Raw genomic sequence first — 57671 nt, 5'->3', positions numbered from 1 at the left:
GCCGGAAGGATTTGCGATCGGCGCGGGAGAGTCGCTGCATCCGCAGGTCGGCATGGTGATCGCGCTGGCGATCGCATTGCATAACATTCCGGAAGGTATGAGCATTGCCGTACCTCTGCGGTTGGCGGGAGTCGGCGGCTGGCAGGTGATCTGGATCACGTTCCTGGCGGGGATGACGACGCCGCTAGGGACGGTCATCTCGCTGTGGCTGTTCACCGTATCCGACGTGTTTATTTCACTGTCGCTGGCGTTTGCCGGCGGGGCGATGGTATACGTGGTTTCCCGTGACATTCTGCCGGAAGCCCTGCAGGCGAACAAGCTGTGGGCGGCGCTTGGCATCGCGATCGGGGCAGGTGTCATGCTGGCTGTCTCGGCTCTCCATTAATTTTTGCATCGAGCTGAAAGAACGGGTTATACTGGAACCGAGAAAGTCTGCGAACGAGAGGCAGGGGATTCGGTGTATCGCGTTCTTTTTGTCTGTACCGGTAATACATGCCGCAGTCCGATGGCGGAAGCCATGTTAAAAAAACAGCTGGCCGAAAAAGGAATTTCCGATATCGAAGTGCGGTCTGCGGGCGTTGCAGCGGCTGCTGGCAGTCCCGCTTCGACCGGGGCGCTTGAGGCGCTGCGCAAGCGGCAATTGCAAGGGGATCAGCACCGCTCCCAGATGTTCACGGAAGAGTTGGGAAATTGGGCCGATCTGATCCTGACGATGACCGCTTCCCACAAACAAATGCTCGGCGGCCGGTTTCCGCAATTTTTGGATAAGGTGTTCACCTTGAAAGAGTATGTGGGAGGGGCGGAAGATCACGATATTTCCGATCCGTTTGGCGGGGATCAGGACGTGTACGAGCAGACGGCGCAGGAAATCGAACAGGCGATTGCGGCGCTTGTGGAAAAACTTCGTCACAGGTAAAATGGAGCGAAAGGGGGAATATGCGGTGCGAGTGGCGATTGCGGCTGATCACGGCGGATACGCCTTGAAAGAACAGATGAAACATGTGCTGCAGGAACTGAATCTTGAGTTCCAGGATTTTGGCACCGACAGCGAGCAGTCGGTCGATTATCCGGACTACGGCCTGAAAGTGGCGGAAGGAGTTGCCAAAGGGGAGTTTGACCGCGGGATTCTGATCTGCGGGACAGGCCTTGGCATGTCGATCGTCGCCAACAAAGTGCCGGGTGTGCGCTGCGCGGTGGTGCATGACTGTTTTTCCGCCAAAGCGACGCGCGAGCATAATGACACGAACGTTTTGGCGATGGGCGCGCGCGTGATCGGTCCCGGTCTGGCGGAAGAGATCGTTCGCATCTGGCTGACGACCGAATTTGCCGGCGGGCGGCATGCGAGACGGTTGGACAAGATTCGCGAAATTGAACAAAAATACGGGCAGGAAGAGGGCGTCTGCGGATGTTAGACCTGTCCGCCATCGCGAAGGTCACGCGGCAGGTGATCGACGAATTGCAGCAGGTGGCGCGGCTTGATGCCGATCAGATGTTGGTGATCGGCGCTTCCAGTTCGGAAGTGATCGGCGAAAAAATCGGGTCGGCCGGTTCGACGGAAGTGGCAAAGGCGATCGTCGAGGCTGTGTTGACGGCGCGGAATGAGTATGGGTTTCATGTGGCGTTTCAATGCTGCGAGCACCTGAACCGCGCGTTGGTGGTAGAACGCGCGACGATGAAAGCGTTTGGCCTGGAAGAAGTGACGGTGGTACCGGTGCCGCAGGCGGGCGGAGCGGTGGCCGCGACTGCGTTTCGCAGCTTGCAGGATCCGGTGTTGGTCGAGCGGATTCAGGCACACGCGGGAATTGACATCGGCGACACGCTGATCGGCATGCATTTGCGGCCGGTGGCGGTTCCGGTCCGGCCGACAGTCAAATCGATTGGGCAGGCGCATGTGACGATGGCGAGAACCCGTCCGAAACTGATCGGCGGCGCCCGAGCCGTTTACATACTGCAGGAGGTCCCTGAAAAGGATTCGGACTAAGCTTCGAATGCATTCATCATGTTATTTCGAGTTGTTTCGAGCGGCTCCGCTCACGGCAACGCGGAGCCGATCATCCTTGGAGAAGGAGAGGAATTGGCGATGAATCATCTGCGGTTGGTGGATAAAGAGGTCGCGGAGGCGATTGACAAGGAACTCGGCCGCCAGCAGTCGAAAATCGAACTGATCGCGTCCGAAAACTTCGTGAGCCGCGCCGTCATGGAAGCGATGGGGACGGTGCTGACCAACAAGTATGCGGAAGGCTATCCGGGCAAGCGGTATTACGGCGGTTGCGAATATGTGGACATTGTGGAAAATCTGGCCCGCGAGCGCGTGAAGAAAATATTTGGTGCGGAACACGCCAACGTGCAGCCGCATTCGGGAGCACAGGCGAACACCGCGGTGTATTTTGCGTTTCTGAAGCCTGGCGACACGGTGCTGGGGATGAATCTGGCGCACGGTGGCCACCTGACGCACGGCAGTCCGGTGAACATTTCCGGGCAGTACTACAATTTTGTGCCCTACGGGGTGGATGAGGTCACACACCGGATCGACTACGATGTGGTCCGCCGGCTGGCGGAAGAGCACAAACCGAAAATGATCGTGGCGGGCGCTTCCGCCTATCCGCGCGTGATCGATTTTGCGAAACTGCGGGAGATTGCCGATTCGGTCGGAGCCTACCTGATGGTCGACATGGCTCACATTGCGGGACTGATCGCCACGGGCCACCACCCGAGTCCGGTTCCGTTCGCCGATTTTGTCACATCGACGACGCACAAGACGCTGCGCGGACCACGGGGCGGCCTGATCCTTTGCAAGGAGAAGTATGCGAAGGAGATCGACAAGGCGATTTTCCCGGGGATTCAGGGCGGTCCTTTGATGCATGTGATCGCGGCGAAAGCGGTCGCTTTCGGCGAAGTGCTTCGCCCGGAATTCGCCCAGTATTCGCAGGCGGTGATCGACAATGCGCAAGCGTTGGCGCAAGCGCTGATCGACCGCGGCTTTAACCTGGTATCCGGCGGCACGGACAACCATCTGATCCTGATCGATCTGCGCAACCTCGGACTCACCGGGAAAGAAGCGGAGAAACTGTTGGATGAAGTCGGCATCACGGTTAACAAAAATGCGATTCCGTTCGACCCGCAAAGCCCGTTCGTGACGAGCGGCATCCGGATCGGCACGCCGGCTGTGACAACCCGCGGTTTCGACCGGGACGCAATGGTCGAGGTGGCGGACATTATCAACCTCTCCTTGCGCAACGGCAACGACCAGCCGAGCCTCAACGAAGCGATGCGCCGTGTCCGTGCCCTGTGCGAGAAGTTCCCGCTGTACGAGGGATTGCAGAAAGCTTGACAAACGAATTGTTGTACGCGATGCAGGTGCTGGCATGCTCAACCGGTGCCTGCATCTTTTTTGTTATGCCAAAATCACATTTGCAAAAATCTTTCGAGAAAAATACACTCTATTATACGAGTGTACAAGGTTACGAGATTGCAAGTACGGGAGAAAGGAGTCGGGTGCATGTCCCATCGCCAGAGACTGCTGATGGTTCTGATGGCTGTTGGGCTGATCTTGCTGGGAGTGGCGTTTCCTTCTTTTTTGACGCCGAATGACATCGGCTTGCTCGACGCGGTGCGGACCGCGGAGGAAACGCGGCAGGCGAATCCGCTGCTACTCGCCTCCGTACTGGTCGTGCTTTTGAATACGGTGCGGGCCCTCCCCCATTACATCGGAGTGTTTCTGCTCTGTGAAGCACTGCTGGATGTGGTAAAACCCCGCTGGCTGTCCGCCTTGCTGCCGATGCTGATTTTGCCTGGTGTGTACAAGCTGATCAATCTGTACACACCGATCAAATACCATTTCGGCGGTCCGGCTGTGATGCTGGTGGTGGCCATTATCTTCCTCAATCGGATGGAGCGGGGCGCCGCCGGAATCGGTGCGAAGGTGCTCATCCTGGGGCAGTTTTTGCTGGCGGTCGAATGGCTGGATATGGTGAAATGGCTGACGCCTTACGGGTTCGGATTGGGACCGGTTTCTTTCAAGATCAAGCAGTTGGCGGAGAGCAACGGGGTCGATTTTGGACTGAGCATGTTCGCTTTGCTTTTGTGTCTGTTCCTGCTGCTGTCGGTCGGCATATCGGTGCTGCTCACCCGGATGTTCAATCAGACGGTGCGGGAGCGCAACCGGGTTCATCAGGTGCAGCTCAAAATGGCGGAGGCGCGGTCCGGTCAGGAAGTGCTGTTCCTGGTGCATGACCTGAAGACGCCGCTAACTTCGATCGGAGGACTGAGCTCGTTGATCAACATGCGCGTTGATGATGAGAAAGTCCGAACTTATTCACAGAAGATTGAACAATCGATCACGGTGATGAGCGAAATGATTTCGGAGATTCTGTTTGCCGACAGAAAGAAGCTGGTGTCGGTGCAGGAGATTCTGGATACGGTGACATCCAGCCGTTTCAGCGGATCGCCGGATGTGCTGACCGTCGAAGTGCGGGAGCCCATGCCGCTTTTATACGTCAACAAAATCCGCATCGTGCGGGCATTGATCAATCTTTTGAATAACGCGTTCGACGCGGTTGCCGGGCTGCCGCATGGTTCCGTCCGTTTGCTGGTGGAACGGTCGCAGAGCGAAGTCCATTTTTCGGTGGTGGACAATGGGACGGGGATCCCGCAAGAGGATCTGGAAAACATCTGGAACCTCGGCTATTCGACCAAAGATTCGGCCGGCGCCGGCCTTGCGTTTGTACGCCAAGTGGTGAAGGCGCATGGGGGACGGACGGCCGTTCGCAGTACAAAAGGGGAAGGCACAGTTGTGACCGTGATACTGCCGGGAGGTGCGGAGCCGGATGGCAAGGATTCTGATCGTCGATGATGATGCAATGATTCGCTTTACCTTGCAGGAAATCTGCGAGTTCGCCGGCTTTGTGCCGGAAGCGTTCGACAGCGGCAGGCGGGCGGTGCAGCGGTTTGCGGAAGCGGCGTTCGACATGGTGCTGGTGGATTATCATATGCCGGATCTGGATGGCTTGGAAGCGGTCCTGGCGATGCGGCGCTTCAATCAGGAAGTGCCGATTCTCGTCTTGACGGTGGACGAGCGGCAGGAGACGATGAACCGGTTTTTGCGAGCGGGCGCGACCGATTTTGCCGTCAAACCGGTACGGGCGCCCGACCTGATCTCGCGCATGCAAATCAATCTCCGGCTGTCGTCGATCGAGCGGCAGCAACGCGAGAAACAGCGGGAAGTCTGGGTGACCAAGGGAATCAGCGAAAATACGCTCAACCTGATCGCCAGGTTTCTGAAGGCCCAGAATGAGCCGGTTACGCTGGAGGAGATCACGGCCGGGGTGGGGTTGGCGTATTCCACCGTCCACCGCTATATCGCGCACCTTCTGGAGGAAGGGCGGGTGCAAGCGGTGCCGCATTACCGCAAGATCGGCCGGCCGAAGAACCGGTATCTGTGGAGGGAGAAAATCTAGCAGCCGATTTTCTCTCTTTTTTCTCTTTTTTATCTGTATCATCTGAAAAATGGCTCAACTATAATTGGAAACAAACTGACAGGAGCCAGGGGATTGAACATGCAACCAGTCATCGGTATCACCAGCACGCTTGTCAAGATCAATGAATTCAGCGAAGGCGTCTATGTGCATCAGGATTACCATCGCGCGATTGTGGCTGCCGGGGGACTGCCCCTGGTGCTTCCGCTGACCGATCCGGATTCGTTTTCGCGGTTGATCGACCTGTGCGACGGGGTGATTTTCAGCGGCGGGGAAGATGTCGACCCGCAGCAGTACGGGGCGGAACCGCAGCAGCATCTGGGACCGATCCACCCGCAACGCGACCGGGTGGAAGTGGCGGCGGTACGCTACACGATCGGCGCCGGGAAGCCGCTGCTTGCTATTTGCCGTGGCGCTCAGGTGCTCAATGTGGCGCTTGGCGGCACGCTCTATCAAGACTTGCCCAGTGAGTATCCGGGCGCTCTGCAGCATTCGCAAAAAGCGGCGAGAGGGGTGGACACCCATTGGGTTGAGCTGGCGGAGGGCAGCTATTTGCACCGCATTTTTGGACAGACGCAGATTCGGGTGAACAGCTTGCACCATCAGGCGATCCGGCAAGCAGCTGCCGGGTTGGTCGTCACAGGTACCGCTTCTGACGGAGTGATTGAGGCGGTGGAAGCTCCTGGTTGCGTTTTTACGATCGGAGTGCAGTGGCACCCCGAATCGATGGCGGAGCGCGATCCGTTAATGCAAGCCCTGTTCCGGGAGTTTGTCGACCAAAGCCGGGCGGCGAAGAAGAATCGGCTGTCAGCCCCGCTGACGGGCTGATGGACAAGGGTGCACCAGAACAGAAAAGCAAAAAGGGGGATCAAGACAAATGAAAAACGGGAGAGTTTTGAAATTGACCTTGACCGGTGTGTTGGCCGCGGGCATGTTGCTGGCGGGCTGCTCGAAATCGCAAACAGCGGTGGACAACGCAGTTGGCGGCGAGAAGCGGACCGATCTGGTCGTGGCGCAGGCGGCCAATCCGACCACCATGGACCCGCAGGACGCGCAGGATACGCTGTCGTACTCGATTATGAAAACGATGTACGAAGGATTGCTCGGGTTTGACAAAGACATGAAGATCGTGCCAGTATTGGCCGAATCGATGCCGGAACTGAGCAAGGATGCGAAATCGGTCACCTTCAAGTTGAAAAAGGGCATCAAGTTTCATGATGGCACTGATTTAAACGCGGAGGCGGTGAAAATCAATTTTGACCGGGTGAAAGATCCGAATAACAAGCTGAAGCGGGCGTCCCTGTTCGCCGTGATTGAAAAAACGGAAGTGGTCGACCCGTATACGGTGAAATTCACTCTCAACCGGCCGTTTGCTGCGATTGTGCAAACATTCGCCCATCCGGCCGCGATGATCATTTCGCCGAAGGCGATCAAGGAATACGGCAAGGAGATCCAGCGCAAGCCGGTCGGGACAGGGCCGTTCCAGTTTGTCGAGTGGAAAGACGCCGACCATGTGACAGTCAAGAAGTTCGACGGGTATTGGGATAAGGCGAATGCGGCAAAGGTCGAAAAAATCACGTTCAAGCCGGTGACCGAAGCCGGATCCCGCGTGGCGATGCTGAAGACGGGCGAGGCGCAGTTCGTCTATCCGCTGCCGCCCGACCAGGTGGACAGCTTGAAGGATGACAAAAATGTGGCGGTTGACCGATCGCCGTCGATTGTGGAGCGCTACATCGCGTTCAATACCACCAAGAAACCGTTTGACGAAAAGCGTGTCCGGCAAGCGCTCAACTACGCGGTCAACAAAGACGCGTTGATCAAGGTCGTTGCCAAAGGCTACGCTTCACCTGCCGAATCGGTGATCGCGCCGAAGGTATGGGGTTTCCAGAAACAGCAGATGTACGGCTACGATCCAGGGAAAGCGAAGCAGCTGCTGGCGGAAGCGGGATATCCGAACGGGTTTGAAACGACGATTTGGACGGCAAACGCCACCGAGTCGGTGAAAATCGCCGAGTTCATCCAGCAGCAGTGGAAGGAGGTCGGCATCAAGGCGAACGTCCAGCAGATGGAATCGGGCACGCTGTCGAACCAGATGTACGTGAAACCGGAAGATAGCAAAATGCTCACCTATTCCGGCGGCTGGTCGCCGTCGACCGGCGAAGCGGACTGGGGTATCCGGCCGCTCCTGACGAAAGATCTGTTCCCGCCGGCCGGTTACAACGTAGGCTATTACGTCAACGAGCGTGTGGAAAAGGATATCGCCACCGGTTTGCAGTCGACAGATGAGAAAGAACGGCTTGCCGCTTATGCGGACGCACAGAAAACGATCGTCGAGGACGCTCCGTGGGTGTTCCTGTACGTGCCGGATAACGTTTCGGGCAAGCGGAAAAATCTGTCCGGCGTATTCGTGCTGCCCGATGGCGCGCTCGATTTGAACCGCGCAGAATTCAAATAAGCGGCATGCAGGTCCAAGGAGATTGACCTTGGACCTGTTCTGTCCGGATGTCCGACATGGGCCGCACTCCGCGTCCCGCTGCGGGGTACATTGTCCGTGAAGGAAGGAGGAAGCAAAGTGATTGCGTTTATCTGCAGGCGTTTGGCGGCCATGATTCCGATCCTGCTGGTCGTCGCGATCGTGATTTTTCTGTTTCTGCACATGATTCCGGGCGATCCGGCGCGAATCATCGCCGGGCCGGAAGCTTCTTTGCAAGATGTGGAAAATACGCGGGTCAAGCTCGGCCTCGACAAACCGTTGCACGAGCAGTTCTGGCGGTTTGCCACACACGCGCTGCAAGGGGATTTCGGCATATCGTACCGGACGCATGAGCCGGTGCTTTCGATGATTGCCGAGCGGTTCGGCCCGACGATGGAACTGACTAGTTTCAGTATGGTGTGGGCTGTGGCCGCCGGTTTGCTGGTCGGAGTGATCGCTGCCACCCGCCGGGGAAAATGGCAGGATCAACTGTCAATGTTCGGCGCCATCACCGGGATTTCGATGCCTTCTTTTTGGCTCGGGCTGATGCTGATCGAACTGTTTGCCGTCCGGCTCGGCTGGTTTCCCACCGGCGGGAACGGTTCGTTTGCCCACGTTGTCCTGCCGGCGATCACGCTCGGGTCAGGGGTGGCTGCGGTGATCGCCCGCTTCACTCGGTCCAGTTTGCTGGAAACGTTGCAGGAAGATTACGTCCGAACGGCAAGAGCGAAAGGAGCCAGGGAAACGATCGTGGTGTGGTCACACGCATTACGCAACGCCTTGATTCCGGTTGTTACGATGACGGGGCTCCAATTCGGATTTTTGCTGGGGGGTTCGGTCGTGGTGGAAGCGGTTTTTTCCTGGCCGGGCATGGGGCGGCTGTTGATCGATGCGGTGAATTTTCGCGATTATCCGGTGATTCAGGCGGAGATGCTGCTGTTCGCGCTGGAGTTTATGCTGATCAATCTGCTGGTCGACGTGTTGTATGCCGTCTTGAACCCGCAGATTCGCGCACAAAGGTAGGAAGGGGGACCGCTTATGCCGCAATCTGTCATGCAAACGAGACCACCCGTTGCCGCAGCCGTCCCGGCCGCCCCGGCGGATACGCCGTTCCGCCAATTTGTCCGGAAGTTTCGCCGCAGCAAGCTGGGGCTGATCGCTTTTCTGATCGTGACGCTGCTGCTGGTCTTGATGGTGATCGGTCCACTGATTGCACCGTATGATCCGACGACTCCCGACTATAACGCCGTTTTGGATCCGCCGTCAGCCAAACATTGGGCGGGTACGGACGAATTTGGCCGGGACATTTTCAGCCGCATCCTCTGCGGAACCCGCATCTCGCTGGCAGTCGGTCTGGTTTCCGTATTGATCGGTGCGTCGATCGGCACGTTCTTCGGCCTCACAGCCGGTTACTACGGCGGCAAGTACGATGCGTTTGTTACCCGCGTTTGCGACGTGCTGTTCGCGTTTCCGGGAATTTTGCTGGCGATCGCGATTATCGCCATTCTCGGCCCGGGGCTGCCGAATGTGGTGATTGCGGTCGCTACCTTTACCATCCCGATTTTTATTCGAATCGTCCGCGGCAACACACTGGCGCTGAAAAATATGACATACATTGAAGCGGCCCGGGCGATGGGGATCCGCGACCGGTCGATCATCTGGCGGCATATTTTCCCGGGCACGTTTTCGATCGTGCTCGTCTATTTCACCATGCGGATCGGTTCGGCGATTCTGATTGCCGCTTCCTTGTCGTTTCTCGGGTTGGGCGCGCAGCCGCCGACACCGGAATGGGGAGCGATGCTCAGCCGCGGCCGCGAGTACCTGACGTCCGCTCCGCACGTTGCAACGTTTCCCGGTTTGGCGATTCTGGTCACCTGCCTGGCGTTCAATCTGCTGGGAGATGCGGTACGGGATGCGCTGGACCGCAAGATCAAGGACTGAGGGGTGGCGAGCATGACAAACAGACTGCTGGAAGTAAGCGACCTGAAAATCAAGTTTCGCGTGCAGGACGCACAGGTGACAGCCGTCTCCGGCGTTTCGTTTCAGCTCAACGAAGGGGAAACGGTCGGCCTGGTGGGCGAATCGGGCTGCGGCAAGTCAATCACGTCCTTGTCCATCATGCGCCTGCTGCCCGGTGTGCCGGTCTGTCAGGTGGAAGGGACCATCCATTTTGAAAATCGGGATCTGCTCAAGCTGCCGGAAGCGGAGATGCGCGGCATTCGCGGCAACCGGATCTCGATGATTTTTCAGGAACCGATGACGTCGCTCAATCCGGTGTTTACGATCGGCAGACAGATCGATGAGGCCATCCTGTTGCACTGTAAACTGACCAAACGGGAGGCGAGGGGGCTGACGGTCGAGATGCTGCGCAAGGTTGGCATCCCGCGGCCGGAAGCGGTGGCGAAACAGTTTCCGTACCAGTTGTCCGGCGGGATGCGGCAGCGGGTGATGATCGCGATGGCGTTGGCCTGCCAGCCGAAACTGCTGATTGCCGACGAGCCGACGACCGCATTGGATGTAACGATTCAGGCGCAGATCCTCGATTTGATGCGGCGGATGCGCAAAGAGACGGGCACATCCATTTTGCTGATAACGCACGATCTCGGAGTTGTGGCGGAGATGTGTGACCGCGTGCTGGTGATGTACGCCGGACAAGTGGTGGAGGAGGCGGATGTTGTCAGCTTGTTCAGCGAACCGAAACACCCTTATACGGCGGGGCTGCTGCAATCGATTCCGCAGCTCGACCGGAAGGCGAAGCGGTTGGTTTCGATTCCCGGCCAGGTGCCGTCGCTCTCCCAAATGCCGCCCGGATGCCGGTTTGCCCCGAGGTGTGCGCATGTAATGGAAAAATGTTTGACGCACAATCCGGAGCTTGCGATAGTCAGAGAGGGACATCGCTGCCGCTGCTGGCTCTATAAAGGGGGTGGCTCGAATGGCGCGGGACACGCTGCTGGAAGTCAGGAACCTGAAAAAGTATTTTGAAATTCGCGGCGGCTTACTGAATCGAGTGAAAGGGTATGTGAAAGCGGTCGATGATGTATCGTTTTTCGTAAGGCGGGGGGAAACCCTCGGGATTGTGGGAGAATCAGGCTGCGGCAAATCGACGGCCGGTCGAACGATGCTGCGGCTGTTGGAGCCGACCGGCGGCCAGGTGTTGTTCGAGGGTGTCGATCTCGCGACACTCTCGCGGGAAGAGATGCGCAGGAAGCGGAAAGAGATCCAGATGGTGTTTCAGGATCCGTACGCCTCCCTCAATCCGCGGCTTACGGTAGCTGAAATCATTGCCGAGCCGCTGCGGGCGCATGGTCTTACCGACAAAGCTGTGATCAATGAAAAAGTGCAGCAGATTTTGCAGGTGTGCGGGTTAAACGCTGAGCATGCACGCCGTTATCCGCACGAATTTTCCGGCGGACAGCGCCAGCGGATCGGGATTGCCCGTTCGCTCGTCCTGCAACCGAAGCTGATTGTCGCCGATGAACCGGTGTCGGCGCTGGACGTATCCATTCAATCGCAGATACTGAACCTGCTGCAGGACTTGCAGGAACAGTTCGGACTCACTTATGTCTTCATTTCACACGACCTGTCTGTCGTCCGGCATATCAGTACCCGCGTCGGCGTCATGTATCTCGGTCGTATGGTCGAACTGGGGCCGGCCGAGGAATTGTATGAGAATCCGAAACATCCGTATACGCAGGCTTTGCTGTCTGCAGTACCGGTCGCCAATCCGCTGGTCAAACGGGAGCGGATCATCCTGCAAGGGGATGTCCCTTCCCCCGCCAATCCGCCAAAAGGATGCGCGTTCGCTCCCCGCTGCCCGCAGGTGATGGAAGTGTGCAAAACGGAGCGGCCGGAACTGATTTCGGTCGGCCAGGACTATCGGGTCGCCTGCCATCTCTATCGGTAACAGGCGGCTGCAATTGGTAACCGCAGACGGAGGCGGCAGAAGCCGATTGTTCCGGGAATTGAACAGGGAAGGAGACTCGCTTGTGACACCAGCCAAAATCGTTGATGTGTATCGCGGGCCCTTGGTGGAAAGCAGCCACTACGGGCATATCGCGGTGGTCGATTTGCAAGGAAACATTCTGCATTCGGTGGGGGATCCGCAGCGTTTGACGTTTGCACGCTCTTCCGCCAAGCCGCTGCAGGCGATTCCGGTTGTCGAGTCGGGCGCGGCAGACCGGTATCAGTTCAGTCCGGCCGATATCGCTTTGTGCTGCGCCTCCCACAGCGGGGAAGCGCAACATGTCAACCGCGCCGCGGCCATGCTCTCGCGGATCGGACTTTCCCCCGATGCGCTGCAGTGCGGCACTCACATTCCGCACGATCAGGAAGGGTACAAGCAGTTGATCCGGGCGGGCGGTGAACTGACTCCGCTTTACAACAACTGTTCGGGCAAACATTCGGGGATGCTGGCGTTGGCCTGCCACATGGGAGCCGATCCGGCAGGCTACCGCCAGGTGGACCATCCGGTGCAAGTCGCCATGCGAGCCGCGGTCGCCGATCTGGCAGGGATGAAACCGGAGGAGATCGTGATCGGGGTGGACGGATGCGGCGTTCCGGTGTTCGGGCTGCCGTTGTATCGCCTGGCGCTTGCTTTTGCGAAGCTGTCCGACCCGAGCGATCTCCCGGAAGCTCGTCGGCAAGCGGTCGAACGCATCACTTCGGCGATGATGGCGCATCCCGAGATGGTAGCCGGCACGAACCGGTTCTGCACCGATCTGATGGGCGCCCTGCGAGGACGTGTGATCGGCAAGGCCGGGGCGGAAGGCGTGTATGCTGCCGGCATTATGGGCAAGGGAATCGGGATTGCTGTGAAGGTGGAAGACGGAAACATCCGGGCGGCTTATCCGGCTGTCGTAGCCGTGCTGGAGCAGCTCGGCTGCCTGAATGAAACAGATTTGCAAGCGCTGCAGCACCATCGCGTTCCGGTCATTAAAAACGCGCGTCAGGAAGTGATCGGCCAGCTGCGGGCCGCTTTTTCCCTCTGACGAACTCCCTTTTAAAAGGGAGTTTTTCTAGTATTCGCCGAGTAGCACCGGAAATAGGGCTCTGTTATAATAAATGGGGTGATGGGAATGCATTCATGACAGGGAGCCATGTCAGGCTGATTTTGCATCATCAAAGGAGATTTGGAAAAATGGGCAAAGTGCATACATTCGATCACCCGCTGATCCAGCACAAGCTGACGTACATACGGGACGAGAACACAGGTACGAAAGAATTCCGCGAATTGGTGGAAGAAGTGGCCATGCTGATGGCATACGAGATCACGCGCGATCTTCCGCTGCAGGAAACGGCTGTAAAAACGCCGGTTGCGGAAGCGAAAGCGCATGTGATCGCCGGCAAAAAACTCGGCCTGGTGCCGATTCTGCGCGCCGGCCTCGGGATGGTCGACGGGATTTTGCGGCTGATTCCCGCCGCCAAAGTCGGGCACATCGGCTTGTACCGCGACCCGGAGACCTTAAAGCCGGTCGAGTATTACTGCAAGCTGCCGACGGATGTGGAGGAGCGCGACCTGATCGTGATCGACCCGATGCTGGCGACGGGCGGTTCGGCGGTCGCGGCGATTTCGTTCATCAAACAGCGGGGGGTCAAAAACATCAAGCTGATGTGTCTGATCGCCGCACCGGAAGGGATCGCCGCGGTGCAGCAGGCGCACCCCGATGTCGACATCTATGTGGCGGCTGTCGACGAGAAGCTGAATGATCACGGATATATCGTTCCGGGCCTGGGAGACGCGGGCGACCGCCTCTTTGGCACCAAGTAGGCAGGGAGAGCGAACATGGAACCGATTCGAGTACTGACAGTGTTCGGCACGCGTCCGGAGGCGATCAAGATGGCGCCGCTTGTAAAAGAGCTGGAAAAAGCGGCGCCCGCGATCGATTCGAAAGTGTGCGTGACGGCACAGCACCGGCAGATGCTGGACCAGGTACTGGAGATTTTTCAAATCGAGCCGGATTACGATCTGGACATTATGGAGCCCCGGCAAACGCTGACAGGCATCACGCTGAAGGCGCTGGAAGGGCTGGAGCAGGTGCTGGCGGAAGTAGAGCCGCATATCGTACTGGTGCACGGCGATACGACGACGACGTTCGTGGCGGCGCTGGCCGCTTTTTACCGGCAGGTGGCGATCGGCCATGTGGAGGCGGGCCTTCGCACATACGACAAATATTCGCCGTTCCCGGAAGAAATGAATCGCCAGTTGACCGGCGTGATGGCCGATCTGCACTTTGCTCCGACGCGCGAATCGGCGCGGAATCTGTTGCAGGAACGGAAAAATCCGGAAAGGATTTTTGTGACCGGCAACACCGCGATCGATGCGATGAAGACGACGGTGCGCACCGATTATTCGCACCCGATTCTCGACGCGATTGGGGAGGGGCGGCGGCTGATTTTCATGACGGCCCATCGGCGGGAAAATATCGGCGAGAAGATGGAGAACATTTTCCGGGCGGTGCGGCGGATCGTCGAAGATCATGACGATGTGGCGCTTGTCTATCCGGTTCATTTGAACCCGGCGGTGCAGGAGCCGGCGCGGGCGATCCTCGGCGGACATCCGCGCGTGCACCTGATCGACCCGCTCGATGTGGTCGACACGCACAACTTTATGGCGCGCGCCTATCTGATCCTGACCGATTCCGGTGGCATTCAGGAGGAAGCGCCGTCGCTCGGGGTGCCGGTGCTGGTTCTGCGCGATACGACGGAACGCCCGGAAGGGATCGCCGCCGGTACGCTAAAATTGGCCGGCACCGACGAAGCCACCGTCTACCGGCTTGCGTACGAACTGCTGAACGATCCGCAGGCGCATCGCGCGATGGCGATCGCGGCCAATCCATACGGCGACGGTCTGGCGGCCGAACGAATCGTCCAGGCGATTCTGTACCATTATGGACGGGGGCCGCGCCCGGACGAATTTGAAGTGTAACAATCGGCCCGGTCATCTGGCCGGGCCCCTTCAAAGCTTGATGCAGGCAGAAAGGAACCGGCAGGGAATCAAACAGCAAGAGTGAAAATTTGGGAGAGGCGGGAGATGCAAAATGACGAGAGAAGCTGTGATTGTCAGCGCAGTCCGTACGGCGATCGGAAGTTTTCAAGGGTCGCTGGCCGGAATTCCGGCAACCGAGTTGGGCAGTATTGTATTGAAGAAAGCGCTTTCGCGTGCCGGCGTCAGTCATGAACAGGTGGACGAAGTGATCATGGGCAACGTACTGCAGGCCGGACTCGGCCAAAATCCGGCGCGGCAGGCGTGGATCAAGGCGGGCTTTCACGAGTCGGTACCGGCGGTGACGATCAACAAAGTCTGCGGATCCGGCTTGAAAGCCGTCATGTTGGCGGCACAAGCGATCAAAGCGGGCGATGCGGATGTCATCCTGGCCGGCGGCATGGAAAACATGAGCCGGGCGCCTTATCTTCTGGAAGGGGCCCGCGCCGGGTACCGGATGGGAGATGGGAAGGTCGTCGATTCGATGATCCGTGACGGCCTGTGGTGTGCATTCTTTGATTATCACATGGGGATTACGGCGGAAAACATTGCGGAAAAATATGGGTTAACGCGCGACGAGCAGGATGAGTTTGCCGCCTGGAGCCAGCAGAAAGCGGAAGCGGCGATCAAGGCCGGCCGCTTTCGGGACGAGATCGTGCCGGTGGAGATTCCAACCAAAAAAGGCGACCCGCTGATCTTTGACCAGGACGAGTTTCCGCGTGCCGGCACCACAAAAGAAGTGCTGGCCAAACTGCGGCCCGCGTTCAAAAAGGACGGAACCGTCACTGCAGGCAACGCATCGGGTATCAACGACGGAGCGGCCGCGCTGCTCGTGATGTCGGCCGAGAAAGCGCGCGAACTCGGGTTGAAGCCGCTGGCGCGAATCGCCGCCTATGCGTCGGCCGGTCTCGATCCGTCTGTGATGGGCCTGGGGCCGATCTGCGCCACCCGCAAAGTGCTGGAAAAATCGGGGCTCAGCATGAACGACATCGACCTGGTGGAAGCGAACGAAGCGTTTGCCGCGCAGTCGCTGGCGGTGGGCAAAGATTTGGAAATCCCCCGCGAGAAGCTGAACGTCAACGGCGGCGCCATCGCGCTGGGCCATCCGATCGGAGCGAGCGGAGCACGTGTGCTGGTGACTTTGCTGCACGAGCTGGAAAAACGCAATGGCAAGCGCGGACTGGCTACGCTGTGCATCGGCGGCGGGCAGGGAGTGGCGATGGTTGTCGAGCGCGATTGAAGCAACCGAATGCCGCGAGCGCATGCAATCCTTGGCCCGGCAGTGGACAGGCCGCACGTTCAGACTGGCTAAATTTTACAGATTTGTGAAAGTTCCGTGAAGCGTGTATTAAAGAAAGGAAAAGCGGGTCTGTGCCTCGTTGACATCAATCTTCCTATATTGTACGATTGTCTCGGTCGATTTCACAGCGAGGTACACCCGTATTACATAGTGAAACACCAGGAGCCGTTGCGTGTATGGAAGAAGCGAGACAATTGGTTCGGCGGACGGTTACATGGACCCTTTTGATCACCGTGGTGTGGATCGTGCTATGGGTGGTTGCGCCTGCATGGAAATCGATTTTTTCGGGTCTGGCAATCGGAGCGGCCGTAAGCGTTTACTTTGCCGTCAGCGTGGCAAGGCAAGCGGAGATGGCGATGGCGGTCGCGATGCGGGGTGGCCGGAAGAAACCGGTGATGCCTTTCATCGCCCGGATCGCTGTGGTGGCTTTCGCCGTGATGGTTGCGCACAAGCTCGCCTATCCGAACGTCTACGCGATGATCGCTGCGCTGTTTACCCATCAGATCGTCATCTTCGTGGACATGTTCGCGCATAGGAAGAAAGATCAGCATTCCAAACCGGAAGGGGTGAAATAAATGGGAGAGCACTTGTTTCCTGAAATCAATCTCTTTGGGATCCCGGGGCTTCGATTGAACCTGACGGTGGCTTTGATGTCGATCGTGGCTTCGGTGATCGTCGCGCTGATTGCCTTGGCGGCTGTGCGACGCCTCGATATGCGCCGTCCGAGCGGGATGCAGAATTTCTTCGAAATGATTGTCGACTTCATTCGCGGGCTGGCTGCCGACACGGTCGGGCCGAAACATGCGGAGACTTGGCTGCCGCTTGGCGCGACGCTGTTTGTTTGGTTGTTTGTATCCAATCAGATGGGGTTGATCACCAATATCACAGCTCATCTGCAGCATGGTTTTGGCATTGAGAAAGAGGGTCACTACTCGTTCTGGATGTCTCCGACGGCCGACTTTACCGTCGCGATGACGATGGGGGTAACGATGGTGCTGCTCAGCCATCTGGTGGGTCTGACCCGGCCCGGCGAATACTTCAAGCACTGGGTGTCCCCGAATGTGTTCATGTTGCCCCTTCATCTGGTGGAAGAGCTTCCGAAGTTCCTGACGCTCGGTTTGCGTCTCTTCGGGAACATTTTTGCGGGCGAAGTGCTGTTGGGGATCCTGGTGGGCATGCCGCTGCAAATGGGCTGGGTGCCTGGGGTTGCCGCCGGCAGCATCCCGATGTTCATCTGGTTGGCTTACTCACTGTTTGTCGGTACGGTGCAGGCATTCGTCTTTACAGTTCTGACGCTTGTGTATATCGGTCAGAAGATTCCGCATGGCGAGCATCATTAACTAAAGTGAATTTCGATCACGCAGAGAAAACAAGGAGGTTATTTACAGATGAATTTGACAGTTCTCGCGGTAGGTATCATCATGGGGCTGGCTGCAGTCGGCGCAGGTATCGGTAACGGTTTGGTGTTGAGCCGCTATATCGAAGGGATCGCACGGCAGCCGGAAGCTCGCGGTCTGCTGTTCACGCAAGCGCTGATCGGCCTCGGTCTGGTCGAAGCGCTCCCGGTTATCGCGCTGGCGATCGGTTTGATTCTGTTCGGTCGAATCTAATCAGGGGCGGGCTCTTGCTGGCTCGTTGGGCGGGACAAGACAGGCTTGTTCTCGCCTTAATTATGTCCATTGTCGTTTGTCCTTGATGGAAAGGAGTGAACCTAGGTGTCACCGTTTTTGGGTACAGCTTTGTTTCAACTGATCGTATTTGCGATTTTGTTCCTCTTTTTGAAGAAGGTCGCATTTGGCCCGCTCTTGAAAATGATGAACGAGCGCCAACGCTACATTGAAAATCAGATTGCGACAGCCGAACAAAACCGCCAGGAAGCGGAAAGGCTGGCCAAAGAGCAGCAGGCGGCGATTGAGGCTGCCAAGCGGGAAGCGGCCGATCTGATTGAGAACGCCCGCCGCACCGGCGAGAAGCAGGCGGCTGAGATCATCGCTGCTGCCGAAGCGGAAGCGAAGCGGATCAAGGAAGAGGCGGTTGCCGACATCAACCGCGAGAAAGAGCTGGCGATCGCGGAACTGCGCCAGCAGGTTGGCGAATTGGCGGTGCTTTTGGCCGGCAAGATCATCAGCAAGGAAGTCGATTCGGCAAAGCACAAGGCGTTGTTTGACGAAGCGGTGAAAGAGATGGGGGAACGGGTATGCTAGGCGGGGCCGTTGCAAAGCGGTATGCGGATGCACTGTTCTCCATCGCCAGGGAGCAGAACAACATCGATGGCGTAGAAGCCGATTTGGCCACGATCCTCGCTGCTTTGAACGAACATCCGGAACTGAAGCGGATCCTGCAGCATCCGGCCATCTCCCCGGATGTGAAAAAACAGCAGGTGGCGGAGTTGTTCGGGGAAGTCGTCTCCAACACGGTGATGAATCTGTTCCGGCTGCTGCTGGACCGTCGCCGCGAAGACCAGCTGGCGAATATCTATGAGCAATACACGCGTCTGGCAGACGAGCACAGAGGCCGGGTGAAGGCCCATATCGAGACGGCAGTCGCGCTGTCTGCCGATGATCTGAAGCAGCTTGCGGAAAAGCTTGGGGCTGCTTGCGGCAAACAACTGGACCTCACCGCGTCCGTCAAGCCGGAATTGATTGCGGGTGCCCGGCTGAAAGTGGGCGACCGGGTGATCGACGCGACCGTGCAGGGTCAGTTGGAACGGTTTGGCCAGTCTCTCAAGCGGAACCAAGTACGGTAGATAGGGGTGAAAAAATGAGCATTCGTCCTGAAGAAATCAGTGCGTTAATCAAACAGCAAATCGAGAATTACAAAGCTGATATCCAAGTATATGACGTGGGCACCGTCATCCAGGTCGGGGACGGGATCGCCCGCATTCACGGACTGGAAAAAGTGATGGCCGGCGAGCTGCTCGAATTCCCGAACGGCGAAATCGGGATGGCGTTGAACCTGGAGGAAGACAACGTCGGTTGCGTGATTCTTGGCAGCGTTTCCGGTATCAAGGAAGGTGACACAGTAAAGCGGACCGGCAATATCGCGCAGGTTCCGGTTGGCGAAGCGTTGATCGGCCGCGTTGTGAACCCACTCGGGCAACCGGTTGACGGACGCGGTCCGATCGAGACGAAAGAGTTCCGGCCGATCGAATCCCCGGCTCCCGGCGTGATCGACCGGAAATCGGTGCACGAACCGCTGCAAACCGGGATCAAGGCGATCGACTCGATGATTCCGATCGGCCGCGGCCAGCGGGAATTGATCATCGGCGACCGGCAGACCGGTAAAACGGCGGTTGCGATCGATACGATCATCAACCAGAAAGGACAAGGCGTGATCTGTATCTATGTGGCGATCGGGCAGAAGCAGTCGACCGTCGCGCAAGTGGTGGAAACGCTGCGCAAGCACGGCGCGATGGAATACACGATCGTCGTGACCGCGTCCGCATCGGAACCGGCTCCGCTCCTGTTCCTGGCTCCCTATGCCGGTTGCGCGATGGGTGAGTATTTCATGTACAAGGGCGGACATGTGCTCTGCATCTATGACGACCTGTCCAAACAAGCGGCTGCATACCGCGAACTGTCGCTGTTGCTGCGTCGTCCTCCCGGCCGGGAAGCATTCCCTGGCGACGTGTTCTATTTGCACTCCCGTTTGTTGGAACGTGCCGCAAAACTGTCCGATAAACTGGGTGGCGGCTCGCTGACCGCGCTGCCGTTTATCGAAACTCAGGCGGGGGACGTATCCGCTTATATTCCGACCAACGTGATCTCGATTACGGACGGTCAGATTTTCCTTGAATCGGATCTGTTCTACTCTGGGATCCGTCCGGCTGTCAACGTCGGTCTGTCCGTTTCCCGGGTAGGGGGTGCGGCGCAAATCAAAGCGATGAAGAAGGTTGCCGGCACTCTCCGCCTGGAGTTGGCGCAATACCGCGAACTGCAGGCGTTTGCCCAATTCGGATCCGATCTGGACAAAGCGACGCAAGCTCGTCTGAACCGCGGCGCTCGCCTGGTGGAACTGCTGAAGCAACCGCAGTATCAGCCGGTGCCGGTTGAAAAACAGGTGATTTCGATCTGGGCAGGTACCAACGGCGCGTTGGACGATATTCCGGTCGAAAGCGTGCAGCGCTTTGAACGGGAGTTTCTGGCATTCGTGGATACCCATTATCCGCAAATTCCGAAGGCGATTGCCGAGACGAAAGATCTGTCAGACGAAACGGTCAACCAGCTGAAGGAAGCGGTGCAAAAATTCAAGGCCACGTTTGCCGGATAAAAGAATGAGGCGCGACTTGGCATTTGGAATGCGCTAGGGGTTGGGAGCCGTTTTGCGGCTGTCAATTGCATGCGGCGGAGAGACCAAGTTGCGCGATATGCCCTTGGGACAGACCCGTGGACAAGGTGGTGAAACGAGATGGCGAGTGCTCGCGAAATACGGCGGCGTATTCGAAGCATTAAAAATACACAGCAAATCACGAAAGCGATGAAAATGGTAGCGGCTGCACGGCTCCGCCGCGCCCAGGAGCGCGTGGGGCTGGCCCGGCCGTATGCGGCGAAACTGGAGGAAGTGATCGGCAGCATCGCGCGGGCGGGAGGTGCCCGCCACCCGATGCTGGTCAAGCGTCCCGTCAAGAAAGTCGGGTATGTGGTATTTTCCGCGGACCGCGGACTGGCTGGTTCGTTCAACGCGCAGGTGATCCGCCATGCGCTGAACGAATTCAAAGGCAAGTCGCGCGACGAATATGTCATTTTTGCGATCGGGCGCAAGAGCCGTGACTTCTTCCGCAAGCGCGGGTATCCGGTTGTCGGCGAGATCACCGGGTTGCCGGATTTTCCCGCATTTTCCGATATCAAACGGATCGCCGAATCGATCGTCAAGCTGTATGAGGACGGAACGTATGACGAGGTTCATTTGATTTACAACAAATTCAATTCGCCGATCTCGCAGGTTCCGGTGACCAAGCAGATCCTGCCCCTGCAGGATGTCGGCGGGGAAACGGCCGATCAACCGAAAGCGAACTATCTGTACGAACCTTCCGAGGAAGAGGTGCTCGACGCGCTTCTCCCGAAATATGCGGAAACGCTGATTTACTCCGCGTTGCTTGAATCGAAAGCTTCCGAATTCGGCGCCCGCATGACGGCGATGGGCAACGCAACCGATAACGCGGCCGAGATGATTTCGACCCTGACGTTGTCCCTCAACCGGGCGCGTCAAGCGGCGATTACCACACAGATTACGGAAATTGTCGGCGGCGCGGAAGCACTGAAGTAATCGGATGACAGGAGGGACAAGGATGAACACTGGACGTATCGTTCAGGTCATGGGTCCGGTCGTGGACGTGCGGTTTCCGGAAGGAAAACTGCCTGCCCTGAACAACGCATTGACCATTACTCATAAAGCTCAAAACAAAGGCGAACGCGATATCAATCTGACGGTCGAAGTGGCCGTTCACCTGGGAGACAACGTGGTGCGGACGGTTGCGATGGGCTCCACGGACGGCCTTGTTCGCGGCATGGAAGTTGTCGATACCGGGGCTCCGATTTCGGTTCCGGTCGGACATGCGACGCTTGGACGGATTTTTAATGTGCTCGGGGAACCGATCGATGAAGCGGGACCGGTAGAGGCGGAAGAACGCCATGCGATTCACCGTCCGGCGCCCGAATATACGCAGCTTTCGACAAAAGTGGAAATCCTCGAGACCGGGATCAAGGTCATCGACTTGCTGGCCCCCTACATCAAGGGCGGCAAGATCGGTCTTTTCGGGGGCGCCGGTGTTGGGAAGACCGTTACAATGCAGGAACTGATTCACAACATCGCCAAGCAGCACGGCGGTTACTCGGTGTTTGCCGGGGTCGGCGAGCGCACGCGCGAAGGGAACGACCTGTATCATGAAATGAAAGATTCCGGCGTGATCGAGAAGACGGCGATGGTGTTTGGTCAGATGAATGAACCGCCGGGGGCGCGCCTGCGGGTGGCGCTGACCGGGTTGACGATGGCCGAATACTTCCGTGACCGGGAAGGCAGGGACATCCTGCTGTTTATCGACAACATTTTCCGTTTCACGCAAGCGGGTTCCGAGGTATCGGCGCTGCTCGGGCGGATGCCGTCCGCGGTGGGTTACCAGCCGACGCTGGCAACCGAGATGGGTCAGCTGCAGGAACGGATCACCTCGACCAAACACGGGTCGATCACATCCATCCAGGCGATTTACGTGCCGGCCGACGACTACACCGACCCGGCTCCGGCAACGGCGTTCGCACACTTGGATGCGACCACGGTGCTTGAACGTAAAATTGCGGAGCTTGGAATTTTCCCGGCGGTTGACCCGCTGGCGTCGACTTCCCGTGCGCTGTCTCCGGATATCGTCGGCGAAGAGCATTACCACGTGGCGCGCGGCGTTCAGGCTGTGCTGCAGCGGTATCGCGAACTGCAGGACATCATCGCCATCCTGGGGATGGACGAACTGTCTGACGAAGACAAACTGACCGTCGCACGTGCTCGCAAGATTCAAAACTTCCTGTCGCAGCCGTTCCACGTGGCTGAACAGTTCACCGGTACGCCAGGTGTGTTCGTGCCGGTTAAGGAAACGGTTCGCAGCTTCAAAGAGATTCTGGAAGGAAAGCACGACGACATCCCGGAAGTTGCATTCCGTTATGCAGGCACCATCGACGAAGTGGTGGAAAAAGCCAAGAATATGTAATCCAAGGTCGATACGGCCGAGGAGGGAAACGATGTGAAAACCGTTCCGGTAGAAATCGTAACGCCTGAACGCAAAGTGTTCAGCGGCGACGCGCAAATGGTAATCGCTCGCGGCGGTGCCGGGGACCTGGGGGTACTTCCGGGCCACACGCCGCTGGCGACGACGCTCAAGATTTCGGCTGTCCGGATCAAGCTGCCGGACGGCAGCGAACAATTGATTGCCGTGTCGGGCGGTTTTATGGAGGTCAAACCCGACAAGGTGACGATTCTCGCAGAAGCTGCCGAGCTGCCGGAAGATATCGACGTCGACCGGGCGGAACGCGCGCGCCAGCGTGCGGAACAACGCCTGGCCGCCTCCGGCGCCGAAAACTTTGAGTATCGTCGCGCGGAGCTGGCTCTGCAGCGGGCGGTCAACCGCTTGCAAGTGGCGAAAACGAGAGACCGCAAGTAAATAGAAGGAAAGCCCACCTGTAATTGGCAAGGTGGGCTTTTTCCGCTGATTTTTTGTTCGTTTCGAAATACAGTCATAATATGGTATAATACTATCGTTCTGTGAAAACTTTCTCAATATTGGAGGAGCGCCTCATGTTTGAGTACTGGAACAGTTATCTGTTTGTAGCATTGTTCCTGCTGCTGGGCATTGTACTTCCCGTCGGCTCGCTGATGGTGCTCGGACCTCTTTTGCGTCCGAACAAACCGACCGCCGAGAAGCTGACGACTTATGAAAGCGGTATTGAGCCGTTCGGAGAAGCGCAAGTGCGCTACAACATCCGCTATTATCTGTTCGCTTTGATGTTTGTCGTGTTTGATGTGGAAATCCTGTTCCTGTATCCGTGGGCCGTTTCCTTCTCAGAACTGGGGATGTACGGCTTTGTCGAAGTGCTGATTTTCGTCGGGCTGCTGCTGGTGGGATTGGCATACGCTTGGAAGAAGAAGGTGTTGGAATGGACGTGATCAAGGGGTACAGCCAACAACCGCGCGTTGAATTCGAGGGGTTCACGCCGGAAGAGTCGATGCAACTGCAGCAAGCGGGCGTGTTTGTCGGGGCGCTGGAGCAGATCAAGGCGTGGGCGCGCAGCAATTCGCTGTGGCCGCTGACGTTTGGTTTGGCATGCTGCGCGATCGAGATGATGGGGACGGGCGCTTCCCACTATGACCTCGACCGGTTCGGGATCATCTTCCGGGCTTCTCCGCGGCAAGCGGACTGCATCATTGTCTCCGGTACGGTGACGAAGAAAATGGCACCGCTCATCAAGCGGCTGTATGATCAAATGCCCGATCCGAAATGGGTCGTGGCGATGGGGTCGTGCGCGACTGCGGGCGGGCCTTATGTGCGCTCCTATTCGGTGGTTAAAGGGGTGGACCAGTACATTCCGGTCGACGTGTACATCCCGGGATGTCCGCCGTCGCCGCCGGCACTGATCTACGGACTGAACAAGCTGCAGGAAAAAATCCGGCTGGAGGCCAAAGGAAAGAGGGTGCCTCGGACGTGACGGAAGAGAAAAAAGTAAGCGGGGAAGCGGAACAACCGACGCCGGCGGAGGCGAATCCGAAAAAGCAGGAATCGCCGAAGCCGGAGGAGCAAATCGCGGAGAAACTGCCGCCGGAGCAGGCGGTGGAGAAAGCGGAGGCGCAGCAGAAGCCGGCTGAGCCGGGCAAGCAGGTAACACCGGCGCCGGCAGCGGGAGCGGCGAAGCCTGCGGCGGAGGCGGCAAAACCGGCAGCGGCAGAGGAGAAGCCAGATCCGAAGAAGGAAGCGGCGCAAAAGCTGCTGGACAAATTCCGCGCGCGGATCGTCGGCAAGTTCGGCGACGATGTGCTGGAAGACGCGTATCTCGCCAAATATCAGCCGACCTATGTGATCAAACGGGAACGCTGGCGGGATGTGGTGGAATTTTTCCGGTATGATGAGGAATTGTTGTTCGATTATCCGGAAGTGATGGCGGGCACCGATTATCCCGCCAAAGGGTACATCGAAGTCGTGCTGTATCTGTATTCGATGAAACACGGCTATTTCGTCACGTTCAAGACGAGGACGCCGCGGGAAAATGCGGAAGTGCCTTCCCTGACCCCGATTTACAACGGCGTCAACTGGGAAGAGCGCGAGATTTACGACCTGCTGGGCGTCAACTTCACCGGCCATCCGGACCTGCGGCGGATCATGATGCCGGAAGACTACGAAGGCTACCCGTTGCGGAAAGATTTCAGTCCGTGGAAGGAGTAGAGGGGAACATGGCAGAAATTCGCACGGAAGAAATGCTATTGAACGTCGGTCCCCAACATCCCAGTACGCACGGAGTGTTCCGCGTTGTGGTGAAAATCGACGGCGAGATCATCACCGATGCGACACCGGTGATCGGCTATTTGCACCGGGGTACCGAAAAATTGGCGGAAGATCTGCAGTATACGCAGATTATCCCGTATTTTGACCGGCTCGATTACCTGGCGGCGATGCTGAACAACCATGCGATCGTGCATGCGGTCGAACAGGCGATGGATATCCAGGTTCCCGAGCGGGCGGAATACCTGCGGGTAATCGTCTGCGAACTGAACCGGATCGCATCCCACCTGCTGTTCCTGGGAGCTTATCTGCTCGATTTGGGTGCGATGAGTCCATTCCTGTACGCGTTCCAGGAACGGGAACAAATCTGCGAGTTTTTCAACAAAATTTGCGGTGCACGGCTTACGTACAACTACATGCGGGTGGGCGGCGTCAAATATGATGCGCCGGAAGGCTGGCTTGACGAGATTCGGGATTATATCCCGCATTTCCGCGAAAAATTGAAAATGTATCATGACCTGGTGACGGGGAACGAAATTTTTCTCAGTCGGGTGAAAGGCATCGGCGCATTTGACGCGGAGACGGCGATCAATCACGGATTGTCCGGCATTAACCTGCGCAGCACCGGGTTCAAATGGGACCTTCGCAAGAACAAGCCGTATTCGATCTACGACCGGTTCGATTTTGAAATTCCGGTCGGTCAAAATGGAGACTGCTTCGACCGTTACATGTGCCACATGCTCGAGATGGAAGAGTCGCTGAAAATCGTGGAACAGGCGCTCGAGCAGATTCCGGACGGCCCGGTGATGGGGAAAGTGCCGAAGATCATCCGCGTGCCGGCCGGCGAGTACTATTCGGCGGTGGAAGCGGCGAAGGGCGAACTCGGCGTGTACATCGTATCGGAGGGCAAGGACAAACCGTACCGGCTGAAAATCCGCCGCCCGTCGTTTAACAACCTGCAGATTCTGCCCAGTCTCCTGAAGGGCCAGAACATGGCCAACTTCATTGCGATACTGGGCGCGGTCGACATCGTGCTCGGGGAGGTGGATGCATAATGTTCGACTGGCTCCATCAACCTTTTACTCCGGCTGTCGCATTGGGAATGGTGATCGGCGCGGTTGTGGTGCTGGCGGTCGTGCTCGGTGTGGTCACGTACGCGATCTACTTTGAACGGAAAATCATCGGCTGGATGCAAGGGCGCATCGGGCCGAACCGGGTCGGGCCGTTCGGGCTGTACCAATCGTTCGCCGATATTCTGAAATTGTTGATCAAGGAAGACATCGTGCCGGCAAAAGCGGACCGCCTGATGTTTCTGGTGGCGCCGATGATTACATATGTGCCGGCGTTCATGGTGCTGGCGGTGATTCCCTATTCGGCCACTCATCTGTTCACGGCCGAGTTAAACGTCGGGATTCTTTACTACATTGCGTTGTCCGCGATTTCGATCATCGGCATCGTCATCGGCGGCTGGGCGTCCAACAACAAATACTCGATCATCGGCGGTCTGCGCTCGGCGGCGCAGATGATCTCCTATGAGATTCCGCTTGCGCTGTCGATGCTCGGCGTGATTTTGATGGCCGGCTCGTTGAACATCGTCGAGATCGTCAAGGCGCAGGAGAAGTTTCCGTACGTGTGGTTTGTGGTGCCGCAGATTCTCGGATTTGTCGTGTTCATCATTGCGGCCACAGCCGAGCTGAACCGGACCCCGTTCGACCTACCGGAAGCGGAGTCGGAACTGGTTTCCGGATATTTCACCGAGTATTCCGGTTTCCGCTTCGCGTTCTACATGCTGGCCGAGTATGTGTATATCGTGGCGATGGCCGGACTGGCGGCCGCCCTCTTTTTCGGCGGCTGGTCGGGGCCGCTCCTGCCCGGCTGGCTGTGGTATGCGATCAAGGCGGGCGCGTTTATTTTCCTGATGTTCTGGTTGCGGGCGACGTTCCCGCGCGTGCGCAACGACCAGTTGATGAGTTTCAGCTGGAAAGTGCTGATCCCGCTGGCGCTGCTTAACATTCTGCTGACCGCAGGCATCAAGCTGGCGGTGCAGTAAGGGGTGAGACAATGTTTGGATTACTCAAAGGTCTGAGCGTGACGATCAGCCAGCTGCCGAAGAAAAAATACACCCTGCTGTATCCGGAAGTGAAACCGCAATGGCCGGACCGGTTCCGCGGCGTGCACAAGTTCTATCCGGAGCTGTGCATCGTCTGCAACCAATGCGCCCGCATCTGTCCGACCAGCTGCATTTCGCTGTCCGGCAGCCGCGGGGAAGACCGGAAACTGCACATCGAGACGTATGATATCAATTTTGAGATCTGCATTTTGTGCGACCTGTGCACCGAAGTTTGTCCGACGGAAGCGATTCAGATGACCGACACGTTCGAGCTGGCCGAGTACAGCCGGGACGCGCTGTACAAGAACATCGAATGGCTGGCGGAAAACGGCCGCCAGCATGATGCCCGCAAGGGCCTGAAGACCGGCGAGACGGACAAGACGACGACCGAGCATGCGGAAGTCAAGGCGGCCGGTAAAGGCGCGGCGGTGGAAAAGGGCGGTTCAGGCAGCGCGGAAAAGGCTGTGCAGGGCAGCGGAGCGGAAAAGGCGGGTGGCGAGTAATGGCGTTGCCAGTTCTCACAGGTAAGATGATCGCTTTTATCCTGATCAGCCTGGTCGTCATCGGATCAGCGGTGGCGATGCTGTTCGCCCGCAAAGTGATCCACATGGCGCTCCTGATCGGCGGCGTGTTCATCGGTGTGGCGGGTGTGTACATCCTGCTCGACGCTGATTTTGTCGGGTTTGCGCAAGTCTTGATCTACGCCGGCGCGATCACGATCTTGATGATCTTTGCGATCATGTTGACCAACCACGGTTCGCAGGAACAAACGCCGCTCGACACACATACCGTGCTGTCGGTGGTGGCGGCCGGCGGATTGCTCGGGCTGCTGTACTGGGGATTCAATTCGGTCGACTGGATGAAATGGCAGCAGCTGTCGCCGCAGGATCCGGCTCCCGCCTGGGGCAGCAACTCGGTGAAAGCGGTCGGACACGCGGTGTATACGTCGTATGCGATTCCGTTTGAACTGGTGTCTGTCGTATTGATCGTAGCCCTGGTGGGCGCGGCCATTCTGGCGCGGAAAGGGGAAGAGTGATGGAACCGACGATCGTCCGATACCTGCTGCTGGCGGCGGTGCTGTTCTGTCTCGGATTGTTCGGAGTGCTTTGGAAGCGAAACATCATCATCGTTTTGGTGTCGATCGAACTGATGCTGAACGCGGCCAACATCAACCTGGTGGCGTTCTCTCGGCTGGGGCTGTCGCCGAATGTCAACGGCCAGGTGTTTGCCCTGTTCGCGATGGTGATCGCGGCGTGCGAAGTGGCTGTCGGGCTGGCCGTGCTGATCGCCCTCTACCGAAACCGCAACACGAGCGACGTAAAAGAGATGAACCTGAACAAATGGTAAGGCGCAAGAATCAGGGACGGGTGAGCGCGAAGGGCAGCTTGCAACCGGTTGGCGGCCCGTTCGTCACTTGTTGACAAAAAGGATGGTGATTGTATGGTAGTGAATGCCTGGCTGATCCCCTTTTTCCCGCTTGTGGCCTACCTGATCCTGCTGGTTCTCGGGCGACGGGCGCAGGAGGGGATCGTGACAGCGGTCGGGGTCGCCGGATCGGTAGCCGCATTTATCGTCTCGCTGCTGGTGTTCGCGGACGTTGCGGCACACGGCTACACTGGTGCTTACAGGTTCGATTGGCTGACGATCGGCGACGTCAAGCTGACCGTCGGTTTTGAAGTGACGCAGCTGAATGCGATGATGCTTGTAGTGGTCAGTTTTGTCAGCACGCTGGTGCTGCTCTTTTCAAGGGGGTACATGCACGGGGACGAGCGGTTCTCCGTGTTCTATCAATACTTGAGTTTGTTCGTGTTCTCCATGCTGGGACTGGTCATCTCGCCCAACCTGCTGCAGTTGTATGTGTTCTGGGAACTGGTCGGGCTTTGTTCGTACCTGCTGGTCGGGTTCTGGTACTTTAAACCGGAAGCGGCGGCTGCTGCCAAAAAATCGTTCGTCGTTACCAGAATTGGCGACGTCGGGCTGTTTATCGGCATTATTTTGCTGTTTCTGGCAGCGGGCAGCTTCGATTACCAGGCGATTTTCCAGTTTGCCGCTGCGGCGGTCCATTCCGCGAATCCGGTTGGAAACGGACTGTTCGGGATCGACGCCAAGACGATCATCACATTGTCTGCGATCTTGATTTTTATCGGAGCGGTCGGAAAATCGGCCCAGTTCCCGCTGCATGTCTGGTTGCCTGACGCGATGGAAGGCCCGACGCCAGTGTCCGCCTTGATCCACGCGGCAACGATGGTGGCTGCCGGAGTCTACCTGGTGGCTCGTACATTCCCGCTGTTTGAAGCGTCTCCGACCGCTTTGACAGTGGTTGCAGTAATCGGCGGGTTTACGGCGATATTCGCTGCGGCGATCGGTTTGACGCAAAACGATATCAAGCGGGTGATCGCTTACTCGACCGTATCCCAGCTCGGTTACATGATGCTGGCGTTGGGAGTCAGCGCCTATGTTGCGTCTGCGTTCCACCTGATGACACATGCGTTTTTTAAAGCGTTGCTGTTCCTGGCGGCTGGTTCTGTGATCCATGCGGTACATACACAGGACATTCGGGAGATGGGCGGCCTTTGGCGAAAGATGCCGGTCACCACATGGACCTTCCTGTTCGGTGCGCTGGCCCTCTCGGGGATTCCGCCGTTTGCTGGCTTCTGGTCGAAAGATGAGATTCTGACGGCCGCTTTTGCAAGCGGACACACCGTGCTGGCCGTGTTGGCAACGGTTGCGGCGTTTTTCACCGCGTTCTATATCTTCCGCGTATTTTTCCTGACCTTCACGGGGGAATATCGCGGGGACGCATCGATCGAGCCACACGAAAGCGGGCCGGTGATGACGATTCCGCTGGTGCTGCTGGCGATCCTGTCGTTGGTGATCGGGTTTGTGAACGCGCCGTTTTTCGGCCATGCGTTTGCCCATTTCCTGCTCTCCGGCGGGGAGCTTGGCGTGCACGAAGCGTTCTCGTGGACGACTGCAGTCGCTTCCACAGCGGTGGGAGCGGCGGGGATCCTGCTGGCTTATTTGATGTACGGAAAACGAACCGTCGATGCGGACAAAGTGGCTGCTGCCAGCGGTCCGCTGTATACGCTGTCGTATCGCAAGTTCTTTATCGATGAGATTTACCATGCGGTGATTGTCATCCCGCTGATCTGGATCGGAAAAATCCTGAACTTTATCGACCGGTGGATTGTCGACGGGATCGTGTCCTTGGTGGGCCATACCACCTTCGCATCGTCGCTCGGGTTGAAGTATGGGCAAAACGGCCAGATCCAAACGTACGGGCTGCTGACATCGCTCGGCGTGGCCGCTTTGGTGGCCATCAGTCTGTATCTGGGAGGGGTGATCGGATGAACAACCTGCTGCTTGCGATACCACTCCTGCCGCTCTTGGGAGCGCTCTTGGTCCTGTTCGTTCCGGGCAGTGCAAAATCGCAGATCAAATCGATTGCGTTGTTCGCCACCCTGCTTTCGTTTGTCGGCGCCCTGCTGCTGCTGTCCGGTTTTGATAGAGCTGCGGCCGGCATACAATATTCGGTTGCGCGTGATTGGATCCACGTTCCGTTTGCGTTTGCCACCGGCTCTGCTCGGATCGGGCTCGATATGGGAGTCGACGGGTTGTCGCTGCCGTTCGTGCTGTTGACCGCCCTGGTCAGCGTGCTGGCGGTACTGGCGTCCTGGCGTGTGACCTACCGGACAAAGGAATATTTCGTCTGGTTCTTGCTGCTGGTCACCGGGCTGTACGGAGTATTCGTCTCGCTTGACCTGTTCCTGTTCTTCCTGTTCCTGGAGCTGACCCTGATCCCGATGTATTTCCTGATCGGGATCTGGGGCGGGGACCACAAGCGGAAGATCGCCACCAAGTTTCTGATTTACCGGGGATTCGCTTCGGTCGGCATCCTGGTTTCGTTCCTTGGCATGGCGTACGCTGCCGGTTACAGCAGCGGCAGCATGAGTTTTAATGTTTTGCAAATCGCCGATGTGTTCAAGCAGGTCGGGGACGCGATTCCGGGCGACTACCGGCAATGGGTTTTCCTCGCCTTGTTCTTTGCGGTATTGATTGAAGAAGCGTTCTTCCCGTTCCACACCTGGCTGCCGGACAGCCATGAACAGGCGTCGCCCGCCGTCTCGATGATTCTCGGCGGCGTCCTGATGAAGGTCGGCGCCTATGTGCTGTTCCGCATGGGGGTCGGCGTCCTGCCGGATATGATCGCTCGTTTCAGTACGATGATCGCGGTGTTCGGCGCGATCAACATCGTCTACGGCGGTTTGCTGGCGATGGCGCAAAAAGACTGGCGACGGCTGCTCGCGTTCTCCAGCATTTCGCACATGGGGATCGTGCTGCTGGGGGTCTCGTCCCTCACGAACGCTGGCCTGCAGGGGGGCGTTTTGATGACGATCTCCTCTGGGCTGCTGTCCGCACTGTTGTTCTTCATCGTCGGCGCGATTCAGGAACGAACCGGCACCTTCCAGATCGACGCGATGGGGGGGCTCTCTAGGCATCTCCCGATTTTGTCGGGCTTCCTGCTGGCGGGGGCGCTCGGTTCGCTCGGTTTGCCGGGGATGAGCGGATTTGTCTCGGAAATCGTCTCGTTCATGGGGGCTTTCCAGAAGCATCCGGTTCTGTCGGCGATCGGGACGACCGGCATCATTTTGGCGGCGGTGTATCTGCTGTGGGCGATGCAGCGGACCACCTTCGGTCCTGCCGGCCAGCTTTCGGAAGGCGTACGGGATGCGACTGCGCTCGAATATGTACCGATGATACTGCTCCTGGCGATTGTCATATGGATCGGTGTCTATCCGGCAGTGTTAGGCGACCTGATCAATCCGACCTTGTCGCAGCTTGTCGCCAGGATAGGGGGATAGACGATGCCGCAAACGGTGCAACAACTCGATTTTCTGTCTGTCTGGAATACCATGGGACCGGAAGTGGTGCTGGTTGGTGCGGGATTTTTGCTGCTGGTGCTCGACCTGTTGTTCAAAGGTGAACAAAAACGGCTGCTGCCCTGGCTGGGGATGCTGTCGCTTCTAGTTGCCGGCGGCATGGTCGTCCGCAACATGCTGAAGTTGCAAACGGCAACGGAACTGCAACAAATATCAGGCTATCTGTACATCGTGGACGACTATGGAAACATTTTCAAGCTGGTGTTTCTGGTTGGATCCCTGCTGACACTGCTGATGTCGGTCGATTATCTGCGGAACGTTCCGCTTCCGCGCGGAGAATACACCTATCTTTTGCTGTTTGGCACGGTCGGGGCGATGGTGATGGCTTCGTCGCTCGACCTGATCACCCTGTTTGTGGGGCTTGAGCTGTTGTCGATCGCTTCCTATGTCATGGCCGGAATGCGCCGCCATTATGCAAAATCGGCGGAAGGCGCGATGAAATACTTGGTGATCGGGGCGGTCGGGACGGCACTCACGCTGTACGGGATGTCGTTCGTGTACGGCTTGACAGGCACCACCAACCTGGCGATGGCGATGCAGTCTGTCGGGCCCCTGTGGGACGAATTCGGATTTTTACTGCTGCTGTCATTCGTGATGATGATCGCGGGATTCGGCATTAAAATCTCGATGGTGCCGTTCCACATGTGGACGCCTGACACGTACGAAGGGGCCCCGACGCCGATTACCGCGTTTCTTTCGGCGATTTCCAAGGCAGCCGGTTTTGCGATGCTGTTCCGGGTGTTTTTGTTCCTGTACTTCTCGATGATGCCGAAAGACTATATGGCGAAAGTGTACACCGTGTTTGCCGGACTGGCGATTTTGACGATGGTCATCGGGAACGTTGCCGCCATCACGCAAAAGAACATCAAACGTCTGATGGCGTACTCGAGCATCGCCCAGGCGGGCTACCTGCTGGTACCGGTCGCCGTATTGGGCAGGGCGCAGAGCCAGGTGAATCTGCTGCAGTCGATGACGGAACTGGTTTTCTACCTGGCGGTCTATGTGCTGATGACGATGGGGGCGTTTGCGATTATCGTCCTCGTGACGCGCGAAGCCGGTTCGGAAAGCGTCGAATCGTTCCGCGGATTGTACCGGCGGTCCCCGTTTTTGGCGGTTGCGATGTCCCTGTTTTTGCTGTCGATGGCGGGGCTGCCGGTCACAGCCGGCTTTTTCGGGAAGTTTATGATCGTCCTCGGGGCGGTGCACAGCCAGTCGTTCTGGCTGGCGGGCATCATGTTTGCCGCATCCGTCGTTTCGTTCTACTATTACTTTGGCGTGATTCGCCTGATGTTCACAAAAGAGACGGATGGCATCGAACCGCGTTTGCAGACGTCGGCCGGCCTGTCGATGGTGATCGGGGTCGCACTGGTGGCGACCGTTGGACTCGGCGTTGTGCCGGGCGTATTTCTGCGCGTTCTGGAAAACTTGAAATGGTTTGGTCCGGTGTAAAAAGAGCATCGGCCGCGACAAGACCAACGAGAGGGGCGAAGGCCTGCTCCGTTGGTCTTTTTCGGCAGGGAGGTGTTTCGGATGATGTCGCTGCCGTTTTCGACAGGTGTCTACGGACTGATGCAGCTGATTGTGTATTTGATCGCGATTGCGGTCGCCTGGTACGCGTCAGGCAGCATTAAGTGGGATTTATTTTTGCGTGACCACCGGGGAGGGCCCGCGGTGGTGCTTCGGCTGATAGTGGCCATTGTGCTCGGGTTTCAGCTAGGCCAATTTTTTCTGCAGTATCTAAGTGCATCGCTGCTGTTGAAGTATCTGCGTTAGAGGCCCCGGCCACCTCACCCGCTTTTTCTGCTTCTTCGCGTATACCGCCTCCCGGATTGGTCAAACATGGTTGATAGGGTGCTAGATTTGACCATGCGGGAGGATGTATTGATTATGAAAAAAGCGGTCTTGTTCGTCTCGATCATTTGCTTCCTCATCGGAGCGGCTTACGCATACCCAGCCCGCTCGACAACGGCCAGCCAGATGCACATCGGCGAACTGCTGACCCGCGTATTTGCAGCGAGCGGCGGGCAGGTGGAGGGCTATTTTGTGCATAACTGGTCGATCGTCAACCATACGTATATGCCGTTGGACGAACTGGCAAAAATCGGCCAAAATCTCAACGCGTCCCTGGGCATTCCCGATGCGCGCGAATACAAAAACAGCGACGGCCAGCAACACGTCTACCAATTGCACGGACAGTGGGATACGAGTACGGCCGTGTCGCTCATTCTCACTTCCATGAACCTGCAACAGCAGCCGCAAACCGTGCTCGTCATCAAAATCGAGCGGGAGGCAAGCGATTTGCGGGGTATTACCGATTCGATCGAAAAAGTAAAAAATACGGCCGCCCAAGCCGGCGTCACCCCACAAATTAGCGCTTGTATCAAAGGTTTTCGCAATGATAAAATTGATGTTATGGAACGAAACTCGCTCATTCAACGGATGTTTGCGTCCGTCGATGCGCGCGAAGTGGAAGCATTTCGTTCCGACTGGCTGGCAAGCGTATCAGGGTACTCTCCATTGGCCAAAGAGTACATATCCACCAACGGGAAGCGGATGAATCTGCAGGTGGCGGTTCATCACGACGCCTATCAAAAAAAGACCCGCATCCTCGTTGGTTCGCCGATTGTGACGATTGAGTATTAACAGCTAAGTCCGGGACAACAGCCCACCCTGAGCGGAGGTACCAACATTGTCAAAGTTTTTGATTCGTGGCGGAAACCGCCTGTCTGGCAGCGTAAAAGTGGACGGTGCAAAAAATGCGGTGTTGCCGATTCTGGCGGCATCGATTCTTGCATCGGAAGGAACCAGTGTGATCGAGGACGTTCCATGGTTGACGGATGTTGAAACCATCAGTGAAGTCATCATCGCTTTAGGGGCAGAAGTTCGTCGGGAAAGCGAAACGGTCTTGCATGTCGACTCGCGCAACGTGAAGGAATGGATCGCCAAAGAATCGCTGGTTCGCAGAATGCGGGCTTCTTTTCTTGTGATGGGACCTTTGTTAGCCCGCATGGGCCGTGCCCGTGTCGCGTTGCCGGGCGGTTGTGCGATCGGAGCAAGACCGGTTGACCAACATATCAAAGGATTTCAGGCGCTCGGTGCGGAAGTCGAAGTCGGCCGCGGCCACGTGGAAGCTCGCGTGAAAGGGAATCGGTTAAAAGGAACCCGAATTTATCTGGATATCCAAAGCGTCGGTGCCACGCAGAACATCATGATGGCAGCCGCTCTGGCGGAAGGCAGGACGATTATCGAAAACGCGGCGAAGGAACCGGAGATCGTCGATCTGGCGAACTATTTGAACGCGATGGGCGCCAGTGTGCGCGGGGCGGGTACGGATGTGATCCGCATCGATGGCGTCGAATCGCTGCGGGGCGCGAATCACACCGTGATCCCCGACCGGATTCAGGCGGGCACGTTCCTGATCGCGTCGGCGATGACCGGCGGCGACGTGTATGTGGAAGGAGCGATTTCCAACCATTTGAAGCCGGTGATCGCCAAACTGAAAGAAGCGGGCATCCAGATCGAGGAAGATGTGAACGGGATACGGGCGATCGGCGGTCCCGGCAACCGTCCGTTGGATGTCAAGACGCTGCCGTATCCCGGATTCCCGACTGACATGCAGGCGCAGATGATGGCGCTGCTGACCGTTTTGCCCGGCAACAGCCTGGTGACGGAAAGCGTATTTGAAAATCGGTTCATGCATGTGGCGGAACTGCAGCGAATGGGAGCCGACATCAAGATTGAGGGACGCACCGCGCTGATCACCGGGGTCCCCTACCTGACCGGAGCGAGCGTTACGGCAAGCGACCTGCGGGCGGGGGCCGCGCTTGTGATCGCCGGACTGGGAGCGCAGGGGGAAACGGAAGTCAACGGACTCCACCACATAGACCGCGGTTACTTGAAACTGGAAGACAAGCTCCGTACGATCGGAGCGGACATTGTGCGCGTCGAGTAATGGCTTTTTTTCACCGGTTGCTATATAATAGAAGTAACACGTTACGAAACTGCATAGCGGCGGATGACGATTGCGGGAGAGACCGAACCGGCCGTTCGGCACCGAAGGGGCAAGTCCCAAAAATCCTTGGGACCAATCTCTCAGGTAAAAGGACTGCAATCGGACGCACTCTGGAGAGAGCATCAGCCACCAAAGGGGAAAACTCCCGCGAACGGGAGTTAAACTTTCCGGTAAAAGGACAGAGCGAGGGTAGACAGTCTGCCCTTGCTTTGTCCTTTTTTGATCGAACGGAAGGACGGAGAAGGGGAAAGCGGTCTACCCCTCTCTGTCCTTCCTTTCTTTTTAAAAATCATGTCGTTCCGGAGGAGAGAGCGATGGAGTACAACAGCTGTTTTGACATTATCGGGCCGGTCATGGTCGGTCCGTCCAGTTCGCACACGGCCGGCGTGGTGACGATCGGGAATTTTGTGCACCAGCTCCTGCACGGGATCCCGGAGCGGGCGGAAATCACATTTTATGGCTCTTTTTCTCAAACATACAGGGGACATGGCACGGATAAAGCAATCGTCGGCGGACTGTTGGGAATGGGCACGGATGATCTGCGAATCAAACACGCGCTCAAACTTGCCTCTGAATGCGGGATGGCGACCGTTTTCAAGCTGGAGGAGGAGTGCCCCTATTATGACCATCCGAATACGCTGCTCATCCATGCGGAAAAGAATGGTGACGCCGTGATGGTCGGCGGCGTTTCGTTGGGCGGCGGATTATCAAAAATTTTCTTGATCGATCAGTTTCAGGTTGATATTCCATTGAATACCGCGTGTTCCATGGTGCTGCACAAGGAAAATCGGACCCGTGTCATCAATTTTCAGGTGAGGTAGATGAAAATGCCGATCGATTTCCAATCGATGCAGGAACTGCTGCTTCACTGCGAACGGGAAAACAAGAGCATCGCAGAAGTCATGCTCGATGTTGAAATCAGCAAGTCGGGCCGCACCCGGGATACGATCATCAGCATGATGAAGGAACGTCTGCTCAAGATGAAACAGGCGATTGAAACAGGCGTGTCCGACCGGTCCTCCTCGCCAAGCGGCATTTCCGGCGGGGACGCGTATCGGATGGGCGTTTACAAGGAAAAAGGGGATTTTCTCTCCGGCAACATCATCGTCGATGCGATGCGGTTCTCGTTTGCCACATCGGAGACGAACGCCCGGATGGGAGTGATCGTGGCGACTCCGACGGCGGGCGCCGCCGGAGTTTTGCCCGGCTGCCTGTTTTCACTGCAAGAGAATTGCGGGCTCTCGTACGACCAGTTGGTGATGGGATTGTTCACCGCAAGCGCTCTCGGTTATGTGATCGCCAACCGCGCTTTTATTTCAGGAGCGGCCGGCGGCTGTCAAGCGGAAGTGGGGTCGGCCACCGCGATGGCGGCCGGTGCCATTGTGGAATTGAAGGGCGGAACGCCCGAGCAGGCGGTCAATGCAACAGCCATCGCGCTGAAATCCCTGTTGGGTCTTGTCTGCGATCCGGTGGCAGGTTTGGTGGAGGTGCCGTGCATCAAACGGAATGTGATCGGCACGGCGATCGCCTTCGCGGCGGCCGACATGGCGCTGGCCGGTGTGGAAAGCCGGATTCCCTGCGATGAGGTGATCGCCGCCATGTACGAAATCGGCAAGCGAATGCCGGTTTCGCTGCGGGAAACCGCTCTCGGTGGGCTGGCCATGACCCCGACGGGACAGGCGATGAAAAAGCGGATTTTTGATTCTCCCAGCGAATAAAGCAAAGAATACCCCACTGTCGCAACCGGCGGCGAAGCAAGTCTATCATGCAAGGGGCATACGGGTACAAGTTGCACATATACATTTGATAGACTTTGCTCAGGGGGGAATGGCTGTTGAATCAAACAACTGCCGCAAACAAACCGGTCGTCATCATGCTCGCCGCAACGCTCGCACTCATGCTGGCAATTCCGGCAGGATTGGTCAGCATGTTGCCGAAAAGGGAACAGCCCGCTCCCCATCTGGCAGTTGCCACCGATGACATGAAGATCAAAGTGCTCCTGAAGGAAAAAAACCAGGTTGTCGAGATGCCGCTCGAGGAATATGTGAAAGGCGTGGTGGCCGCCGAGATGCCGGCCGATTTTCCGCTGGAGGCGCTGAAAGCGCAGGCGATCGCCGCCCGCACGAATGCAATCCGCCGCATTCAGAAAAATTCGCTGATCGAAGGAGCCCATGTGACCGACGATTACCGGGATACGCAGGCCTACAGCAGCGACGAGAAGCTGAAGCAGCAGTGGGGCATCATGGAGTACCAGTTGAAGATGAACAAAATCGTGCAGGCGGTCAACGAGACGAAAGGGCAGATTGTGACCTATAACGGGGTGCCGATCGACGCGATGTTTTTTTCCGCATCGAACGGAAAGACGGAGGATTCGCAGGATTATTTTGGCCGGGCCTTGCCGTACCTGCGATCGGTCGATTGCCCGTGGGACGCGCAGTCGAAACATGCGACGCGTACCAAAACAATGCCGCTGCAGGAATTTCACCGGTTGCTGGGCATCAACGCGGTCGTCACTGCCGCCAACCAGGGACAGATGCTGCAAGTAGTGGAGACTTCAGCGAGTCACCGGGTGAAAAAAATCCGGGTCGCCGGCAAAGTGATGAGCGGCCCTGACTTCCGGCAGGCGCTGGGGCTGCCCTCGACCGATTTTTCCTGGAAAATCGAAGGCGATGCGATCACGTTCACGACCCACGGCAACGGCCACGGAGTCGGCATGAGCCAGTACGGCGCCGAAGGGATGGCGAAGCAGGGCAAAACGGCATCCGAAATTTTGGCGTATTTCTATCAGGGTACAACGATTGCCTCCTACAAGAAACCGTAGGTTATCGATAAAAAATTTCCATCCCATGAGTATTCCCTGTATAAGCTTTCTCATTCATGGCGAGAATGGGGAATGAGGTGATGGAAATGAATCAGGAAAACAAGCAAACGCAAAACATGGCTCCCAGGAGTCAGAAAAAGCCGGGATTTTGGAGGACTTTGTTTGCCAAACGGTGGACCTTCCCGGCGATCTATCTTGGCGCAGCGGCCCTTATCATCGGATTGGTAGTAGCGCAGGTCAAGGACGTGAAACTGAAGGACGCACAGCCTGCGCCAAACAATACGGGGAGCGCAGTGACTGACCCCGGCAAGCTTCCGGACAGCGCACCCGCCACTGCCGGTCAAAAACTGATCTGGCCGGTCAGCGCGGACGATACGGAAGCGAAAGTGACGATGGCGTTCTACGATCCGAGCAAGGACGAGAAAACGCAAGCCGCTTCCATTTTGAAGTATGACAACAACTTCTACACACAAAACGGGGTGGTGATCGGTCGCAAGGACGACAAGCCGTTTACCGTCGTTGCGGCAGCGTCCGGTACCGTCACCCGGGTAGAAGCGGATCCGCTGATGGGCCAAGTCGTCGAAATCAAGCATGACAACGGGTATGTCACATACTACGCGTCGCTTGACAAAGTGGAAGTCAAGGAAGGCGACAAAGTGAACCAAGGCCAGCCGATCGCCAAGTCGGGCAACAACAAACTGGAAGCTGACCAGAAGAACCACCTGCACTTTGAAGTGAAGAAAGACGGCAAGAACGTCAACCCGGAAACCGAAATCCAGCATTAAGCAGCAAACACATTGCGAAATCCCCGTCCGCTCAGGGCGGGGATAAAATTTTGCCCAACAAAGTGAAGCAAAGCTTCGCAGTATACACCGAGTACTTTGTTGGGGACTGGACTGTGCGTTTTCGACTAAATATTCAGAATTTTTATGGCGTTTGGGGATGTGCGCGAGTTTGTCAAGTTGAGAATGGACGAGAAAAAACCGGGAAAACGCACCTGATGGCTTGTCATAGCGCGTAATTAGGCATATGTGGTACACACCCTCATATAATGTATCAGACATTCGAAGTATTGGGGGAGGCGAAAGGAGTGCACGATTACATCAAAGAGCGCACCCTGAAGATTGGCGAGTATATCGTCGAAACAAAAAATACGGTTCGAACGATCGCCAGGGAATTTGGTGTCTCCAAAAGCACGGTGCATAAAGATCTGACCGAACGTCTGCCTGATATCAACCCCGAGCTGGCCAACCGTGTGAAAGAGATCCTCGAGTATCACAAATCGATCCGGCATCTGCGGGGCGGCGAAGCGACCAAGAAAAAATACCGGAAAGATGAATCGAAACGGAAAATGTCAAAAAATGTAGGATCTGAAAGAGGAGTTTCCTCGCCGCTGTAGAATAATGTAGATGGCGGTTTTTCGAAAATTTGTGACACAAAACGTGGGGCGACAGGGATGCACCATATCGCGGGGGAATCGATCATACTTCCCTATCGGCCGCATACATTGTTGCTAAGAGATTGTGACAAGGCGTGAAGGAGGACTCTTTCGCACATGTTCAGCAAAGATATTGGTGTAGACCTGGGAACGGCCAACGTTTTGGTCCATTTGAGAGGAAAGGGGATCGTCCTCAACGAACCGTCGGTTGTGGCAATCGAGAGTCAAACGAAACGGGTTGTGGCAGTCGGTGAAGAGGCCCGCCAGATGCTGGGGCGCACACCGGGCAACATTGTGGCGATCCGTCCTCTGCGCGAAGGTGTGATTGCGGATTTTGACCTCACCGAGATGATGCTTCGCCACTTTATCAGCAAGACGGTTGGCAAAGGACCGTTTGTTCGCCCGCGGATCGTGATCTGTGTGCCGACCGGCATCACGCCGGTGGAGCAGAAAGCGGTGCGGGAAGCGGCCGAGCGTTCGGGTGCGAAAGACGTGTTTATTATAGAGGAGCCTCGTGCGGCAGCGATCGGCGCCGGGTTGGACATTTTTCAGCCAAGCGGCTCGATGGTGGTCGATATCGGCGGAGGTACGACGGATATAGCCGTTCTTTCGCTCGGCGACGTCGTGACCGCCTCTTCTATTCGTGTAGCGGGGGACAAGTTGGATGAGGCGATCATCCGGTTTGTCAAGAAACAGTACAATCTGCTGATTGGCGAACGGACGGCGGAACAAGTCAAGCTGCAGATCGGTTCAGTCTATCCGGGTGCTCGCAACGAGACGATGGATGTGCGCGGCCGCGATATGGTGACCGGCCTCCCCAAAACGATCGAGGTCACCTCGGAAGAAGTGCGGATCGCGCTGGCAGAACCTGTTTCCCAACTGATGGCGGCGGTCAAGGGAGTATTGGAGAACACGCCGCCCGAACTGGCGGCTGACATCTATATGAAAGGCGTCGTGCTGACCGGGGGTGGGGCCTTGCTGTTCGGACTGGACAAGCTGATGATGGACGAACTGCAGGTTCCGGTGCATGTCGCGGAAGATCCGATGAGCTGCGTCGCGCGTGGCACCGGCAGGGTATTGGAAAATCTGGAGAAAGTCATTCGGCCGCCGGCAAAAAGAAAGCGGCATTGGTAGGTGAAAGAGCGTGATTCGAGGATTGTATACGGCAGCCTCCGGCATGGTGGCCGGGGAACGCCGGCAGGACGTGCTCGCCAACAATCTGGCGAACGTCAATACGGCGGGATACAAAAAAGATGACAGCATCATGCGGTCATTCCCGGAAATGTTGCTGTATTCGATGAATGATCATACGGGGAGCGGTCCGCAGGCCATTTCGCCGGCCTCGCCAAGCGTCGGGACGGTGGGTACGGGTGCGTTCCTGGAAGAGGTTCTCCCCCGTTTTACACAGGGCGTGCTAAAATCGACCACCAACAAGTACGGATATGCGATCATCGATGCGGACCGTCCTGCCGGCGGGAATGCGACCGATTCGCGCCGCAAGACGTTTTTTCCGCTGGCTGATGCGGCGGGGAACCGGTTCGTTTCGCGCGACGGAGATTTTCGCCCGGACGCGCGAGGGTTCCTTGTAAATGCGGCGGGGCTTTTCGTGCAGGCGGTCGACGCGAACGGTCTGCCGGCGGAAAATTCGCGTGTTCAAGTCAACGGGGCGGGGAACCTGGTGGCCGGTCGCGTCGACGGAAATGGGCAGTTTACGGCAGATCCGACGTTGCGATTTGATGCGATCGACATTCTCGATCCGGATAAACTGCAGGCTGCGGGGAATAACGGATTTCGCTATGACCCGGCCAATGCGGCGGCAAAAACGGGTGAGGTACGGCAGGGATTTGTGGAACGTTCGAACGTCGATTTGGCGGAGACGATGACCGACATGATCGCCGTCATGCGCAACTACGAAGCGAACCAAAGAGTGATTCGAACCCTCGACAGCACTCTCGACAAAGCTGTCAACGTGCTGGGCCGATTGTAGGAAAAGGAGCCGAACGCAGATGAGAGCACTGTACACATCCGCATCAGGTCTGGCGGCCCAACAGACCAGGCTTGATGTGATTTCCAACAATATCGCGAACCTGAATACGGTCGGGTACAAAACGAAAGACGCACAGTTTGCCGAACTGCTGCGCTCCCAATTCGGGCAGCCGGATGAGTTTCAACTGGACGGCCGCCGGTCGGATTCCGGATTGCGCACCGGAAACGGGGTATATGCCGCTCATCTGGCACAAGTGTTTGCGCAAGGCAATCTGCAGATGACCGGCAACATGCTGGATCTGGCGATTGATGGGGAAGGATTTTTTGCCGTCCGCGTTCCCGGCCCGGATCGGAACGGACAACCGTCAATAGCGTTCACGCGAGCGGGAAAATTCCAAATCGATTCCTCCGGCACGATTGTGAACGATGACGGGTATCCGTTACTGGACAGCAACGGGCAGCCGATAGTGATTCCGGAACCGCTGCGCGGGCGTCCGTTATCGGTTGCGGCCAATGGCGATATCACCGTCCAGGGCGAAAACGGGCCGGTTCGGGCAGCAACGATCAACCTCGTTTTGGTGCGGAATCCGGAAGCGAACCTGCAGGCGATCGGGAACAATCTGTATCAAAACAGCAACCCGGACTATCAGCCGCTGCAAGATTCGCTCAGCAACCTGCAGGCCCCGGAAGACAGGCAGCGGATCGGCGGGATCCGGCAGGGGGCGTTGGAAATGTCAAATGTCGACCTGACGCAGGAGTTGACCGAGCTGATCGAAGCGCAGCGGGCTTATCAGTTGAACGCAAGGTCGGTGCAGACGGTGGATGCGATGTTGGGCATAGCCAACAATCTGCGGGCATAATGACAGGGAGGCCGGACGGCAACAGGCCTCTTTTTTCGTGCGGGACAATTCTTTAAAATAAAAAGTTGGGAAGCAGGTTGCAAAGACCTGTAAAAGCGGGCGTTTTTTGCCTATGCATGCATACCGTGGTATAGTAGGGTGTGTGCAGGTAGGGGGTCATTCGGTGAATTTGCCAAACTTGCTGACGCTGCTGCGTTTGGGATTGGTTCCGCTCTATTTTCTCGCGTTTTTCTCAGAATCGCCCTGGAGCATGCAATATGCGCTGGGAATTTTGGTGTTGTCCGGATTAACCGATTTGCTCGACGGCTACCTCGCGCGAAAATACAACTGGATCACCCCGCTCGGGATCGTCCTGGATCCGCTGGCGGACAAACTGATGATGCTGTCGGTGATCATCTCGTTTATCCTGGACGGACGGATTTCCTGGCTGGCCGCCGGACTGCTGATTTTCCGCGATGCGGCGATGATTCTCACGTCGGCGTTTTTCCATTTTCGCCAGAAGCAGATCGTGCCTGCGACCTGGTGGGGGAAGACGACGACCGTCCTGTACTATATGACGGTCGTGGCGATCCTGTTCAAATGGCGGATGGCCGATTTTCTTCTATGGAGCACGATCGGTCTCTCGTTTGTCACCAGTTTCGTGTATCTGCACAAATTCCGCGCAATGAACCGATAGGAGTGGAAAGGAAACATGCTGAACATCGATCAAATCAAGGAAATCATTCCGCACCGCTACCCGTTTTTGCTGGTGGATCGCATTCTGGAACTGGAAACCGGCAGGCGGGCGGTCGGTGTCAAGAATGTGACGGCGAACGAACCTTTTTTTGCCGGACATTTCCCGCAATATCCGGTGATGCCGGGTGTGCTGGTCGTCGAAGCGATGGCGCAGGTGGGAGCGGTCGCGCTGCTCTCGGTGGAAGAGAACAAGGGCCGCCTGGCTTTTTTTGCGGGGATCGACAATGTGCGGTTCCGGCAGCAGGTGCGGCCGGGTGACACGTTACATATGGAAGTGGAGATTCTGTCTGTCAGACGAAGCATCGGCAAAGGCAAAGCGGTTGCGAAAGTGGGAGACAAAGTGGTGTGCGAGGCGGAATTGATGTTCGCCCTGGGGGATGCGCAGTAAGCGCATCCTCGTTTATTTGTGCAGCAGCTTCCCTTCCTGGATCAGCGCGTACACGGGGTCGCCCAAGGAGATCTCCGCCTGGCCGTGTGTGGCGTTGGCGATTCGCTTCCGATACGGTTCGGTTTCCTCGACGGGAACCAAAACGGATAGACGCACGCGATCGGCATATTCGGTTTGGTCGATGAAGCAGCCGGCCTGCAGGGTTTCATGTTCGACCTTGCCCAGCCACGTGTAGTCGATTTCCACATGCACCGTTTGCAACAGCGAACGGGTGACGATTCCGGCCGCCTGCAGCGCGGCATCCGCCGCCTGTCCGTACGCTCTCACCAATCCTCCGGCGCCCAGCATGATGCCGCCAAAATAGCGGGTGACGACGACGACCACATTTTTCAGGACCTTTCGCTTGATCACTTCCAGGATCGGCTTCCCGGCCGTACCGGACGGTTCCCCGTCGTCGTTCGATTTCTGAAATTCGTCATGCGGACCGATCTGGTACGCGTAGCAATTGTGGGTGGCGTCCCAGTGCTTTTTTTGGATGGACTGGATGAAAGCGACTGCCGCTTCTTCCGTTTCGGCCGGCATCGCGTAGCCGATAAACTCCGATTTTTTGATGATGGTCGTTGCTTCACCGTAGCCTTTGATCGTTTTGTATGATGTAAGCATCATGGACTCTCCTGCATTTTGTATTGAATTAATGTAAGGTATGATATACAATTTTCTTATCAATAATGAAGATAGGAGGTGGTAAGATGGCGATTGTTTCGGAAGAACAACTGCTGAAAGTTCTTACCGCTTTTAATTCATGGTGGACAACTGGCCGCGTCCCCAAGGAGCTGGCGAAGCCTATCAAGCGTTTTGCGTTTTATGAAGCCCGACAGATTTTGCATCATCCGGAAATCCGGCGGGCGGTTCTGCTTTCCGGCGCCCGTCGCGTCGGCAAAACGACTGTCGTTTACCAATTGATCGAGGACCTGCTGCAAAGAGAAGTGAACAGGCGCCACATTCTTTATGCATCCTTTGACCATCCGGTACTGAAGTTTTGTGACATCGGCCGGCTGTTAGAATTATACCAGAATAACATTGCCCCTGGTGTGCAAGAGATCTATCTGTTCTTTGACGAAGTCCAATATGCGAAGGATTGGGATCACTGGATGAAGATCCTGTATGATATGAACCCGCACTATCGAATCGTTGCCACCGGTTCAGCCAGTCCGGTGCTTCTGGCAAAGGCGGCGGAAAGCGGAGTGGGACGCTGGAAGAATGTGCGGGTTCCGACCCTCTCCTTCCACGAATACATTGATCTGTTAGGAATACGTGAAAAACCTTTGTTGGACCGGGGAATCAAGCCGACTGAACTCGGGACGTGGTCCCATACGCAGTGGAAGGAACTGATGCTGTCTTTGTATCCGCTGCAGACCTATTTCCATCAATACCTGATGGTCGGAGGATTTCCCGAAATCGCGTTGGGAAACGATATCGCCTACGGCCAGAGGGTGCTTCGGGAAGATGTGGTCGACAAAGTGTTGAAGCGGGATATGACCGTATTGTATAACATTCGAAATGTGGACGATCTGGAGAAAATATTTTTGTATCTCTGTTTCCACAGCGGCAGTATCATTTCGCAGGATGCGATTGCGAGCGAAATTGGCTTGTCGAGACCGACGGTGGGAATTTACATCGAATTGCTAGAACAGGCCAATCTGATCTACATCAGCAAACCGGTTGACTTGTCAGGCAAAAAAGTGTTGAAAGCCCGCCCGAAAATCTACCTGGCGGATGCCGCTTTGCGGAATGCGGTGCTGATGCAGGAGGAAGAGGTGCTCGCCAATCCGGACGAAATGGGAATTCTGATTGAAACTGCCGTCTATAAACACATCGCATCTTTTTACTATCATCGGCTGCCGAAGATCGGGTATTATCGGGATGCCAAAACGAAAAAAGAAGTGGACGTAGTGGTCGCACTGCCAAGAGCGAAAATCCTGGTCGAGGTGAAGTACCGGGAGGATGCCCGGATTCGCGAAACGGACGCGATCGTGGAATTGGCGAACGACGAGGAGGTGGGAGGTGCGATCGTCGTCACGAAAAAAGCGGAAGACTATGGCACGCTCCCTTTTGAAACAGCGGTTCCGATCGTAAAAATTCCGGCATTCGCGTTCTTGTACTTGCTCGGGCACGCAGAAAAACAGGGCTATTTGCACGCTTCCACCTCTCGCAGGATCGACGAGACGCCGCCTGAGATCGGGTAGCGGAGCGGTTTGCCTTGTTTGGACGCTTCCGATTTGACCACCCAATAAAACGGATGGCTGATCTGGTGTGTGTTGCAGATGATCACGTCCGCCTTGCTCACATACGGTTCGATGGAGGCAGGCTGGCTTTCCAATACGACCACCGAACCGCCCCGCTGCTGAATCGCCTGTTCGTATTGGGCCACCATATTGGATTGGGCGCCGCAGATCAGAATGTGCTTGCCTCTGAGCGATTGTTCGATGTCCGGCGGGCTGTCCCCCGTTTTGGCCGGCCGGCGGCGGGCAGATCGTCCGCCGGCAGCTTCTTCTTCCGTCAGCTGCTCGTGATCGTGGATGGTCAAAATCCGGTTGTTATGCGGATGTGTGGCATCAAATAAAAGGGTGACCACATCCCCGATCTCCACATTCGGCAGTTCATATGCATGCAGCGGGACAAATATGTCGGGATCGTGCAAATCGCGGACTCCGATCCAGCCGGCCCGATCCTCAACGATTCCAAGCAGCTCCCGGTGGACGGAAGGTTCCACACTTTTTTGCAAAATCCGGTAATGATACTGCGGCAGTCCGGGAGCATACTCACCCAGCAGGTGCCCTTCCAGTTCGTCGCCATCCTGGGCGCCGATCGCATGGATAATTTTTTCCGAAACAAACAGATCAATGCCCTGCTCCGTGCTGAGAAATCCAAACCGGGAACGAACAGGAATCCGCAGGATGCCGCGGACAATCGCCGGGTAATCTGGTTGGGCGGGCGGGTGGACAGGCAGCTCCGGATTGGTATTGAGAATGCCCGATTCGGCAGCGACGATCGGTGCCGTAACCGATTCTGCCGTTTCCGGCGGTGCCGCAACGGGATCCAAATCCGAATGGGGCGGCGCCTCATAGAGCGGCGCTTCCGCCCGGCCGTTTTCCTTCACGGCGGAAGGAGCGGCCAGCAGTGCGGTTAACCGGGCGACTTCTTCCGTCAATTGTTGAATCGCTGCTTCCTGCGAGCGGTTGAGTTCCAGCAGCTGCAGATTTTCAAAATTCAGTTTGCGAAGCTGCTCGCGTGTCCGCTGCAGGTTTCCGTCCAACAGCTGCACTTCGCGTTCAAGCTGCTGCCGCAACGCTTCTGCTTCCTGCAGCTGTTTCTTCCACGCCGCTGCCTGCGCTTCCGCCGATTTGCGTTCCCGCATCAGCTCCTGTTTCGCCGAATCGCGTTCTCTCCGCAGTTTGGCGAACTCCTTACGCCATTTATCTTCTTGTTTCAGAAATGCTTTCTTGCTCTCGTCCAGGAGTTTCGCCAGACGCTGATTTTCCTTTTGCAGCGCGTCTGGCGGATTTGCGGGCGCCTCAGGTTCAGCGGGCAATTCGAAGGGAGCGCTCTGCTCCATCATCCGTACCGCCAAATCGCTCAGATCCTGGCGGTCGGACAGCAGCAGCGCCAGCACCAGGTGCACATTTTCCATCTCATCATTCAGACGTTTCGCATCGTCTGCCGTACAACCGGCAGGCAGGGAGGCGATTTGCTCTTCCAGACCGGGGTACTCCGTCCGGAGCATGCGGATCAACATTTTCGGATTGGTGTAATCCTGCTGCAGCCTCCGGTCAAAATACGATTTCAGCAGCGGATAGGGGACTTTCTCCGGGGTGCGAAAGCCCGGCGGGCAAATCCGGTGGGCGGCGCACACGGCCGGCAGCACGCGCGGCCCGATATGATGCAGGAACCAGCTTCTCCATTTATCCAGCAGCTGCATTGAAACATTTTCTTTATACATCGAATCACCCGGCTTACAGGGAGAGATTACTCCGATTGTAACACGAATCGATTGTGATTTTGCAAAAAAATCCCTCATCGAGTGAGGATGAGGGGATTTTTCCAAATCCATGAAATGTTTACTTGGACCAATTGAATACGGCGAATTCCGCCCATTCAGCCCAGGTGGCCGTCCGTCCGCGGTAGGTCGAATAGCCGATCGCTCCTTTGTCTTTGGCTGCCCGCATCGCACCCTGGATTTCCTCCCAGGTGGGCGCCTGATTTGGGTCATCAAACATGTTGTACGACTGCCCGATGATGTGAACCGGCATATCCGGACGCGTGAGCTCCTTCATTTTGGGCACCTCGGCGGCGACCGCGTCGTACACTTCCTGGTAGGTGTAGGGTTTCACCTTATTATGCCAGTAGAGCATCGGCGCCATCACATCATAATATTTCGCGTAAACCGACCAGGGTTGATTTTTGCCCCAGGTGGCCGGATAGACGACCGCGATCATCGGGTAATTCGGCCCCATGGTGTTGCGGATCGATTTGGCGAACTCTTCCTGGTGCCATTGATACAGATTCTCTTCCAGATCGGCCGCCAGCGCATCGAATCTCTGTCCCTGCGGGGTCGTGTAGTTGAGTACCTGCAGCGTCTGTCCGGCGTCCTTGTAAGGATCTTTGTTGGCCGCGTACACCCAGCCGATGACAGTGATTCCCGCGTCATGCGCCTGGTACAGGAAATCGTCCATCATGTCCTGCCCGAAGAATCCATCGCTGGTCGTTGATACCAGCGTGAAGACATGCGTCACTCCGGCGTCCTTGTAACGTTGGATCGTGTCTTTGACAGGATAGTTGTGCCAATCGCGCCACATCATCCAGTCGCCTTTTCCGCTGACCAGATCGGCGGCCGAGTTGTAGATCGTGATTTGCTTGGAGACCGCTTGGCCGCTGTAGGAAGCGGTGACCGTCACCGAGCCGCTGGTGCCTCCGGCCGTAAACGTGCCAGACGACGGGCTGCCGGTCGAACCAATTTTCCCCAGGTTCGGATTGTTCACGCTAAACTGAACCGGTCCCTGCGTCAGAGGCACTTCATTATCCCACTGGTCGTACCCCTTGCCGTTCAGCTGCACCGTTGAACCGACCCGGACAAACGGGGAAGGCGAGACAAACATTTTGAATTGCGCAAAATCGCCCGGCACCACCTGGAACTTGGCCGAACCGTCCGCGACCGCCCCGCTGCCGGATACGGCGAGGCTGTAAACCCCGGCTTTTGTTTTCGATACGGTAAACGCCGCAAGCCCGTTCACAGTGGCCGCTTCCAACACCGATTGCCCGTCCGGACCATTCACGGTCAGTATCAGTTTGCGGTTGTTATCCGTCTGCACCAGCTGCCCCTTGTCGTCGTTTACTCTGACGGTGATCTGGACGGGCTGGGTCGGCTTGTATGTACCGTAATCCGATTGGCTGAATGCAAGGTGTTTCAGTTCCGCTTGCTTTATCTGCTGCAGCTTGTCGCCAGGCACATTCAGCATGTTGTACACCATGCCGGCTGCCTCCGCGCGGGTCGCCTTGTTCAGGGGGCGGAAGGTCTGGTCCATATACCCTGCAATCACACCCAGATAGCGGGAAGCGGCAACCGGTTTTTTGGCATAGTCCCGGATACTGGAGACATCCCGGAACGGCAGCGAGGTCTGCACGACCCAATCGGGTACATCGGCGATCTGCAGGGCGGAGACAATCATTGTCGCCATGTCCTGGCGGGTGATCGGCGCATACGGATCAAATGTATCGGAAGATGTACCTTTCACGAGGTTGTGCAGATATGCGGTTTGAATGTAGGCAAACGCATAAAAATTCGGGTTGACATCCTTGAACACCTGGGAGGTGTTCTGGGTGAGCGGCAGTTTCAGCGCTTTCACCAAGAGCGTCGTGAATTCCGCCCGGGTGATGGGATCGTCAGGCGCAAAAATCTGCGGGGTTCTGCCTGACACAATGCCCTGCGACCTGAGCGATTCGACCGCCGGCGCTGCCCAATGGTTGGGCGGGATGTCCTGGAACGTCGACGCAGCTGCTGCCGTGCTGACCATCCACGGAGCCGCCTGCGCAACAGTCAAGGCCGCGGCGAGGATTTTCGGCGACAACCGCTGCTTGCGTTGATGCTTGTTTCTGTTCACGATTGCAATACCCTCCCACAGTTTCCTTATCCTAGCAATTCGACATAGAACGGCAAAATCCTCTGCTGCATCTCCTATAAAAATTCGAGATCTAGCACGAGTTTGCTAGGGTCAGCAAAGGAAACTCGGCTCATAGCGCCTGCGTTCGTGCAGGCAACGCCGAGTTGATCATCCGTGATCAAAAAAAAGACCGTCAGCCCTGCACAAGGGCCAACGGTCTCGAACGTGCAACCCGATCGCTCACTCCCGTTTTTTCAGCTGTTCCTTCAGGGATGCGGGCATCGAGATTTGCACATCCTTGTTGTTTTGGTCAAAAAACTTGATCGTCGCGGTGGTCACCACCGTGCCGATGTCATCCACCTCGCTTGTGGACAGGATTTGGATTTGCCGGATGAAGCGGGTGTCCTTGTCGATATAGATCGTATAACGGCTCGGCATTTTTTTGCCCTGCGAGACAGGCAGCCCGGCCACGTCGATCGCATCCGCCTCAAACTGGTAGACTTCCGTATCGTTCAATTTCAGAAACGTCATGTCCTCCAGCCGATCCACGCGCGGCGGCTGGATCTTTGCCAGCTTCTGCAGCGAATCCCACGGATCGGGCAGCTGCAGCCGGCTGATCGGCCGCCAGACTCCTTCCTCACGATAATAAGCGGACGTTTTGTCCTGGAAGATGTAATACGACCGGCCGTCCACCGATTGGGACATCTCCGCCTGGTCAGGCAAAATCACATGTCCGTACACGCTCGATCGGTGGAATCTGTTCTGTTCGCGCGTCTCCAGCGTTCCGCTGATGCCGAATTTGCTGATCTGCCGGCTCTTCTCGACCGATTCGACGATTTTTGCCCAACCGTCCGGAGCCGGTTTCTTTTCTTTCTGTTCGAGCGGAATCTCGTTCGAGTTGGGGGCGGACAGCTGCGGGCTGCAGCCGCCCAAGGCCGCGGCCAGAGGGAGCGCCAGAACAACCGCTTGCAAGAGCCGCTGTCCAAATCGCAGGTGTGACATGAAGCTACGCATAACGGCGCTTCCTCCTTTGAACAAGCTGATACCCATATCCCCCGAGCACCATAGCCGCGTAGATTCCGGCGAGCGTCGGTACGACAGGAACCGGAATCGGCTTGAATACGAACAAATGCGGCTCCGAATAGTACCCTGCGACCCAGGTGTCGGAGGACAGCGGGAACGGGAACAGCAGGTTCGTCTTATATACGCGCCATTGGCGCTCCAACCGCCCGTTATCCCAAGTGTATCCCGTTAAGTAGCGGGTCGGCACGTCGCGGATCAGGCTCGGATCCTGCGCGACAATCAGCGGCTTTCCGCCGGGCTGCGGGAGTACGAACTCGAAGCGGAACGATTCCTTGCCGCTTTCCCAGATTTTGTCCCAGGTCCGGTTTGCATTCAGCTTGAGGATCATCGCAGGGACGGTGTTGACCATCAGTTCGTCAATCCCGTCCCCGTCAATGTCTCCGATCGCAAAGTTTTTCGCCATCGCGCGGTCGAACGTGCCTTTGTAGACGGCGATCGGCGGGCCGTTAGGCGAAGATTCGTCGACCAGCCGCAGTTCGTTATTGCCCATCAGCAGCAGTTGGCTGCCGCTGCCCGGCAAAAATTTTCCCTTGCCGACCAGCGCAGCTCCCGGATACTGCGGGGACGCTTCTTTGCCGAAAGCGGCCGACCAATTTTGCCGCGATTCCTGTACCGAGCGGGCGGCGCGATCCTGCATGGCGACCGTGACCGATAGCGGATCGAAGAAACTGGTCAGCACCGTTTTCGGATCGTCCACCGGGGTAAAGTGCTGCTTTACCGCGCCATTTTCCACCGTCCAGCTGGATGCGTAGTACGGGAAGCCGGCCAAACCGAACGATGTGAATGGCAGTGCAGCGACCTCCTCTTTGCTGGCCGTGTGTTTTTTGTATCCATCATCTGCTGAAAACCGCAGCACATCGGTATGTTCCAGCTGGGATTTCAATTTTTCGGCGGCGTCGAGCGGGTTCTTTTTACCCGTTGGATCGGCCGCCTTGATGTCTGCATCGGTCAGCTTGCGATAGTCGCCCAGCGTGTAGATGTTCCTTCCCTGTCCGACCACCGGATAGACCGAAAAAAGCGGCCTGCGGTCCAGGACCTCGCTTTTGAACGGCAGCCGAAACTTCGCGTAAAAGGGCATGTCCCAAAACGGCACGATCGCCAGAAAAACAGCGAGCGCCGTCACCACCGTCAGCGTGTAGCGCCAGCGAATCCGCCCGTAGGAGGAGGCGATCCAGCCGAGGATGGCAAACAGCAGCGGAAACTCCAGGAATCGCCAGGCGAGGGAATCAGAATAAATGTTCATCACGCCGTAGCTGACGAGCAGGATCAAGAGCGACAACAGGGCGAACCATCGGCGCCAGGGCCGCGGGATGGCAAAGAAACCGAGCAGCGCCCCTGCGCCCAAAACCAGGAGTCCGATAAAGGAAAAATCGAGCAGCAGCGGAATCACCGCCAACTGGTAGAGGGCCACCAGAAAGATCGAGTACAGGGCGAGCAGCGCGATTTTTTTCATGCAGTGTGTCCCTCCTTCTCGCCGGATCGGGTGAGGATCACCGTGAGGCTGACGAAGAACCAGAACAGGAAGTTCATCGCCGGGACCTCGAATACGTTTTCGACCCCGTTTTGCAGCAGCACGGCCAGAATTCCGGTAAACATGCCAAGCAGCAGCGGCCACTCCTGCCGGGCCCGCAGCGGCTTAAAAATGCGGCTGTACAAATCCCGCACCACCGTGACGAATAAGGCGAGCATCGCGGACAAACCGACCAGTCCCATTTCAGCCGCCGTCTTTGCGTAATAGTTGTCCACATAATTGATGCCCAACCGGCGGGCGGCCACGGCGCCGCCGAAATGCCCCATCCCCGCCCCGAAAAACGGGTTCCCGCGAATCACGTCATACGCGGTCAGCCAGCGGGCGATCCGGCCGTCGCGGGCAGCTTTCAGCCAGTACACTTTGTCGAACAGCTGGAACACCCGAGTATGAACCTGCGGTACAAACATCGCGGCGACCGCGGCAATCAGGATCAGAAGCAACAGCCGGCGGTCAAACAAAGCGGCGGTCACAGCCAGGGCGGCAAACAACGCCAGCCAGGCGCCGCGCGTGTACGTGAACAAAAGCGATGCCAGGGTGACGAGTGCAATCAAAGCGAACAGCACCCGCTCCCTGGTCGAACGGGTGCTCAGCGTCATACCGGCGGCGATCGGGAACATCAGGGCCATATAGCTGCCCATAATGTTCGGGCTGCCAAAGACGGAATACACCCGCGTGCGCACCGTTTCGCTTGCGTCAACCCAGCCGGGCGGCATCGGAGCTTTCGTGACATATTGATAAACGCCGTGCAGACCGATCAGCAGAGCGGCAAACAAGGCGTAACGGACCAGTTTTTCCGCCAATGCCCGGTCCACGCAGAAGGGAAGCACAAACGCGAAGAGCGAATACCAGTAAATCGCGCGGAATCCTTCGAAATCGATGGAGAAGCTGGCGAGTCCGACCGCCAGGTAGGCGATTCCAAGCAGCCAAAACGCTTTCAACATCCGGTAATGCGGCAGCGGTTCCAGGCGTTCGCCGGCCAGGAAGCGGCCTGCCGCCAGCGCGGCGAGTCCCGTCAAAATCAGCTTATCCCACAAGGGGCCGACGACGGAGCCTGCGACCGGAATTTTCCGCAGCAGGAAATCGACGGCCGGAAAAAAACAAAGCGCGGTGAGACTCCACAATTTGAATCTTTCCATTTTCACGGAATCTTTCTCCTTCCCGATTCATTCCCTGTCCGATTATATCATAAGATGGGACGCGAACGAGATTGGCGAAATGTGACAGGTTTGCGGAAAAGGGCCTGGACTCAATTGAAATTTTTGCATACAATATGGCTGTGAACGCAAAAAGAACGACAGACAGTTTGTCTTGCTGCTGGTTTCGATGTATGGGACAATAGGCTCGGAGGGATGAATCGGATGGAGGAGTTAAAATTCTTCATGGCCCAGGTGCTGGAACGTTTCGACCAGATGGACAAGCGTTTTGAAGCCATTGACAAACGTTTTGAAGCGATTGACAGACGCTTTGACGCAATCGACAAACGCTTCGATGAGATGGACAAACGCTTTGAGGCCTGGATCATGCGCTATCCAGCACAGCCAGAATCCATGAAGATATGGGCCAATTGCGTTTTGATGTAAACACCGCCCTCCACAACAGTGCGCTGGCGTTGTCGAAGGTAACGGCTCCCTCCGCTCCGCAGGCCGGGTGAATGACCGGCCGTCTGTTTTGATACTTGGCACAGGCCGAAGCCTGTGTTTTTTTGTGCTTGCAAAATGTTAAGATTCAGCAGGCGGGACGGCGAACTACTAGCCTGCAACATGCCGATCTGATATTATCATCTTATATGGAAACTCATCGGTCGGAACATTCGTGACAGGGAATGTGTGGTGATAGGCAGTGGCAGCACCGACGAGAATTCTATACATCATTGGCGGCGGTGAATTCGGCGGGGCGGAGCGGCATGTGCTCGATCTTGCGAAGTCGCTGGATCAAAGCGAGTGGGCTCCGCGTGTCGCCGTTTTCTATGAGGGGGAACTGGCGCAGCGCTTGCGCCAGGTGCAGATCCCTGTAACCCTGCTGGCGCCCGCCAAATTGTCCGCTTTGGCCGGCATCGTACCGGTGCGGAAACTGATCCGCGAGTGGCGGCCGGCGATCGTCCATACGCACGGCGTACGGGCCAACCTCTCGGGCCGTCTGGCCAACAAGGCGGAAGGGTCGCCGGCGAGAGTGATCACCACCATCCACAGCCTGCTGCCGCTCGATTATCCGGTGGCCTGGAAGCGGATCCTGTTCGGATGTTTTGAAAAATGGACCTGGCCCTACACCGATCATTTTATCGCGGTATCCCGCACGATGCTGGATTGGCTGCTGCAAGAAGGACTGCCCCGGGACCGGACGTCTGTCATCCACAATGCGATCCAGCTGCCGCCGGTTCTCCCACGGCGCCCGGAATATTCCGCTTTACGGGAAGAACTGGGCCTGCCGCAACATGCGATCCTCGTGGGAACCGTCGCCCGGCTGCACAAGGTGAAGGGGCACACGTACCTGATGCAGGCGGTTCGCAAGCTGAAGGAAGAACGTCCGGATGTCCACTACGTGTGGGTGGGCGGCGGCGAGATGGAGCAGGAATTGCGTGAACAGGTCCGCCGGAACGGGCTGCAGGATGTGATCCATTTTCTTGGCGTGCGGCAGGATGTGCCCGAACTGCTGCCGCAATTCGACCTGTTTGTGCTGCCTTCCGTCTATGAAGGATTCGGGCTGGCCGCGCTGGAGGCGATGTTGGCGGGCGTGCCGGTGATCGCTTCGGCTGTCGGCGGTTTATTGGAAGTGATTGAGGACGGCCACGACGGTTTGCTGGTTCCGCCGAAAAATGCGGAGGCTTTGTACCAAGCGCTGAAGCGGGCGCTGTCGGCGCCGGAACAGATGGAACAGATGGCGCGGGCAGCCCAGCAAAAAGTGCTGGAGCAAAACTCGTTGCCGCGACTGGTGCGGGAAACCACCGGCCTCTACAGAAAAATTTTAAACGGGTGAAACCTTTTTGAAACTTGAAACGTCTTAGTCTTATGGAAAGGCCGTTTGCCGATTGGCCTGCCAGGACGAGGGCGTTTTTCTATTTTTCAATCAAAAAGGACTTGCTAAACTATGGAAAATGGTATAGAATGAAATCCTGATGCATAAGGATTTTAGGGTGCAGGAGTTTGTAATAGTTGGAAACGGGCCGGAACCACTTTACGGGATCGGAACTGGCGGGTATAATTCCAATCAGTAGGATGAATCTTCTACCATTTATGACATAGATTCGAGAAATTGGTAACCGCTCGCCTCGGATGCCATTACATAGCAAACGGAAAGAGGAATTTCTCGAATGGTGTCGTAATAAGTAGTAGAGGATGTTCACAACAAGCCATTTTCAAAAATGGCTTTTCAAGCAGAAGAGTACACTGAGGGGAGTGATGCTGACCTGCGAGGGCAGGCACACGAAGGAGCACCCGAGATTTTTCCTGCATGTAATATCTGAGGGAAGAAAATTTAAAAAGGGCTCCCGGCGTACATAGAACGGTGTGCAAATGAAGACCCGAGTAGGAATCATGCAAGAGATTTGGGATGGATCGGCAACACACTTTCCTATCAGTAGTCTTACGAAACATCAGAGGAGGAGAAACGAAAGGATGAAAAAGAGAATCTCTGGCGCTCTTGCGGCAGCACTCGTTCTTGGAACTGTAGCTCCGTCCGCATTTGCTGCTACCAGTTTCAACGACATCGACAGCTCCTACGCAAAGCAAGCGATCCTTGAACTTGCTGACAAGGGTATTCTCTCGGGTGTGGGCAACGGCCAATTCAACCCGCAAGGCACCCTGACCCGTGAGCAGTTCGCCACGATCGTTGTGAAGGCACTCGGCCTGCAAGCGAACGCAACCACCTCGTCTTTCACCGACGTATCCGGTTGGTCGGTTCCGTATGTGGAAGCTGCTTACAAAGCCGGTATTATCGCTGGCGTGGGTGGCGGCAAGTTCAATCCGACGGGGATCGTGACCCGTGAACAAGCGGCTGCTATTTTGGTGAAGGCTGCTCAATATCAAAAGGTGAGTGTTGACCTGAACGCTCCGCTCAACTTCTCGGATGCTTCTCAAGTTTCCGACTGGGCGAAGCAATATGTTGCAGCGGCAGCTAAACTGGGCCTTGTAAAAGGAGCTGACGGGAAGTTCGACCCGCAAGGCAACGCTACCCGTGAAGCGGCTGCGGCTCTTGCAAAGAACCTGTTGACTGCGATCCAAACAGCAAACTACCAAATCACTCCGGGAACGGCTAACCTGGCAGTGGGTCAAGCGCAGCAGTTCTCCGTTCCGGGTGCGAAGAGTGTGGTTTGGTCGGTATCCGGTAACGGTGTAATCGACCAAAACGGGAACTTCGTAGGTACCGCTCCTGGTTCCGCAACCATCACCGCTGTAGCGGATGGCAAGACG

Annotated in this window: 59 protein-coding genes, 1 pseudogene and 1 riboswitch (1 of these 61 running past the window's edge); of the genes and pseudogenes, 54 read left to right on the top strand and 6 right to left on the bottom strand. The window is 56.8% G+C overall.

Annotation, left to right across the window (positions count from 1 at the left end; genetic code table 11):
- The 50 genes and pseudogenes from C230_RS0115600 to fabZ all read left to right on the top strand — a co-directional run.
- A protein-coding gene (locus C230_RS0115600; protein WP_018132987.1) for a ZIP family metal transporter crosses the window boundary here: on the top strand, positions 1-385 show its 3' portion. Its footprint begins 344 nt before the window's first position; 385 of the gene's 729 nt are visible here — the last part of the coding sequence; its start codon lies off the left edge, out of view; it ends in the stop codon at positions 383-385.
- 72 nt (positions 386-457) lie between these two features.
- Complete coding sequence (locus tag C230_RS0115595) at positions 458-916, top strand: low molecular weight protein arginine phosphatase (protein ID WP_018132986.1); 459 nt, start codon at positions 458-460, stop codon at positions 914-916.
- 25 nt (positions 917-941) lie between these two features.
- Complete coding sequence (gene rpiB, locus C230_RS0115590; RefSeq protein WP_018132985.1) at positions 942-1412, top strand: ribose 5-phosphate isomerase B; 471 nt, start codon at positions 942-944, stop codon at positions 1410-1412.
- Positions 1406-1981 (top strand): TIGR01440 family protein, encoded by a 576-nt coding sequence (locus tag C230_RS0115585; RefSeq protein ID WP_018132984.1) that lies wholly within the window; start codon positions 1406-1408, stop codon positions 1979-1981. Before rpiB ends, C230_RS0115585 begins: the two co-directional genes overlap by 7 nt.
- A 99-nt stretch (positions 1982-2080) precedes the next feature.
- A complete protein-coding gene (locus tag C230_RS0115580) occupies positions 2081-3331 on the top strand; it encodes a serine hydroxymethyltransferase (protein ID WP_018132983.1) in 1251 nt (416 codons plus the stop codon).
- 168 nt (positions 3332-3499) lie between these two features.
- Positions 3500-4852 carry a sensor histidine kinase gene (locus C230_RS20730; RefSeq protein WP_018132982.1) on the top strand — a complete coding sequence of 451 codons (1353 nt, stop codon included), beginning with the start codon at positions 3500-3502 and terminating at the stop codon, positions 4850-4852.
- Positions 4827-5456, top strand: a complete 630-nt coding sequence (locus C230_RS0115570; protein ID WP_018132981.1) for a response regulator — start codon at positions 4827-4829, stop codon at positions 5454-5456. Before C230_RS20730 ends, C230_RS0115570 begins: the two co-directional genes overlap by 26 nt.
- Positions 5457-5555: 99 nt before the next feature.
- The gene (locus tag C230_RS0115565) at positions 5556-6302 is read left to right on the top strand and encodes a gamma-glutamyl-gamma-aminobutyrate hydrolase family protein (protein ID WP_018132980.1); all 747 of its coding nucleotides are present in this window, start codon (positions 5556-5558) and stop codon (positions 6300-6302) included.
- A 49-nt stretch (positions 6303-6351) separates the two neighbouring features.
- Complete coding sequence (locus C230_RS0115560; protein WP_018132979.1) at positions 6352-7929, top strand: glutathione ABC transporter substrate-binding protein; 1578 nt, start codon at positions 6352-6354, stop codon at positions 7927-7929.
- Between the two features lie 117 nt (positions 7930-8046).
- A complete protein-coding gene (nikB, locus tag C230_RS0115555) occupies positions 8047-8970 on the top strand; it encodes a nickel ABC transporter permease (protein WP_018132978.1) in 924 nt (307 codons plus the stop codon).
- Between the two features lie 15 nt (positions 8971-8985).
- Complete coding sequence (locus C230_RS0115550; RefSeq protein ID WP_018132977.1) at positions 8986-9888, top strand: ABC transporter permease subunit; 903 nt, start codon at positions 8986-8988, stop codon at positions 9886-9888.
- A gap of 12 nt (positions 9889-9900) precedes the next feature.
- Positions 9901-10929: an ABC transporter ATP-binding protein gene (locus C230_RS0115545; protein ID WP_018132976.1), complete on the top strand. Its 1029-nt coding sequence runs from the start codon at positions 9901-9903 to the stop codon at positions 10927-10929.
- Positions 10880-11851, top strand: coding sequence for an ABC transporter ATP-binding protein (locus C230_RS0115540; RefSeq protein WP_018132975.1), 972 nt, complete (start codon positions 10880-10882; stop codon positions 11849-11851). The genes C230_RS0115545 and C230_RS0115540 overlap by 50 nt, the downstream gene beginning before the upstream one ends.
- Positions 11852-11933: 82 nt before the next feature.
- Complete coding sequence (locus C230_RS0115535) at positions 11934-12935, top strand: asparaginase (protein ID WP_018132974.1); 1002 nt, start codon at positions 11934-11936, stop codon at positions 12933-12935.
- Positions 12936-13084: 149 nt separating this feature from the next.
- Complete coding sequence (gene upp / locus C230_RS0115530) at positions 13085-13714, top strand: uracil phosphoribosyltransferase (RefSeq protein ID WP_018132973.1); 630 nt, start codon at positions 13085-13087, stop codon at positions 13712-13714.
- A gap of 15 nt (positions 13715-13729) precedes the next feature.
- A complete protein-coding gene (wecB, locus tag C230_RS0115525) occupies positions 13730-14872 on the top strand; it encodes a non-hydrolyzing UDP-N-acetylglucosamine 2-epimerase (protein ID WP_018132972.1) in 1143 nt (380 codons plus the stop codon).
- Positions 14873-14984: 112 nt separating this feature from the next.
- Complete coding sequence (locus C230_RS0115520; protein WP_018132971.1) at positions 14985-16169, top strand: acetyl-CoA C-acetyltransferase; 1185 nt, start codon at positions 14985-14987, stop codon at positions 16167-16169.
- Between the two features lie 236 nt (positions 16170-16405).
- Entirely contained in the window at positions 16406-16804 is a 399-nt protein-coding gene (locus C230_RS0115515; protein ID WP_018132970.1) for an ATP synthase subunit I, read from the top strand.
- Positions 16805-17569 carry a F0F1 ATP synthase subunit A gene (atpB, locus tag C230_RS0115510; protein ID WP_018132969.1) on the top strand — a complete coding sequence of 255 codons (765 nt, stop codon included), beginning with the start codon at positions 16805-16807 and terminating at the stop codon, positions 17567-17569.
- A 48-nt stretch (positions 17570-17617) separates the two neighbouring features.
- Positions 17618-17839 carry a F0F1 ATP synthase subunit C gene (gene atpE / locus C230_RS0115505; protein ID WP_018132968.1) on the top strand — a complete coding sequence of 74 codons (222 nt, stop codon included), beginning with the start codon at positions 17618-17620 and terminating at the stop codon, positions 17837-17839.
- Positions 17840-17944: 105 nt separating this feature from the next.
- On the top strand, positions 17945-18433 hold the full coding sequence (gene atpF, locus C230_RS0115500) for a F0F1 ATP synthase subunit B (protein ID WP_018132967.1): 489 nt from the start codon (positions 17945-17947) through the stop codon (positions 18431-18433).
- Positions 18427-18975: a F0F1 ATP synthase subunit delta gene (locus C230_RS0115495; protein ID WP_018132966.1), complete on the top strand. Its 549-nt coding sequence runs from the start codon at positions 18427-18429 to the stop codon at positions 18973-18975. The genes atpF and C230_RS0115495 overlap by 7 nt, the downstream gene beginning before the upstream one ends.
- 14 nt (positions 18976-18989) lie before the next feature.
- Positions 18990-20498: a F0F1 ATP synthase subunit alpha gene (atpA, locus tag C230_RS0115490; RefSeq protein ID WP_018132965.1), complete on the top strand. Its 1509-nt coding sequence runs from the start codon at positions 18990-18992 to the stop codon at positions 20496-20498.
- 138 nt (positions 20499-20636) lie between these two features.
- Positions 20637-21494: an ATP synthase F1 subunit gamma gene (gene atpG, locus C230_RS0115485; RefSeq protein WP_018132964.1), complete on the top strand. Its 858-nt coding sequence runs from the start codon at positions 20637-20639 to the stop codon at positions 21492-21494.
- Positions 21495-21516: 22 nt separating this feature from the next.
- The gene (atpD, locus tag C230_RS0115480) at positions 21517-22923 is read left to right on the top strand and encodes a F0F1 ATP synthase subunit beta (protein ID WP_018132963.1); all 1407 of its coding nucleotides are present in this window, start codon (positions 21517-21519) and stop codon (positions 22921-22923) included.
- Positions 22924-22956: 33 nt separating this feature from the next.
- A complete protein-coding gene (locus C230_RS0115475) occupies positions 22957-23373 on the top strand; it encodes a F0F1 ATP synthase subunit epsilon (protein ID WP_018132962.1) in 417 nt (138 codons plus the stop codon).
- 134 nt (positions 23374-23507) lie between these two features.
- Positions 23508-23876: an NADH-quinone oxidoreductase subunit A gene (locus C230_RS0115470; protein ID WP_018132961.1), complete on the top strand. Its 369-nt coding sequence runs from the start codon at positions 23508-23510 to the stop codon at positions 23874-23876.
- The gene (locus C230_RS0115465; protein ID WP_018132960.1) at positions 23867-24415 is read left to right on the top strand and encodes a NuoB/complex I 20 kDa subunit family protein; all 549 of its coding nucleotides are present in this window, start codon (positions 23867-23869) and stop codon (positions 24413-24415) included. Before C230_RS0115470 ends, C230_RS0115465 begins: the two co-directional genes overlap by 10 nt.
- On the top strand, positions 24412-25146 hold the full coding sequence (locus tag C230_RS20725) for an NADH-quinone oxidoreductase subunit C (RefSeq protein WP_018132959.1): 735 nt from the start codon (positions 24412-24414) through the stop codon (positions 25144-25146). The genes C230_RS0115465 and C230_RS20725 overlap by 4 nt, the downstream gene beginning before the upstream one ends.
- A gap of 8 nt (positions 25147-25154) precedes the next feature.
- Entirely contained in the window at positions 25155-26258 is a 1104-nt protein-coding gene (locus C230_RS0115455; RefSeq protein ID WP_018132958.1) for an NADH-quinone oxidoreductase subunit D, read from the top strand.
- Entirely contained in the window at positions 26258-27253 is a 996-nt protein-coding gene (gene nuoH, locus C230_RS0115450) for an NADH-quinone oxidoreductase subunit NuoH (protein ID WP_018132957.1), read from the top strand. The genes C230_RS0115455 and nuoH overlap by 1 nt, the downstream gene beginning before the upstream one ends.
- An 11-nt stretch (positions 27254-27264) precedes the next feature.
- A pseudogene (locus tag C230_RS20720) lies at positions 27265-27642 on the top strand (NuoI/complex I 23 kDa subunit family protein); the annotation flags it as partial.
- Between the two features lie 173 nt (positions 27643-27815).
- Complete coding sequence (locus C230_RS0115440) at positions 27816-28349, top strand: NADH-quinone oxidoreductase subunit J (RefSeq protein WP_018132955.1); 534 nt, start codon at positions 27816-27818, stop codon at positions 28347-28349.
- Positions 28349-28660 carry an NADH-quinone oxidoreductase subunit NuoK gene (nuoK, locus tag C230_RS0115435; protein ID WP_018132954.1) on the top strand — a complete coding sequence of 104 codons (312 nt, stop codon included), beginning with the start codon at positions 28349-28351 and terminating at the stop codon, positions 28658-28660. The genes C230_RS0115440 and nuoK overlap by 1 nt, the downstream gene beginning before the upstream one ends.
- Before the next feature lie 93 nt (positions 28661-28753).
- The gene (gene nuoL / locus C230_RS0115430) at positions 28754-30664 is read left to right on the top strand and encodes an NADH-quinone oxidoreductase subunit L (protein ID WP_018132953.1); all 1911 of its coding nucleotides are present in this window, start codon (positions 28754-28756) and stop codon (positions 30662-30664) included.
- The gene (locus C230_RS0115425; RefSeq protein ID WP_018132952.1) at positions 30661-32175 is read left to right on the top strand and encodes a complex I subunit 4 family protein; all 1515 of its coding nucleotides are present in this window, start codon (positions 30661-30663) and stop codon (positions 32173-32175) included. Before nuoL ends, C230_RS0115425 begins: the two co-directional genes overlap by 4 nt.
- A 3-nt stretch (positions 32176-32178) precedes the next feature.
- Positions 32179-33702: an NADH-quinone oxidoreductase subunit N gene (locus C230_RS0115420; RefSeq protein ID WP_018132951.1), complete on the top strand. Its 1524-nt coding sequence runs from the start codon at positions 32179-32181 to the stop codon at positions 33700-33702.
- 81 nt (positions 33703-33783) lie between these two features.
- Complete coding sequence (locus tag C230_RS0115415; RefSeq protein ID WP_018132950.1) at positions 33784-34026, top strand: DUF1146 family protein; 243 nt, start codon at positions 33784-33786, stop codon at positions 34024-34026.
- Between the two features lie 114 nt (positions 34027-34140).
- Complete coding sequence (locus tag C230_RS21510) at positions 34141-34896, top strand: YwmB family TATA-box binding protein (protein WP_018132949.1); 756 nt, start codon at positions 34141-34143, stop codon at positions 34894-34896.
- 46 nt (positions 34897-34942) lie between these two features.
- The gene (gene murA, locus C230_RS0115405; protein ID WP_018132948.1) at positions 34943-36205 is read left to right on the top strand and encodes a UDP-N-acetylglucosamine 1-carboxyvinyltransferase; all 1263 of its coding nucleotides are present in this window, start codon (positions 34943-34945) and stop codon (positions 36203-36205) included.
- A gap of 63 nt (positions 36206-36268) precedes the next feature.
- Positions 36269-36371: riboswitch (glycine riboswitch) on the top strand.
- A gap of 208 nt (positions 36372-36579) precedes the next feature.
- Complete coding sequence (locus tag C230_RS0115400; RefSeq protein ID WP_018132947.1) at positions 36580-37086, top strand: serine dehydratase beta chain; 507 nt, start codon at positions 36580-36582, stop codon at positions 37084-37086.
- Positions 37087-37983 carry an L-serine ammonia-lyase, iron-sulfur-dependent, subunit alpha gene (gene sdaAA, locus C230_RS0115395; protein WP_018132946.1) on the top strand — a complete coding sequence of 299 codons (897 nt, stop codon included), beginning with the start codon at positions 37087-37089 and terminating at the stop codon, positions 37981-37983. It begins immediately after the preceding gene.
- 116 nt (positions 37984-38099) lie between these two features.
- A complete protein-coding gene (gene spoIID, locus C230_RS0115390) occupies positions 38100-39086 on the top strand; it encodes a stage II sporulation protein D (RefSeq protein WP_018132945.1) in 987 nt (328 codons plus the stop codon).
- A gap of 86 nt (positions 39087-39172) precedes the next feature.
- On the top strand, positions 39173-39871 hold the full coding sequence (locus tag C230_RS0115385; protein ID WP_040393792.1) for a M23 family metallopeptidase: 699 nt from the start codon (positions 39173-39175) through the stop codon (positions 39869-39871).
- A 305-nt stretch (positions 39872-40176) separates the two neighbouring features.
- On the top strand, positions 40177-40485 hold the full coding sequence (spoIIID, locus tag C230_RS0115380) for a sporulation transcriptional regulator SpoIIID (protein ID WP_018132943.1): 309 nt from the start codon (positions 40177-40179) through the stop codon (positions 40483-40485).
- Positions 40486-40641: 156 nt separating this feature from the next.
- Positions 40642-41658 carry a rod shape-determining protein gene (gene mreB / locus C230_RS0115375; protein WP_018132942.1) on the top strand — a complete coding sequence of 339 codons (1017 nt, stop codon included), beginning with the start codon at positions 40642-40644 and terminating at the stop codon, positions 41656-41658.
- Between the two features lie 10 nt (positions 41659-41668).
- Complete coding sequence (locus C230_RS0115370) at positions 41669-42511, top strand: flagellar hook-basal body protein (protein ID WP_018132941.1); 843 nt, start codon at positions 41669-41671, stop codon at positions 42509-42511.
- A gap of 19 nt (positions 42512-42530) precedes the next feature.
- Positions 42531-43370 carry a flagellar basal-body rod protein FlgF gene (gene flgF, locus C230_RS0115365; protein WP_018132940.1) on the top strand — a complete coding sequence of 280 codons (840 nt, stop codon included), beginning with the start codon at positions 42531-42533 and terminating at the stop codon, positions 43368-43370.
- A 163-nt stretch (positions 43371-43533) separates the two neighbouring features.
- Complete coding sequence (locus C230_RS0115360) at positions 43534-44046, top strand: CDP-alcohol phosphatidyltransferase family protein (RefSeq protein ID WP_018132939.1); 513 nt, start codon at positions 43534-43536, stop codon at positions 44044-44046.
- Between the two features lie 15 nt (positions 44047-44061).
- Positions 44062-44493, top strand: coding sequence for a 3-hydroxyacyl-ACP dehydratase FabZ (gene fabZ / locus C230_RS0115355; RefSeq protein ID WP_018132938.1), 432 nt, complete (start codon positions 44062-44064; stop codon positions 44491-44493).
- 12 nt (positions 44494-44505) lie between these two features.
- Here fabZ and C230_RS0115350 read toward each other — a convergent pair whose 3' ends face one another.
- Positions 44506-45156: a YigZ family protein gene (locus C230_RS0115350; protein ID WP_018132937.1), complete on the bottom strand. Its 651-nt coding sequence runs from the start codon at positions 45154-45156 to the stop codon at positions 44506-44508.
- A gap of 86 nt (positions 45157-45242) precedes the next feature.
- On the opposite strand from C230_RS0115350, the gene C230_RS0115345 reads away from it, so the two are divergent.
- Entirely contained in the window at positions 45243-46739 is a 1497-nt protein-coding gene (locus C230_RS0115345; protein ID WP_018132936.1) for an ATP-binding protein, read from the top strand.
- Here C230_RS0115345 and C230_RS0115340 read toward each other — a convergent pair.
- From C230_RS0115340 to C230_RS20710, 5 genes are all read right to left on the bottom strand, one after another.
- Positions 46682-48472 (bottom strand): DUF2325 domain-containing protein, encoded by a 1791-nt coding sequence (locus C230_RS0115340; RefSeq protein WP_018132935.1) that lies wholly within the window; start codon positions 48470-48472, stop codon positions 46682-46684. The genes C230_RS0115345 and C230_RS0115340 overlap by 58 nt on opposite strands.
- Before the next feature lie 139 nt (positions 48473-48611).
- Positions 48612-50651, bottom strand: a complete 2040-nt coding sequence (locus C230_RS0115335; RefSeq protein ID WP_018132934.1) for an S-layer homology domain-containing protein — start codon at positions 50649-50651, stop codon at positions 48612-48614.
- Positions 50652-50891: 240 nt separating this feature from the next.
- Positions 50892-51665, bottom strand: coding sequence for a hypothetical protein (locus C230_RS0115330; RefSeq protein ID WP_018132933.1), 774 nt, complete (start codon positions 51663-51665; stop codon positions 50892-50894).
- Complete coding sequence (locus tag C230_RS0115325) at positions 51658-53187, bottom strand: hypothetical protein (RefSeq protein WP_018132932.1); 1530 nt, start codon at positions 53185-53187, stop codon at positions 51658-51660. Before C230_RS0115325 ends, C230_RS0115330 begins: the two co-directional genes overlap by 8 nt.
- Positions 53184-54401 carry an O-antigen ligase family protein gene (locus C230_RS20710; RefSeq protein WP_245534006.1) on the bottom strand — a complete coding sequence of 406 codons (1218 nt, stop codon included), beginning with the start codon at positions 54399-54401 and terminating at the stop codon, positions 53184-53186. The genes C230_RS0115325 and C230_RS20710 overlap by 4 nt, the downstream gene beginning before the upstream one ends.
- Positions 54402-54623: 222 nt before the next feature.
- Between C230_RS20710 and C230_RS20705 the strand changes: the two genes are divergently transcribed.
- The 3 genes from C230_RS20705 to C230_RS20700 form a co-directional block, all read left to right on the top strand.
- A complete protein-coding gene (locus C230_RS20705) occupies positions 54624-54845 on the top strand; it encodes a hypothetical protein (RefSeq protein ID WP_018132930.1) in 222 nt (73 codons plus the stop codon).
- A gap of 259 nt (positions 54846-55104) precedes the next feature.
- Positions 55105-56238: a glycosyltransferase gene (locus C230_RS0115310; protein ID WP_018132929.1), complete on the top strand. Its 1134-nt coding sequence runs from the start codon at positions 55105-55107 to the stop codon at positions 56236-56238.
- 638 nt (positions 56239-56876) lie between these two features.
- The coding region (locus C230_RS20700) for an S-layer homology domain-containing protein (RefSeq protein WP_040393774.1) at positions 56877-57671 on the top strand (795 nt) is incomplete at its 3' end.

This window comes from Effusibacillus pohliae DSM 22757, from assembly GCF_000376225.1.
Lineage (GTDB): Bacteria > Bacillota > Bacilli > Tumebacillales > Effusibacillaceae > Effusibacillus > Effusibacillus pohliae.
The sequence above is the reverse complement of the archived record's forward strand: the minus strand, read 5'-3'. Positions and strand labels throughout refer to the sequence as shown.

Coding starts and splice junctions, on each gene's coding strand:
- C230_RS20730 (WP_018132982.1), top strand. CDS start 3,500: ATGTCCCATCGCCAGAGACTGCTGATGGTTCTGATGGCTGTTGGGCTG.
- C230_RS0115585 (WP_018132984.1), top strand. CDS start 1,406: ATGTTAGACCTGTCCGCCATCGCGAAGGTCACGCGGCAGGTGATCGAC.
- C230_RS0115515 (WP_018132970.1), top strand. CDS start 16,406: ATGGAAGAAGCGAGACAATTGGTTCGGCGGACGGTTACATGGACCCTT.
- C230_RS0115560 (WP_018132979.1), top strand. CDS start 6,352: ATGAAAAACGGGAGAGTTTTGAAATTGACCTTGACCGGTGTGTTGGCC.
- C230_RS0115440 (WP_018132955.1), top strand. CDS start 27,816: ATGGCGTTGCCAGTTCTCACAGGTAAGATGATCGCTTTTATCCTGATC.
- nuoK (WP_018132954.1), top strand. CDS start 28,349: ATGGAACCGACGATCGTCCGATACCTGCTGCTGGCGGCGGTGCTGTTC.
- flgF (WP_018132940.1), top strand. CDS start 42,531: ATGAGAGCACTGTACACATCCGCATCAGGTCTGGCGGCCCAACAGACC.
- C230_RS0115520 (WP_018132971.1), top strand. CDS start 14,985: ATGACGAGAGAAGCTGTGATTGTCAGCGCAGTCCGTACGGCGATCGGA.
- C230_RS0115550 (WP_018132977.1), top strand. CDS start 8,986: ATGCCGCAATCTGTCATGCAAACGAGACCACCCGTTGCCGCAGCCGTC.
- fabZ (WP_018132938.1), top strand. CDS start 44,062: ATGCTGAACATCGATCAAATCAAGGAAATCATTCCGCACCGCTACCCG.
- C230_RS0115340 (WP_018132935.1), bottom strand. CDS start 48,472: ATGCAGCTGCTGGATAAATGGAGAAGCTGGTTCCTGCATCATATCGGG.
- mreB (WP_018132942.1), top strand. CDS start 40,642: ATGTTCAGCAAAGATATTGGTGTAGACCTGGGAACGGCCAACGTTTTG.
- C230_RS0115580 (WP_018132983.1), top strand. CDS start 2,081: ATGAATCATCTGCGGTTGGTGGATAAAGAGGTCGCGGAGGCGATTGAC.
- nuoH (WP_018132957.1), top strand. CDS start 26,258: ATGTTCGACTGGCTCCATCAACCTTTTACTCCGGCTGTCGCATTGGGA.
- C230_RS0115465 (WP_018132960.1), top strand. CDS start 23,867: ATGGACGTGATCAAGGGGTACAGCCAACAACCGCGCGTTGAATTCGAG.
- C230_RS20705 (WP_018132930.1), top strand. CDS start 54,624: ATGGAGGAGTTAAAATTCTTCATGGCCCAGGTGCTGGAACGTTTCGAC.
- atpA (WP_018132965.1), top strand. CDS start 18,990: ATGAGCATTCGTCCTGAAGAAATCAGTGCGTTAATCAAACAGCAAATC.
- C230_RS0115425 (WP_018132952.1), top strand. CDS start 30,661: ATGAACAACCTGCTGCTTGCGATACCACTCCTGCCGCTCTTGGGAGCG.
- atpE (WP_018132968.1), top strand. CDS start 17,618: ATGAATTTGACAGTTCTCGCGGTAGGTATCATCATGGGGCTGGCTGCA.
- wecB (WP_018132972.1), top strand. CDS start 13,730: ATGGAACCGATTCGAGTACTGACAGTGTTCGGCACGCGTCCGGAGGCG.
- C230_RS0115495 (WP_018132966.1), top strand. CDS start 18,427: ATGCTAGGCGGGGCCGTTGCAAAGCGGTATGCGGATGCACTGTTCTCC.
- C230_RS0115415 (WP_018132950.1), top strand. CDS start 33,784: ATGATGTCGCTGCCGTTTTCGACAGGTGTCTACGGACTGATGCAGCTG.
- C230_RS0115330 (WP_018132933.1), bottom strand. CDS start 51,665: ATGCGTAGCTTCATGTCACACCTGCGATTTGGACAGCGGCTCTTGCAA.
- C230_RS0115325 (WP_018132932.1), bottom strand. CDS start 53,187: ATGAAAAAAATCGCGCTGCTCGCCCTGTACTCGATCTTTCTGGTGGCC.
- atpG (WP_018132964.1), top strand. CDS start 20,637: ATGGCGAGTGCTCGCGAAATACGGCGGCGTATTCGAAGCATTAAAAAT.
- C230_RS0115400 (WP_018132947.1), top strand. CDS start 36,580: ATGGAGTACAACAGCTGTTTTGACATTATCGGGCCGGTCATGGTCGGT.
- atpD (WP_018132963.1), top strand. CDS start 21,517: ATGAACACTGGACGTATCGTTCAGGTCATGGGTCCGGTCGTGGACGTG.
- C230_RS0115570 (WP_018132981.1), top strand. CDS start 4,827: ATGGCAAGGATTCTGATCGTCGATGATGATGCAATGATTCGCTTTACC.
- C230_RS20710 (WP_245534006.1), bottom strand. CDS start 54,401: ATGGAAAGATTCAAATTGTGGAGTCTCACCGCGCTTTGTTTTTTTCCG.
- C230_RS0115545 (WP_018132976.1), top strand. CDS start 9,901: ATGACAAACAGACTGCTGGAAGTAAGCGACCTGAAAATCAAGTTTCGC.
- sdaAA (WP_018132946.1), top strand. CDS start 37,087: ATGAAAATGCCGATCGATTTCCAATCGATGCAGGAACTGCTGCTTCAC.
- atpB (WP_018132969.1), top strand. CDS start 16,805: ATGGGAGAGCACTTGTTTCCTGAAATCAATCTCTTTGGGATCCCGGGG.
- C230_RS0115350 (WP_018132937.1), bottom strand. CDS start 45,156: ATGCTTACATCATACAAAACGATCAAAGGCTACGGTGAAGCAACGACC.
- C230_RS21510 (WP_018132949.1), top strand. CDS start 34,141: ATGAAAAAAGCGGTCTTGTTCGTCTCGATCATTTGCTTCCTCATCGGA.
- C230_RS0115565 (WP_018132980.1), top strand. CDS start 5,556: ATGCAACCAGTCATCGGTATCACCAGCACGCTTGTCAAGATCAATGAA.
- C230_RS0115470 (WP_018132961.1), top strand. CDS start 23,508: ATGTTTGAGTACTGGAACAGTTATCTGTTTGTAGCATTGTTCCTGCTG.
- nuoL (WP_018132953.1), top strand. CDS start 28,754: ATGGTAGTGAATGCCTGGCTGATCCCCTTTTTCCCGCTTGTGGCCTAC.
- C230_RS0115420 (WP_018132951.1), top strand. CDS start 32,179: ATGCCGCAAACGGTGCAACAACTCGATTTTCTGTCTGTCTGGAATACC.
- upp (WP_018132973.1), top strand. CDS start 13,085: ATGGGCAAAGTGCATACATTCGATCACCCGCTGATCCAGCACAAGCTG.
- C230_RS0115385 (WP_040393792.1), top strand. CDS start 39,173: ATGAATCAGGAAAACAAGCAAACGCAAAACATGGCTCCCAGGAGTCAG.
- C230_RS0115455 (WP_018132958.1), top strand. CDS start 25,155: ATGGCAGAAATTCGCACGGAAGAAATGCTATTGAACGTCGGTCCCCAA.
- C230_RS0115540 (WP_018132975.1), top strand. CDS start 10,880: ATGGCGCGGGACACGCTGCTGGAAGTCAGGAACCTGAAAAAGTATTTT.
- C230_RS0115345 (WP_018132936.1), top strand. CDS start 45,243: ATGGCGATTGTTTCGGAAGAACAACTGCTGAAAGTTCTTACCGCTTTT.